The sequence below is a fragment of the Sporomusa sp. 246TCP1 genome (genome assembly GCF_057319775.1).
In genome coordinates this window covers 3,438,187-3,495,857 of record NZ_CM170492.1, presented here as the reverse complement: position 1 = coordinate 3,495,857, position 57,671 = coordinate 3,438,187, and the positions used below count along the sequence as shown (strand labels likewise).

Genomic DNA, 57,671 nt, shown 5'->3' with positions numbered 1-57,671 from the left:
TGGACTTATTTCTTTATTTGTTACCACGCAAATCATTGATCTGGTGCAAGAAGGCTCAAGTAACGCCAAAGCTTTTTTCATCATGTCACAATTGCCGGAGAAGGTGTCAGAGGCCATTATGACTGAGCTCGGGCGGGGAGTGACTTATTTGTCAGGCCGCGGTGCTTATACCCATGCCGATCGTGAGGTTGTTTTCTGCGTAGTAAGTACCAGAGAGGTTTCTGCTGTCAAGGACTTGGTATACCGAATTGATTGCCAGGCTTTTGTTATTGTCACCGATGCGCATGAGGTATTAGGCGAGGGCTTCACTACCTACCGCTGAAACAGGTTATAAACGCCCATCTACACGGGCTGTTACAACAAGCCTACTGCCATCCTAGAGACGTATCGTAGTCTCATAGGCGACGGTGTTACTCCTGTGGGCGTTCCCTCCGACGTACTTCCCAGTACGACTACGGGTACGTCCTCGTCGCGCCTCGCAGCTGGACATTTCTAGCCAGTTTCAGGTTTTGGCACATTAATGTTGTTTAGTGCAAACCTAGTAGTAATGGACTCGTTTCAGCTTGCTGAAACATTGTGGATTAACCCTAAAGGACTATAGGAGGTTGAAAGAATGTCACAAAAACTAACTCCGCAGCAGCTTACTGAGCTTGCCAGGCGGGCCAAATCCATTCGGGGTAATATTGTACGTATGGTAACTGAGGCAAAATCCGGTCATCCCGGTGGTTCCTTATCGGCGGCCGATATCTTAACAGTGCTTTATTTTGCCGAAATGAAGGTAGATCCGGCTAAGCCTAAGGACGCTGACCGCGACCGCTTTGTGCTCTCCAAAGGGCATGCGGCTCCGGTGCTTTATGCCACACTGGCAGAGAAGGGGTATTTGCCCAAGGAAGAGTTATTGACTCTGCGTAAGATTAACAGCCGTCTGCAGGGCCATCCTGAGATGAAAAAAATTCCCGGTGTGGATATGTCTACCGGTTCTTTGGGACAAGGTTTGAGTGCTGCCAATGGTATGGCACTGGCTGGTAAACTAGATGCCCGGGATTACCGGGTATATGCCTTGTTAGGCGACGGCGAACTGGAAGAGGGTCAGATATGGGAAGCTGCTATGTTTGCTCCTCATTATAAGCTGGACAACCTTACGGCGTTTGTTGATTTTAACGGTTTGCAGATTGATGGTCCGATTAGCGAAGTCATGTCGCCACTGCCGATCCCTGAAAAATGGCAGGCTTTTGGCTGGAATGTAATTGTTATTGACGGTCATGACTATAATGCCATCTATGATGCCATTCAAGCAGCCAAGACCGTAAAAGACAAACCGACCATGATAGTAGCTAAAACCATTAAAGGCAAAGGTGTTTGCCAAATGGAAAACGTTGCCGAATGGCACGGTAAAGCCCCCACACCAGAAGAGTGCGTTGCATTCTTAGCCTCAATAGAGGCTATGGCCGACTAATAGGTTTTAAGAAACCATGAATATACACGCGGGTGGCTATGAATGCCCAGATGCGAGGCACGACGAGAACCGTAGCGGAGGCGTACACGGAGTACGCTGAGCAACGGATCGCAGGAGAAACACCGTCGCCTATGAGACTGCTTTACGGCAGTTTGTGGCAGTAGTCTTGTTGTAACAGCCCGTGCAGATGGGCGTTCAGAGCCATTCGCCTATGAAAGAGGTGCAAAGTTAAAATGGGTAAAGAATTAGCTACTCGCGAAGCCTACGGTCTGGCTTTAAAGGACCTGGGTGATCGCAATAAAAATGTCGTGGTATTAGACGCCGACCTATCCAAGTCGACAAAGACCAATGTGTTTGCCAAAGCGCATCCTGACCGGTTTTTCAATGTCGGCATTGCTGAGCAGAATCTGATGGGGGTTGCCGCCGGTCTAGCCGCTGTGGGGAAGATTCCTTTTGTTTCAACTTTCGCTATGTTTGCAACCGGTCGCGCGTTTGAACAAGTGCGCAATTCAATCTGTTATCCTGAGCTCAATGTTAAAATTGCTGCCACTCATGCCGGTTTGACTGTCGGTGAGGATGGCGCCTCTCACCAGTCCATTGAGGATATCGCTATCATGCGGGTATTACCGAATATGACGGTTATTGTACCTGCTGATGCAACCGAGACTAAGCAGGCCATTGATTTTGCTGCTGAGCATAAAGGACCAGTATATATTCGTCTGGGACGGTCGGCAGTACCTAATGTTTTTGGTGAAGCTTATGAATTCCGTATTGGTAAAGCTGCGCTGTTAACAGATGGCACAGATGTAACTATTATTGCCTGTGGCGTCATGGTGGCTCCGGCACGGCATGCAGCAGAGCAGCTTATTTCCCAGGGAATAAGTGCCCGGGTATTAGATATGGCTTCAATTAAACCGATTGACAAAGAGGCCATCATTGCTGCTGCCCGTGACACTGGTGCGATTGTGACCTGTGAAGAACACAGCATTATCGGTGGTCTTGGCAGCGCAGTTGCCGAGGTACTTGTCGAAAATGCACCTGTTCCGATGGAACGTCTGGGTGTTATGGATACGTTTGGCGAATCAGGTACACCAGGTGACTTGCTAAAAAAATATAATTTAACTGAAGAAGCGATTGTCGCTGCTGTTAAAAAGGTAGTTAGCCGCAAAAACCTATAAAATAATAAAGAAAATACGGTTTGTGCTAAGCCTTTGGTGACAAGCCGTGTTGTTTGCAGAAAGTTTTACTTTCTGTTAGGGTAAAAAATCCCGCACATGCATATCTATGATGTATGTGCGGGATTTTTTTACTCTACAGTGACCCTTCTGCGGTCATTGTGACGAAGGCAGAGAAGATGCTTAGTCCGGGAGGAGGGATGCTGTGAACTGCTGGCAGGTAATTAATCTGGGACGACGTGTACTGCGCCGGGCCGGGATCGGGATAGTAGGACTACTGGCGCTATTTCAGGTGGGCGGTGTTCTTTCTACGGCCGTGTCTATGTTGGTATCGCTGGCTTTTTATGCGTTCGCCTTTGGTGTTAAGTTCGGTATTGGTTTTATCTTGCTGCTATTGGTTCACGAATTGGGTCATATTGCGGCCTCACGTATTGTTGGCCTCAGAGCCAACGGCCCTACCTTTATCCCCTTTATTGGTGCTGTTATTAGCTTAAACCGGCCACCCATCAATGCCAAAATGACAGCCAATATTGCTATTGGTGGTCCCGCAGCCGGGACGCTGAGCGCATTGGTATGTTTGGTTTTTTATCTGTGGAGTGGTAGTACGTTGATGTTGGTACTTTCGTATACTGCCTGCCTGCTAAATATTTTTAATCTTATTCCCTGTGCTCCATTAGATGGAGAACGCATTGCAGCTGCCATCTCGCCACGACTTTGGTGGATTGGCAGTTTTGTTATTGGTGTTGTGTTCTTATATACCTATAACATTTTGGTTTTTATTATTTTTTTGTTTTCTTTGTTTGAATTGTGGCGAGGGGAGGAGACACAAGGGAATGGTTACTATCAATTGACAGCGACGCAGCGTTTGAAGGTGGCATGGTGGTATTTTGGTTTATTAAGCGTGTTAGGGCTGACGACATTGTATACGTTGGAACTGCTGAAGTAATGAGATAAAGTAACAATCCATTAATCAATAGTACGGGAGTAAGGAGGGTTTTGTGTATCTACGTCGAATAATCTATATGTTTTGGTCTTTGAATTTAGGATGGAGGTACTCTACGATTGATTTACATGAGTGAAGTGTCGAAGGTATACAGCAATGGCTCAGTTGCGTTAGCTGATATCACAGTAGATATCCAAAAAGGTGAGTTTGTTTTTATCGTCGGGCCGAGTGGTGCTGGTAAGTCGACTTTCATTAAGTTAATTTTACGTGAAGAACTGCCCACAAGCGGCCGGCTTGTTGTTAACGGACGAAATGTCGTCGAGATGCTGTCAAAAGATGTGCCGTATTTGCGACGGGGCTTGGGTATAGTATTTCAGGATTACCGGTTGTTACCCAATAAAACTGTATATGACAATGTGGCTTTTGCTATGCAGGTGGTTGAAGCGCCCCACCGGGAAATGCAAAAACGGGTGCATAATGTGCTCGATTTAGTCGGTCTTAGGCACAAAGTGCGTACCTATCCATCAGAACTGTCAGGTGGTGAGCAGCAGCGGGTGGCTATTGCCAGAGCCATTGTCAATAATCCGGTTATTGTTATTGCCGACGAACCCACAGGCAATCTGGATCCGGATACCTCATGGGAAATCATGAAGGTATTTGATACCGTTAACAAGGCAGGTACGACTATTATTATGGCTACTCACGATAAAACTGTTGTTGATGCGCTGCGCAAACGGGTTATTGCTATTGAAAACGGCCGTATTGTTCGTGATCAGGTAAAAGGAGTATACGGCTATGAAGATTAGAACCTTTGAATATTTCGTGCGTGAGGCAATTTCTTCGCTAAGACGTAACAGCTTGATGAGTATTGCTTCTGTGAGTACGGTGGCGGTGTCACTGTTAATTTTGGGAATGTTTTTGGTTATGGTGCTCAACCTTAATCATATTGCTTCTACCCTGGAAACCCAGGTACAGATTACTGTATACATGGAAGACGGGTTATCTGACCGGGATATGAGGGAGATAGGCACAAGGATAACCAAACTGGCCGGGGTAACAGAGGTAATGTTTATTGATAAGGGCGAGGCTATGATTAAGTTCAAAGACCGTTTAGGCGAGCAGCAAGGTTTGCTTACGGCACTTGGAGACACTAACCCGTTGCCTAATTCCTTTGAAGTAAAAGTAGACAAGCCGGAGTATGTGAAATCGGTGTCTCAGGCGATTGCTCAGCTTAAAGGGGTAGAAAATGCCAACTATGGCCAGGAAGTCATTGAGCAATTGTTTGCTTTGACGAAATTGGTCCGGATTTTTGGGCTTATTCTGATTGTTTTTCTGGCGCTGGCGGCCTTGTTCATCATCTCAAATACCATTCGTATTACCGTTTTTGCCCGCCGTAAAGAGATCGGGATTATGAAGTATGTTGGGGCAACTGATTGGTTTATCAGGTTCCCTTTCATGATTGAAGGCATGATATTAGGTTTTAGTGGTGCACTTTGCGCAATGCTCATTTTGACCCAGACCTATAGCACTCTTACCGAAAAGGTCTACGAATCGTTGGCCTTTTTACCATTGATACCTAAGAGTCCATTCCTGACTCATATTAGTATTGTGTTGCTTGTTGTGGGCACAGCCATCGGCGCTTTAGGCAGTACTATTTCACTTAAGCGGTTTATGAAGGTGTAACAGGGGGGAGAGCTTTGCTTAGTAAACGTATTTTATCAGTCTTATTGATCATTTTATTAGTTGCCGGTGTACTGGCAACGGCGCTGGCGGATGAGGTTGACCAAAAATGGCGTGAACTCGAAGATGTTCAGCAGCAGATGGAAATGCAGCAAAATAAAGCGACGCAGGCCCAACAGCAGGTGGATAGTGTCTCTGAACAGCTACGGACGATTCAGGGTAATCTTGATACGGCAGCCAGCGAATATAACAGTATTTTATCTAAACTTGCCGCAACTGAGCAGCAGATAACGGTGAATACGGCATTGTTAGCTAAAGTAGAAAAAAATCTGGCTGAGCGCAGCCAAATCCTTAATAAGAGAATGCGCGATATTTATAAGAATGGTCAGGTAAATTATCTGGATGTTCTATTCGGGGCCACAGACTTTGCTGATTTTACTACCAGGGCAGAGTTGTTAAAACGGGTTGTTAATCTGGATATAAATCTTGTTACTCAAGTAAAGGCCGAACGTGAGCTTGTGGTTCAGAAACGGGCCGAACTTGAGCGGGACAAGGCAGTCATTACTGACCTTAAGGCACAAGCTGCTACGAAAAAGGCGCTTATTGAATCCCAAAAAAATGAGCGTGAAAGGGTATTGGAATCAGCTGTAAATGAGCGTGACACGGCTGAACAGGCATATAGGGAACTCATGGAAACCTCTAGTCAGATTGAGCAGATGATTAGACGGATTCAGTCTTCAGGCAGTAATGCTGCTGGTCCGGCAGGTGGTAGTGGGGCACTAATGTGGCCGGCCTCAGGCCCGATTACATCGCCATTCGGTTGGCGGACACACCCGATTTTTGGCACTGGTCGATTCCATAGCGGTATTGATATTGGTGCTGATTATGGTGATGCGGTTGTGGCAGCTGATAGTGGCGTCGTGGTGTCCAGTGGCTGGATGGGCGGCTATGGTAATGCCATTATTATTGATCATGGTAACGGGATTTCGACATTATATGCGCATAATTCGGAGCTGCTGGTGGAAGAGGGGGCCCGGGTACACAAGGGACAGATAATTTCCCGCGTTGGCTCGACCGGCTATTCGACTGGTCCGCATTTGCATTTTGAAGTGCGGGAAAATGGTTCGCCAGTCAGCCCCATGGGATATTTGCCTTAACGAAGACACGGAAAGCATGGCAATCTTATTCCAGATTAGAATATTTACAACTAATTTAACATATAGTTAAAAGGATAAGAAGAAAAAGGGATAAGTCCGGTATCGAACCCGCGACTTCTGCGAGGTGTATTTATTGAGTCGCCGTAAACTAATTTTTGGCGCCGTAGTATTGGTGTTAGTGACATTTCTGACGACATCGGCCGGCTTTTTATATCTGATGAATGCATGGTCATCAGATGTTGTCAGTACGCTGAAGGTATTAAGGGCATTACAGGTTGTTAAGTCTCGTTATGTAGAAGCGGTACCGGTAGAAACACTGATAGCCGGATCAATTAAGGGGATGGTAAAGTCTCTTAATGATCCACATTCTCTCTATATGGATGCCAAAATGTTCAAAGAGTTCATGATTGAGACTGAAGGCTCTTTTGGGGGGGTAGGTATTGTTATTGGTACTAAGGATAAAATGCTTACCGTAATCGCTCCGATTGAGGGCACACCTGGTGAAAAATCCGGGATTAAAAGTGGTGACCAGATTATTAAGATCGATGGTCAAGATACCAAAGACCTGGCGCTTGATGAAGCTGTCAGTAAAATTCGGGGTCCGGAAGGCAGTCAGGTTGTATTAACCATTATGCGTGAGCAGGAGGTACAAGATTATACCTTAACCCGTTCCAACATTCAGATTAAGACTGTGGCTGGAAAAATGCTCGATAATAATATTGGTTATATTCGGATATCCATGTTTAATGAAAATACAGGCAATGATTTTGTTCATAAATTACAGGAACTGGAAAAACAAGGACTGAAAGCTATGGTGCTCGATCTGCGGGATAATCCTGGCGGACTTTTGGATGAGAGTGTTAAGGTGGCTAGCCAGTTTGTTCCCAAGGGTCCGGTGGTTTCAGTGGTTACTCGCGATGGAAAACGCGAAACTCATTCTTCCAAGTTGGAAGCCGCGAAATATCCGATCGCTATTTTGGTTAACGGTGGTAGTGCCAGCGCCTCAGAGATCGTAGCCGGGGCAGCGCAAGATACTGGCGTAGGCACACTGATTGGTACCAAGACCTATGGTAAAGGTTCTGTTCAGACAATCGTTCGCCTGGATGAGGGTTCTGCAATTAAGCTGACTATTGCCAAGTATCTGACGCCGAACGACAGGTCCATTAATGGTGTGGGCATTGAACCAGATATTGTAGTTCAATTGCCGGAAAGTAGAGATAAAGATGTTCAACTGGATAAAGCCCTTGAGGTTTTGAAAAGCAAAATGTAGTACTGTACTAAAGGCGAGGGTTGGTTTATAATTTTATAAACCAACCCTTATCTGCTATATATATTCTGCATTGAGGTGAGACAAGGTGTTCCCATGGTCTGATCTAATTTCACTTATTATTCGCGGGACATTGGATGTAGTAGTGGATGTTAATTTTTGGCTAATTCTAGCGCTGGTTGGCTATCAGTATTGGCAGATGCAAAAAAGCCAGAGGCAAATGTTCGGTGTTTATAAATATAGCTTGACGAAGCAAATATTGCTGGCAGGGGTATATGGGCTTATTGGTGGTATTACTGGCAGTTTTTTGTTGACAATTGTTGGCGTCACGCTGAATCAGCTTGGTCTTAATTATATCTGGCCGGTGGCTTTGGCGCTCATGCTTATCAATATGCGTTTTTTGTGTTTTGCTTATGCCGGGGGGCTGGTGGCATTAGCAAATATTATCTTTGGCTGGCCTGAGGTTAACGTACCACAAGTACTGTCACTGGTAGCTGTACTCCACATTACCGAGAGCCTGTTAATTGCCATTAGCGGCAGCTATAGTGCGATGCCCATGATTGTCAAGAAACAAGATGGGCGGTTGGTGGGAGCCTTTAGCCTGCAGAACTTCTGGCCATTACCGCTGGTTATCCTGGTGGCGGTGACTATGCCGTCAGGTACTATTTCTGGTGGTGTCATGAAAATGCCGGAATGGTGGCCATTACTAACAGTCGTCCAGGAGCCACCAAGTGGATCGAGCTTGCTCTATGTGATGGCGCCGGTAGTCGCGGCCCTGGGTTATACTGACATGGCAATAGCCAGTTTACCACAGCAGCGACGGTGGCATTCTGCGCTACACCTGGCTGGTTACAGCATCCTCTTGCTAGTGCTGGCACTGTTATCAGCAAAATATGTTTGGCTGCAAGTGTTTGCCGCCATTTTGTCCCCACTTGGCCATGAACTGCTTATCCAACTGGATAACCGCCGTGAAATGGAGGTGCCACCTCGTTTTGTGCCACCATCTTATGGACTTATGGTGCTTGATACGGTGGGTGACTCACCGGCAGCTAACGTGTTTAAGCCTGGCGATATCATTATTAACGTGGCTGGTTTGCCGATAAATAGCCGGTATGATTTGGCAGCCGCGATTAGTCAGGCCACGGAAGAGTTCAGCATTATTTTCAAGCGGGCAGGCAAGGAAGTTCGTAAGCATAGTAAGTTTAAACAAGGTGAACGCCGGTTAGGCGTAATCTTAGTCCCAGAGGGGGACGAGTTGTTTTATGTTGAAATGATTACCAATCGGTATGGGTTAATTGATTGGCTTGAAGATAAGTTTAGAAAACGCTAGAAACAGCGTGAATAAATCATATAGGTGATAATTATGGCAACTGTACCAAAACTCAATACGGTTCATCATGAAGGCAGTATTCCCTTTAAGGTAGAAGCCCCGTTTGTGCCTACTGGTGATCAGCCGCCGGCTATTGTTCAATTGGCGGCGGGGATTGACCGCGGTGATATAGCGCAAGTTCTGTTAGGAGCTACTGGTACGGGCAAGACCTTTACCATGGCCAAAGTTATTGAAGCTGTGCAAAAACCAACACTGGTGATTGCACATAATAAAACACTTGCGGCTCAATTGGCCAGCGAGTTTAAAGAGTTTTTTCCGAATAATGCGGTAGAGTATTTCGTAAGTTATTATGATTACTATCAGCCGGAAGCCTATATTGCGCAGACAGATACGTATATTGAGAAAGACGCTGCGATTAACGATGAAATCGATAAGCTGCGTCACTCAGCAACCAGTTCTCTATTTGAGCGACGGGATGTCATTATTGTGGCCAGTGTGTCGTGCATCTATGGTTTAGGCTCGCCTGATGAATACCGGGGGTTAGTGCTGTCAATTAGGCAGGGACAAACCAAAGATCGGGATGACATTCTGCGCAAACTTGTGGAAATTCAGTATGAGCGTAACGATTATAACTTTACCCGCGGTACTTTCCGGGTGCGTGGCGATATTGTTGAAATTTATCCGGCAGCATATGGTGAAAAGGCTTTGCGGGTGGAGTTATTTGGCGATGAAATTGAGCGGATTTTGGAAATCGATACGCTAACAGGTGAAATTATCGCTGAACGTAAACATATTGCTGTCTATCCGGCTTCTCACTATGTTACCTCACGGGAAAACATGCTGCGTGCGGTAGGAGATATTGAAGCCGAACTAGATGAACGGTTGGCCTATCTTAAGGCAAATAACAAGCTATTAGAAGCTCAGCGTCTTGATCAGCGCACTCGTTATGATCTGGAAATGATGTTAGAAATGGGCTATTGCTCAGGGATTGAAAACTATTCCCGGCATCTTACCCAGCGTCAGCCAGGTGAGTCACCCTATACGCTGATAGACTATTTCCCGGAAGACTTTCTCATTGTTGTTGATGAGTCTCATGTTACGCTGCCACAGGTCAGGGCTATGTACGCCGGTGACCGTTCACGCAAGGAAGCACTTGTGGAGAATGGCTTTCGTTTGCCGTCGGCATTTGATAATCGGCCGCTGACTTTTGACGAATTTGACGAACGAATTAATCAGATTGTCTATGTTTCGGCAACCCCGGCTGCGTATGAACTGAAAGCAGCCAGTCAGGTTGTCCAACAGATTATTCGTCCGACAGGTCTTATCGATCCTGAAATCGAGGTTCGTCCCATTAAAGGACAAATGGACGATTTACTGGATGAAATCAAATTGCGTATGGCAGTCAATGAGCGGGTGCTTGTGACGACGCTAACTAAGAAAATGGCGGAAAACCTAACAGAATATTTGAAAGGCATGGGGATTAAGGTCAACTATCTTCACTCAGATATTGCGACAATTGAGCGCGTGGAGATTATCCGGGATTTGCGGGCCGGGGTGCATGATGTGCTTGTTGGAATAAACCTGCTGCGGGAAGGTCTGGATATGCCGGAAGTGTCACTTGTGACAATTTTGGATGCTGATAAAGAGGGGTTCCTGCGGTCTGATACCTCACTGATTCAGACAATTGGCCGTGCAGCCCGTAATGCCCATGGCAAAGTTATTATGTATGCTGATAAAATTACTGATTCTATGCGCCGGGCCATGAGTGAGACGAATCGTCGCCGGGAAATTCAGCTGGCCTATAACACTGAGCATGGCATCACTCCCAAAACCATTGAAAAACGGGTAAAAGAACTTATTGAAACCACCAAGGTAGCGGAAACTCCGGCGAACTACAAAGTCGATCGCATTGGCAATATGCAGCGGGATGATATGTTGGAACTGGCTGTTAATCTGGAAAAAGAAATGCGCCAGGCCTCTAAGTTATTGGAATTTGAACGAGCGGCTGAACTTAGAGATATGATTGTTGAACTGCGGCAAAAGGCAGGAGTGGGACCGGTAAAGGCAAAAGTTGCTGGTAAATCTGCTAAACGACAGAAAAAGTAGTATGTTGAAAATTAAAAAATACCCGGCGTGAGCCGGGTGGTTTCGGTGCATAATTATTGTTTTAGCGTGCTTTTTTGAGCATGCGAATATCAGCTGCTTGATCCAAAATGTAATCATTAAGTGTTTCAAGTTTGGATTCGAGATGAGGAATAGTATCCACTTTCTCGCCCAGCAGATTAACCATGGCAGTAAGTCCGGCAAAACCAGTTTGCATTTGTGTTTCCATACAGTCAACCTTGGTTTCCAGCTTATCCATGCGTTCCCGAAGTTCTTCGGTAACAGCATTATTATGACCAACCATTTTAATTAGCTGTTCCATCAGGTTTTGCATTTGGCCTACTTGGTTTTGCATTTGGCTTACTTGGTTTTGGGTTTGGCTTACTTGGTTTTGGGTTTCTCCAATCATTTGCTCAAGCCGGTCAAAACGTTCTTCGCTCATACGTACCTCCCTCGATCATTTTTTCGAATTTATATTATCATTCTACCTGCTACAATCAGAAAGGACAAGTAGTATTTTTGCTTTCTAGCTGCTATCAATATCGGTGGAATACTGGTATAATATAAAGATCAAATAATTAATATCAATTAATATATATAGTCTAAAAAGGGGAACCGACAATGCCAGATAGTATTATTGTAAAGGGTGCCAGACAGCACAATTTAAAAAATATTGACATAACCATTCCGCGCGATCAACTCGTGGTTATTACCGGCCTGAGCGGTTCAGGCAAATCCTCGTTGGCTTTTGATACCATTTATGCCGAAGGTCAACGCCGCTATGTGGAGTCGCTGTCAGCTTATGCCCGTCAGTTTTTGGGGCAGATGGACAAGCCGGATGTTGACTATATTGAGGGGTTGTCACCAGCCATATCGATTGACCAAAAGACCACCAGCCGTAACCCCCGTTCAACGGTGGGTACAGTAACTGAGATTTATGATTACCTGCGTCTATTATTTGCCCGGGCAGGCCGACCATATTGTCCCAAATGTGGCAAGCCGATCAGCCAGCAGACGGTAGAGCAGATGGTTGACCAATTGATGGCTTTGGGCGAAGGTGCCAGGCTGAGTGTAATGGCTCCGGTGGTGCGTGGTAAAAAAGGCGAGCATCAGAAGGTGTTGGAAGACATTCGTAAGAATGGCTACGTCCGGGTACGGGTGGATGGCGAAATCCATGATATTACCGATGAAATCAAGCTTGAAAAAAATAAGAAACATACTATTGAAGTGATAGTTGACCGCATTGTAGTGCGCGACGGGATCGGCAGCCGCTTAGCTGACTCGCTGGAGACCTCACTCAAATTGGGCAGTGGTATTGTGTCTGTAGATGTCGGCGGGTCTAAGGAACTTATGTTCAGCCAGAATTTTGCCTGTGTGGACTGCGGTATTAGTCTGCCCGAGATTGCGCCGCGGATGTTTTCCTTTAACAGTCCTTTTGGCGCTTGTCCGGATTGTACGGGGTTGGGCAACAACCTGGAGATTGATCCAGCATTAGTCATTCCAGATCCAAGTAAGGCCTTTATTGATGGGGTTATTGCGCCGCTTAGCAAGAGTGTTAATTCTTATTTTATGTGTCAATTAGAGGCGGTATTAGAGCAATACGGACATACGATATATGATACCTGGGAAAAGATAACTGATGACCTTAAAGAGATTATTTTAAATGGAGCAGGACTAGATAAAAAATTTACGTTTCATTACGAAAATATGTATGGTGAAAAAAAGACCTATCACTCTAACTTTGAAGGCGTGCTGCCACTGCTGGCCCGTAGGCATCGTGAATCCACTTCTGACTGGTCGCGGGAAGAAATTGAGGAATATATGAGCTCCAAGCCCTGCCCGACGTGTAAGGGGGCTAGGCTTAAACCAGAGGCGCTGGCTGTCAAGATCGGCGGGAAGAATATAAATGAAGTTACAAGGATGACGGTGGCTGAGTCCCAGGAATTTTTTAGCAGCCTGACACTTAGTGAGCGGGAAACGGTTATTGCCAGGCAAATACTAAAAGAAATCAATGCCCGTCTAGGCTTTTTGCTTAATGTTGGTCTTGAGTACCTGACGCTTGACCGGGCGGCCGGTACTCTTTCCGGTGGCGAGGCCCAGCGTATTCGGCTGGCTACCCAGATTGGCTCTGGTCTGGTGGGGGTGCTTTATATCCTGGATGAGCCCAGTATTGGTCTGCATCAGCGTGATAATAACAGGCTGCTTGCTACCTTAAAGCATATGCGGGATCTGGGCAACACGCTCTTAGTGGTTGAGCATGACGAAGACACAATGTATGCCGCCGACCACATTATTGATGTTGGGCCGGCAGCCGGGGAGGGTGGCGGAACCATTGTTGCCCAAGGCACGGTAGAAGAAATTAAGGCCTGTGAGGCTTCTATTACCGGACAATATTTAAGTGGCCGTCAGGCCATTCCGGTGCCTGCCATACGGCGGCAGACTAATGGCAAATGGTTAGAGGTTATTGGCGCGAAGGAAAACAACCTTAAAAAGCTCACTGCCCGTTTTCCACTGGGAGTATTTACAGCTGTTACCGGTGTGTCCGGTTCAGGAAAAAGTACCTTAGTTAACGAAATACTGTACAAGGGTCTGGCCAGTCAGCTGTATCGCGGCAGTCGCACCCGGCCAGGTGCCCATGACGGGATTCGCGGCCTGGAGTATATTGATAAAATAATTGACATTGATCAATCCCCCATTGGCCGTACGCCGCGTTCGAATCCGGCCACCTATACTAGCCTGTTTGACAACATCCGCGAGGTTTATAGCCAGACGCCGGAAGCCAAGATGCGCGGTTATAAACCAGGCCGGTTCAGCTTTAACGTCAAAGGTGGCCGTTGTGAAGCGTGCAAAGGCGACGGGATTATCAAGATTGAAATGCACTTTTTACCGGATGTCTATGTGCCCTGTGAGGTTTGCAAAGGGGCCAGGTATAATCGCGAGACATTAGAAGTGCGCTATAAAGGCAAGAGCATTGCTGATGTGCTTAATATGGTAGTGGATGAAGCAGTGGAGTTTTTCCAAAACATCCCGAAGATTCACCGTAAACTACAGGTCTTGCAGGATGTTGGGTTAGGGTATATTAAGTTGGGGCAGCCAGCTACCCAACTGTCAGGCGGTGAAGCCCAGCGAATTAAGCTAGCTACTGAATTGGCCCGCCGTAGTACCGGTAAAACGCTGTATATTCTGGATGAACCGACAACCGGGCTGCATACGGCTGATATTCACCGGTTGCTAGAGGTATTACAGCGACTGGTTGATGGTGGGGATACTGTTGTGGTGATTGAACATAATTTGGATGTGATTAAGACCGCTGATTATATTATTGACTTGGGACCAGAGGGCGGGAATAAGGGCGGGACCATTGTGGCTAAGGGAACACCAGAGCAGGTGGTTGCTGTGTCCCAGTCCTATACTGGTCAGTATTTAGCTCCTATTCTAGCCCGTGGCCCGCGCCAGTAAAGGAGGTTACGGTTATTTCTGTAATATCTCCCGTGGTGGAAGAAAAGTTGGCACTTTTACCGGATAAGCCGGGCGTTTATCTGATGAAAGACGATAAAGGCCGGATTATCTATGTTGGTAAAGCCATTAATTTAAAAAACCGGGTGCGTTCCTATTTTCAGTCCAGCCGCAACCATTCTGGCAAGGTATTGGCGCTGGTGGCGCATATTGCCGATCTGGAATATATTATTACCGCGTCAGAAATTGAAGCACTGATCCTAGAGTGTAATCTGATAAAAAAACATCGTCCTAAGTATAATATCAGCTTGAAGGACGACAAAACCTATCCCTATATCAAAGTGACTTGTGAAGATTTCCCGCGGGTGTATGCTACCCGTAAGGTACTAAAAGATGGGGCCCGGTATTTCGGTCCGTACACCAGCGCCGGGGCGGTGCATGAAACGCTGCGGCTGCTAAAGACGCTGTTTCCACTGCGCTCCTGCCGCAAACTTGCGGCCAAGCGGCCTTGTTTGGAGCATCACATCAAACGCTGCCTGGCTCCTTGTGCCGGTAAAGTGGACCAGGAGACCTATAGTGAAATGATAAAAGCCGTGACCTTGTTTCTTGAAGGCCGCAGCGATGCAGTTGCCAAAAACCTCAAGCGGCTTATGGTCGAGGCGGCAGAAGAATTGGAGTTCGAGCAGGCGGCCCGGTTACGCGACCAGCTCACCGCAGTTGAAAAGATTATGGAGAAGCAAAATATTGTGACAGGCAGTGGTGACCAGGATGCTATTGGACTGGCCCGGTCGGCTGCTGGAATCTGTGCGCAGGTATTCTTCATTCGCAGTGGTAAGATGGTGGGCCGTGACCACTTTATACTATTAGGAGGCGAGGATGAAACCGACCAGAACATTCTGGAGGCTTTTATCAAGCAGTATTATAGCCAAGCGGCCTTTATTCCCCGAGAAATATTGTTGCCTCTGGAATTAGCAGAGCAGCAATTGCTGGCTGACTGGCTGAGCAGCAGTAAGGGCGGTCGGGTACAGGTGGAAACGCCAAAACGCGGTACGAAGAAGGATTTAGTTAACATGGCGGCAGGTAATGCCGCTACTGTACTGGAAGAACAAGCAGTCCGCCTGGAAGCTGATGTTGACAAAACCACCGGAGCGGCGGCTGAGCTTGGGCAGTATTTAGAGCTGTCCGCTGTACCGCAGCGCATTGAATGTTTTGATATCTCCCATATTCAGGGCTCAGAAACGGTGGCTTCGATGGTAGTGTTTGAAGATGGTCAGCCGAATAAAAATGAGTATCGCCGCTATAAGCTCAAAACCGTAGAGGGTAAACCTGACGATTTTAAATCTATGCAGGAGGTAGTTGGGCGGCGTTACCGTGACGCGCTGGAGAAGGGGCCTATTCCTGATTTAATCATTATTGACGGTGGTAAAGGCCAGCTTAATGCCGCGCTCACGTTGATCCGCGCCGCCGGCCTTACAAAAGTGCCGGTTGTTGGCCTGGCCAAAGAGTTTGAGTATATTTTTCGGGAGGGAATTAGTGAACCGCTGATTTTGCCACGGCACTCCCAATCGCTCTATCTGGTGCAGCGCATCCGTGACGAGGCTCACCGGTTTGCTATCACTTATCATCGAAAACTACGCTCAAAGCGTAACCTGGTTTCGGTGCTTGACCATATTCCGGGTATTGGTGCTAAACGCCGTAAGGCGCTTTGGGATCATTTTGGCAGCCTAGCCAAAATCAAGGCCGCCGAGGTGGGAGAACTTGCCAAGGTTGACGGGATGAATCTTCCTGCCGCTGAGGCAGTATATAACTTTTTTCGTAGCAAAAATTTGTAGAAGTTATTGGTAAAACAAGGACAAATCTATTTGCATTATCATTCCTAAAATAGTAAAATTGGGATAAGTAATTTAATTATTAAAAAGGAGTGATTTTCGATGGAGAAATACAAGTGTATGGTATGTGGGTATGAATACGATCCGGCCCAAGGTGACTTAGATCATGGAGTTCAACCAGGAACCCCTTTTGAAGAAGTATCCGAAGACTGGCAGTGTCCGGTTTGTGGTGTAGGCAAGGATCAATTCGCAAAAATCTAATGCTGGCATTAAAAGAGTCGCGCAGGTGCGCGACTCTTTTTAATGTGAAATTTTAGTGAGATGTGGCAACCAGCCACGGTTGAGCATAAGCTGCAGCAGACGGTAGTCAAAATCCAACCCATGGTCTAAGGCTTTTCGATACAAGAGAGCAACGTCCAATTGGTAAGAACTGTGAAGAGCGGTTAACACGACCGTTTGGGCAGCTTTGGCCATTGTGCCTACGGCAATGGCTATTTCCTGATCAGACATCCGGGCATCATCGGGGATGTTAACAGGTGAGTCATGCAGGTTTCGTTTGACAAAATGGAAGGCAGGGGTATGACCGTCGCTGTCCAAGAGCTTATCCTCTGCTTCTTCAATGGTCATTTCAGTGTGGTGGTTGATGGCTTCTTTAATGAGGGTTTTGAGTTCGGGATCATGGGCATGATTGTACATGACTTGCAGGAGAGCGACATTGAAACGTCCTTGGGCTACGATGCTGTATAATCCGGCCGCCTCAATGTAGTTTAATGGTTCTTGATCTAAGATTGCGTTCATGATGGTACGGGTTTGGGAATTTATTTTGTCCATTACCGTCATCGTGTAACCTCCTAAAACAACTGTTATTTATTTGTGGAATCCAATATATCTGTAATATAATCAATCTGATGAATTTTATACTTGTTAGTAGGTGAGGCAGCAGGAATTTGCCTGATAAAAAAGAATTTCAACAAAGTATAATATCTAATTCCAGGAGGATCTTACACATGGATATAAATAGTCTAAAAATGGCAGCCCAAAAACGGTTTGCCGGTGTTTGCCGGGTTTGTCCGGTTTGTAATGGTGTTGTTTGTGCGGGAGAAGTGCCTGGTATGGGTGGTTTAGGGACTGGAACTGCTTTTCGTCATAATGTACAAGCCTTGGCAGAATGCCGGTTGAACCTGAGAACTGTTCATGATGTGAAAAAGACGGACTTGTCTTGCCGGCTATTTGGCATAGATTTAGTAATGCCGGTGATTAGTGCTGCTATTGGTGGTATTGCACTTAATATGAATGGTGCGATGACAGAAGAAGAATATACTCAGGCTATTGTCAGCGGTTGCCGCCAGGCCGGTAGTATTGCTATGACTGGTGATGGTCCCAACCCACTAGTATTTGACGCAGGTATGGCTGCTATTGCCAGGGAGGCGGGCTGGGGTATACCGATTATAAAACCTAGAGAAACTGAAAAGATAGTGGAACTGGCCAAGCAGGCTGCGGCGGCTGGCTGCCCGGCGTTTGGTATAGATATCGATGCGGCTGCCCTTGTCAATATGACCAATGCAGGACAGCCGGTAGGCCCTAAAACCATCCAGGAGCTTGAATATATAAAGAATCATACAACCATTCCCTTTATCGTCAAAGGTATTATGACTCCTGATGATGCAGAGTCTTGCTGGCAGGCCGGAGTTGATGCCATTGTTGTTTCTAATCATGGCGGGCGGGCACTTGACCATACTCCTGGTACAGCAGAAGTGCTGCCGTATATTGCGGAGGCTGTAAAAGGAAAAATGACAGTCTTGGTAGATGGCGGCATTCGCAGCGGTGCCGATGTTCTTAAGATGCTGGCACTAGGCGCTGATGCTGTGCTGCTTGGCCGGCCACTGGCCATTGCTGCCGTAGGCGGCGGCAGGGAAGGAGTAGAATTTGTTTTAAATAAATACAAAGCAGAGCTCAGCGCCGCCATGACATTGACTGGTACCGCTCAGGTAAGCGATGTACCTGTGGAGATTTTATGGTAGCAAGAATAGATTTACTTTATTATTGCCGGAATTTTGTCCTTTGGGATATAATATAGAAGATACGTTGCTTTAGGTGGGGCCAAATCCTTTCCTGAAGATTTGTATTCAGCTTTGTTTAAGTGAGTTCACTGGCGGTGGAAGGAGTAAGAGCGGTGACTGGTTTTTTACTGCGGATTATTATTAATGCGGTGATTCTAATTATGCTGGTGATTGAATTGCCAGGGGTATTTGTAGACACCTTGGGCGGTACACTGCTCGGTGGAGTGATTGTCGGTCTGGCAAATGCCGCCATTCGACCTCTGCTGATGATTGCTGCTTTGCCTTTCAATTTGCTGACTTTGGGCGGCATTACCTTTATGACTAATATTTTTACACCATTCATGGTAGTTGAAGCATTGCCCGGGTTTCAAATTTCCAGTGTGGTGGCTTCATTTACCGGTATTTTACTTATGACGCTATGCAGCTTTACATTGACAAAGATAATACAGGATCGATAGTTATCTTTTTCTAAAAGGAGAAACAATGACAATAAAACTTATTGCGATAGATTTGGATGATACTTTATTAGATAGCAAATTAGCTGTTTCACCGCGGGCTTGCGAAGCCATCCGTAAGGCTGTGTCGAGGGGGGTAACTGTGACTATTGCCACAGGGCGGATGTATTGTTCAGCCTTGGTGTATGCCAAGCAGCTCAAACTTGATGTACCACTTATTACCTATAACGGTGCTTTAATTAAGTCGTGTTTGTCTGGCGAAACCTTGTTACATCAGCCGGTTGAAAGGGAACTTGCGCTGGAAGTGTTGGGCTTATGCCGGGAACACAATTGGTATATTCAAACTTATATGAATGATAAACTGTATGTAAAGGAACTGGATGAACATGCAGCATATTATCAGCGGTTCTCAGGAGCACCGGCCAATGCTATTGGTGACAGATTATATGCTGCCGAGCAACCACCGACCAAGATGCTGGCCATGTCGACAGCAGAAGATATTAAAGCAGCCTATAACATCGTGAAAACACGGTTTGACAATCAGTTAACGGTGGCAATATCCAAACCTACTTTTCTGGAAATCACCCATCCACTGGCCAATAAGGGCCGGGCTTTGGCCTTCTTAGCAGATAAGCTGCAGATTAGGCAGGAAGAGGTTATGGCGCTTGGCGATAGTGGCAATGATCTGGATATGATCAAATATGCCGGCTGGGGGGTTGCTATGGGCAATGCCGGTGATGCTGTTAAGGCAGCTGCCCGACTGGAAACCCTCTCCAATGATGCCGATGGGGTAGCGGAAGCCATTGAGAAATATGTGTTGAATTAAGGCGATTACGTCAGTTCCTGTTACTAAATAGCAGGAACTGCTTTTGCTTTTTTTCCCATACTACCCTATAATTTAAAAAAGAGCGGAACAGTCTTAGGAAAAATAACGGTAGATATAGGCATTTTACGAAACTAAATGTACAAAAGATAGAGGTGTACAGGATGATAGATAACTTTCGGCTGGTAATTATTACTGGAATGTCAGGGGCGGGAAAGTCCCAGGTGGTACGTGCTATGGAAGATCTGGGTTATTTTTGTGTAGATAATTTACCGCCTATGCTAATCCCTAAATTTGCTGAACTATGTGCCCAATCTGGCGGCAAGGTTACCAAAATTGCGCTGGTGGTGGATATTCGCGGCGGCGAATTTTTTGATAAATTGGTTCAGGTGCTGGAGGGGATGGAGAACCAGGGTTTACTTTATGAGATATTATTTCTGGAAGCCTCAGATGCAACAATTATCCGCCGTTATAAGGAAACCCGCCGCCGTCATCCTATGGCCCCTCATGGCCGGATCAGTGAGGGCATAAGCCGGGAGCGGGACAGACTGGAGCAAATCAGGGGACGGGCTACACATATAATTGATACCTCTGGACTCTCTACTGCCGAGCTGCGCGGTAAGATTACGGCCCTGTTTGCAGAAGAGCACGAACATGAGCGCATGACAGTTACGGTCGTATCTTTTGGTTTTAAACATGGTATGCCACTTGATGCTGATTTGGTAATGGATGTTCGGTTTTTGCCCAATCCCTTTTATGTTGAGTCTTTGCGTCGCAAAAGCGGACGTGAGGCCGTAGTGGGTGACTATATCTGGAAATGGCCTGTTACCCAGCAGTTTATGGAAAAGCTGTCAGGTCTGGTTGATTTTCTTGTTCCTCACTATATCAAAGAGGGGAAAAGCCAGTTAATTATTGCTATCGGGTGCACTGGAGGCTTACATCGCTCGGTATTTATTGCGGAGAAGATGTTTGAATACCTGAAAGGCAAAGGCTTTAAGGTTAATGTTGAACATCGGGATATAAAGCACAATGTTATTGAATAACGGGGGGCGGCAGGTTCTAAACGCCCATCTGAATAACGGAAATACTACAAGATTAGAGCAGGTTAGAAATGTCCAGCTGCAAGGCGCGATGAGGACGCGACCGCAGTCGTACTCGGAAGTACGTCGGAGGGAGCGCCCACAAGAGCAACGAAGCAGATGGGCGTTTATCACCTGCTCGGGGGTGACGGAATGCATTTTTTAAAGTGGCTATATCCGGGAATGAAGTTCAAGCGTTGGCTGCTGCTATTTTCTGCAGGTGTTATTTGTGCCAGCTTAGGCTTGGCCATTGTTTTTAACTATAAATATATTGGTGTAATGGAAGAAGCTATCTTCCGGTTGTTTTATCTGACGACAGGAAAATACTATTATGCTGTGACTACCGTTGCCGGCACTGCCATTATTGTGCTTGGTCTAGGTGTTATGCTGGCGGCAACGCAGCAGATTATAAAGTCTGTTATTAGTGTATTGGTGCCTGAAGGCTCTGATAAGCTTGTGGAAATTATTTTTGAAAAACGTAAGCTCAACCGCGGCCCGGCGATTACTGTTATCGGTGGTGGCACAGGTTTGTCTGTGCTATTGCGGGGAATAAAAAGTATTACCAGTAATCTTACGGCAGTGGTCACAGTAGCAGACGATGGCGGGTCATCCGGACGGTTGCGAGCGGATCTGGGGATTATTCCGCCAGGTGATTTGCGCAACTGTTTGGTGGCACTTGCTGATACGGAACCGCTGATGGAAAAGCTGTTTCAGCACCGCTTTGGTGGTACAGGAGAATTAGCCGGTCATAACTTTGGTAATCTGTTTATCGCCGCTATGACTGAAATCGTTGGTGATGTTGAACAGGCACTTAAAGAGTCCAGTAAGGTATTGGCCGTACGTGGACAAGTGTTGCCTTCTTCGACGGAACGGGTGTTACTGGCAGCCGAAATGACTGATGGCACTATAGTTCAAGGGGAATCAAAGATTCCATTGTCAGGTAAAACGATTAAGCAGGTATATATTGAGCCTCGGGATGTTAGGCCGCTAAAGGGGGCAGTAGAGGCCATTCGTGACGCAGATGCCTGTATCCTGGGGCCAGGCAGTCTCTATACCAGTGTTATTCCTAATTTATTGGTAAAGGGTATTGCCGAGGCTGTAAGTGATAGTGATGCTGTTAAAATATATATTTGTAATGTTATGACCCAGCCAGGTGAAACTGATGGTTATAGTGCCTATGATCACATTAAGGCCATTCTTGACCATTCTGGTCCAGGCACAATTGACATTGCGGTTATCAATGTGCAGGAGATAGCGCCCGATTTGCGGGAAATTTATGCTGAGCAGGGGGCCTATCCGGTAGAGCCGGACATTGAGGCCATTGAAAAATTGGGAATTAAAGTAGTGAAAGCCAACCTTGTTAGCGAAACTAATCTGGTGCGTCATGATCCGGCGAAGCTGTCGCGCACACTTATGTCGCTGGTGTACGATTTGAAGCTTAATTCTGACCGGATGCGCTTGTTAGATTATTATATTATGGCGGAAAGTATCAAGAAATTAAAAGATTAACTGAAGGACTGAGGCCCTTGTCGTTTTCAACGGAAGTTAAAAATGAGTTGGCCCACATAACCGGTGGGCGTAGTTGTTGTGATGCTGCCGAACTGGCAGCGCTCATCCGGATGGGGGGTGCAATGTCTATTGGCGGTAATGCCAATCTGGGTATCAATTTTAGCAGCGAGAATGCGGCTGTTACCCGGAAAGTACTTGGTCTGATAAAAGGCTATGCGAATATAAATACCGAAGTGGTTGTGACCAGAGGACGGCGGCTTAAAAAAAATAATACCTATCATGTACGGGTAATACCGTCACCCGGGGTTAACAAACTGCTGGCAATGTTAGGCATTATGCGGGACGGTGGCCTTAACGTTCACTCAGACCGGGGAATTCTTCGCAAAGTCTGCTGTCGTCGGGCCTATCTCAGGGGGGCATTTTTGGGGGCTGGCTCAGTTAACCGTCCTGAGGGCTCTTACCATCTGGAATTGGTAACAGGCAATGTCGATCTGGCGAAATCGCTGGTACGAGTCATGAAATCGCTTGATTTGCCAGGGCGTATGACTGATCGTAAAGATGACTATATTGTCTATTTAAAGGAGGGTAATGCCATTACCGCTTTTCTCCAAATCATTGGTGCTCACAGTGCCTTGTTGACTTTTGAAAATGTACGGGTTGTTAAAGATATGCGCAACCAGGTTAACCGACTGGTTAACTGCGAGACGGCCAATCTGCAAAAAACTGTCAACGCTGCCGTGCGTCAGGTTGCTAGTATCCAGACTATTGCAGAGGCTATGGGGCTTGATAAGCTGACGCCACCGCTCAGGGAGGTGGCTGAGGCACGGCTAGCCTATCCGGAGGCCACTTTATCTGAATTGGTAGAGGTCCTGGAAGGGCGGATTGGTAAGTCTGGTATCAATCACCGCCTGCGCAAGCTGGGAGAAATAGCTCAATCATTAGGCTTTTGCCAACCAGAAGATGAGATGAACAAATAATGATACGAAGTTTACAAGTTATTGGTGCCTTTATTCTAATAATTAGCCTTTGGCTCCTGGCTCAGGGCGGCGGTGTGCCTATTTTGGCCTACCATCAGGTGGGCAGTTTGCCTGAGATATATAGCATTGATGCCGATGAATTCGACCAGCAGATGCAGTATTTGGCAGAGCATGGCTATACAGCCATTTCCTTAAGCGAATTGTTTGCAGCCAAACAGGGTGGTGGGAAGCTGCCTTCCCGGCCAGTCATTATTACCTTTGATGATGGTTATGAGGATAATTATTTGACCGCCTTGCCTATTATGGAAAAGTACGGTATGAAAGGCACTGTATTTGTTATTGCCGGACAAGTGGGTCAAACCGAATATATGACCTGGGAACAATTGAAGGTGATGCAGCAACGGGGAACAGAAATAGGTTCTCACACCTATAGTCATGTGGCGTTAGATGAAATTAGTCCTCCGGAGCAATTGGCTGAGCTTGTGCGTTCCAAACAGGTGATCGAGGCTAGCCTGGGGCAGTCAGTCAATTTTTTGGCCTATCCGTATGGCCAATATGATAGTGCGACAATTGCTGCAATGCAGCAAGCCGGTTATACGGGGGCTTGCACTGGCCGGCCTGGTTTAGGTACGACAAGCGGCGATGTCTATCAGCTCAACCGTGTCAATATCCCCCGGCCCAAATATGGTTTATGGGAATTTCGCCTGCGGCTGCTTAGGGCGCAAGTCTATGGGAAGCTGGCGTCCTTATGGTAAACTCCGCCAACGGTTGAAGGACAGGATAGAGTCTGTTATAATACCGGTAGGTGATCAACCATTGTTCAGCTAGAAAGTCTAACTTTCCCTGATCTTATTAGGAGGTATATTTTTGTCGAATTTGTTGTGTCAGGTAAGTGTGGCCGTGGCTGTTACACTTGCCGTTAGTTGTGTTTCTACACCTCAGCTTACGCTGGCCAAGTCCGGTTTTCCGGCAGGTATTGATATGCTTCACCTAGCAGAATTGCCTATTACGATGACCGACCAAGGCGGCACGCTGCTGTTATCAGACAGTCCGGAGATGGTGGAAGATGATGGTATTATGTACCAGGATACCGTAAGTGGTGATATCCGGCTATTTTTTCACCATGTTAATGCTACCAGGGAGTTAAAAAAAATTGTTGTTCTCTTGGTCAACGATTCGGACACAGCAACTGATGTTATAGTCAATCAGTATGGACTGGGTGGTCCGGGTTTGGATTATTTGGCAATAGGCAAAACTGCTGAAATGAATTATCTAAACCAAGCGGAGAACGAGCTTATTGAGGTGCCTGCCAAAGGGACAGCCTTGTTAGAACCAATCCTTAATAAGACTGCTGTTGCGTCAGATGAACTTGTTAATGGTATCTATGACTTCCAGAGCAAAATACCTGTTAAAGTTGTTATTATGATGTTGCCTGTTGATGCTGATCCGGCTATATTTGCTGCCACGGCCAGTGTATTGCCAAACACCAATCACCGGCTTAGGGGAACCTTCCCTGGCCGGGACCGCTTGCTTGTTCCCAGCCAAGTCTATAATCCGGCCCAGGATGGCGTAATGGCTATTACCCTGGCTGATAACAAGCTTGATACTTATGTTAGCGGTATTGATGCCACCGATGGTTCAAAGACTCTTAACTATGGCAACTATGGTGTTATGTACAAGCTGTTTTTACCTACAGCGTTTGACAATAACTATGCCGTCTATTTAAATCCCCGGGGTGGGGCGTATGCAGGTGGGATGAAGGTAAAATATCGCTATCAGGAAGAATATACGATCGGAACCCCAGCCGATAAACTGTTTTTTGGTACTAAGAAAGACAATGAGGTTACTCATCTTGGCGACTATGCAGGCGGACAATCGCTGTGGTTGACATTTTCACCACCGGGTGCGTCCAGCCTGCCTGTTAAAATCGTTCTGACTCCGGCCCCGGCTACTAAAAATAAATAATGATTTAGGGGTAAGCCCTGTAGTTAGTGGCAGGGCGATCTCCTTTTCCTATTGCTTACTGCTAATAAAAGGGCTAAAATAGTAAAGTAAGAAGTAATTACATATTCCATAGGTAAGGGGGGGAATTGACTATGAAAAAGCATGTTGTAACAATTAATAAAGCATCACTCACTCAAACAGTACAGACTGGCGGCTGTGGAGAATGCCAGGCTTCCTGTCAGTCGGCCTGCAAGACTTCCTGCACTGTCGGCAATCAGGTTTGCCAGCAGCAGGCGTAGTGCAGCAGCCCCTTGACCAAGACAAGGGGCTTACTTTTTTGAGAAAGGAATTACAATGCAAGTTCATAAATTTAATATAAACGAGCTATTCATTGTTCTTGATATTAATAGTGGTGCCGTGCATGTTGTTGATAGTTTAGTGTACGATATATTAGATATTTTTAACGGTGTCAACGAGGCGGAAGTTGTTGCCGCCCTTACAGATAAATATGAAGCAGCTGCGCTTACTGAAGCTTTGACTGAACTAAAGGAACTGATGGCAGCTGGACAATTGTTTTCCCCTGAATTAACCGTGCCGCTAACCTTTCGGGATAAGCCACTGGTGAAATCATTGTGTTTGCATGTGGCTCATGATTGCAACCTGCGTTGCGGTTACTGTTTTGCAGGGACAGGTGATTTTGGCCATAGCCGTGGACTGATGTCCAAAGAGGTTGGTGAACGGGCTGTTGATTTCATTATTGAAAATAGTGGGCAACGCCGTCATTGTGAATTGGACTTTTTTGGCGGGGAGCCGCTTTTAAATATGGATACTGTCCGTCATGTTGTTAGTTATGTGAGAAAACGTGAGACTGAGACAGGTAAGGTGTTTAAATTAACACTGACTACGAATGCGTTACTGCTGACAGATGATATTATTCAGTACCTTAATGATAATACGATCAGTTTAGTCCTTAGTCTGGATGGCCGGCCGGCGGTTCATGACCGTATGCGCCCACGGGCTGATGGCAGCGGCAGCTATGATAAGGTTATTAAGCGCTGTAAACAGGTAGTCGCTTCGCGTGGTGATCAGAATTATTACCTGCGTGGTACCTATACGGCATATAATCTTGATTTTGCCGCCGATGTATTATCCATGGCTGGTCAGGGGTTTGGTCAGCTGTCAGTGGAACCTGTTGTGGCCAAAGATGTTGATTATGCCTTAACTAAAGAGCATTTGCCCGAGTTATTCCGCCAATATGAGCTATTAGCCGCGGAGTATTTAAAGCGTAAGCTGGCAGGCAAGGGGTTTGATTTTTTTCACTTCAATCTGGATTTGGGCCAGGGTCCCTGTGTTGCCAAACGCCTGAGCGGCTGTGGTGCAGGGCATGAGTATTTTGCTGTTACTCCTGAGGGTGATTTATATCCCTGCCACCAGTTTGTCGGGCGGGATGAATATAAATTAGGCAATATCTATGAGGGTGTTAAGAACACCGAATTGCCGGTAAAATTCCGCCAGGCTCATGTGCTCAATAAGCCAATCTGCCGTGAGTGCTGGGCCAGATTCTACTGTAGCGGCGGCTGTCATGCCAATGCTGATTTGTTCCATCATGATTTGCATCAGCCGTACGAAATAGGCTGTGAGCTGCAGAAAAAACGTCTGGAATGCGCTATCATGATTCAGGCCAAACTGGCAATAGCCAGTCAAAGCTAATATAATTATGATGGATATAGCAGTTCATATTCTAATAACTGGTATCGTCCAAGGGGTGGGGTTCCGCCCCTTTGTATATAATTTGGCCCGACGATATGGCGTAAAGGGCTGGGTGTCAAATAATGCTAGTGGCGTAGAGATTGAGGGCGAGGGAAGTCAAGCAGCTATTAGTGGTTTTTTGGCAGATCTAAGCAGTCAAACGCCGCCGTTGGCTGTTATTGACACGCTTACGGTGAAGGACTGCCAGTTAGGTGGTTATGCTGACTTTCGCATCACGGCCAGTGTAGCTGACAAGACTAAAACTGCGCTGGTTTCGCCTGATGTAGCTATCTGTTCGCACTGCCGGGAGGAGCTCTTAAACCCGGCCGACCGGCGTTACCGTTATCCGTTCATCAATTGTACCGATTGCGGGCCGCGGTTTACTATTATTAATGATATCCCTTATGACCGGCGGGCAACCACCATGTCTGAGTTTACCATGTGCCCGGATTGTCAGGCCGAATATAATAATCCTGCCAATAGGCGTTTTCATGCGCAGCCCAATGCCTGCCCAGTGTGCGGGCCGGCTTATCAATTGCTGGACAAAGAAGGACGGCAGGTCGACAGCCAGGAAGAAGATGTCTTTATTGAGGCAAGAAAGCAGCTTGCCGCCGGCCGGATATTGGCTATTAAAGGTATTGGCGGTTATCATCTAGCCGTTAATGCTTTTGACTACGCTGCCGTAGCGCGGCTTAGGCAGCGAAAGGTGCGTGAAGATAAGCCGTTTGCCGTGATGGCCGGCAGTTTGGCTGCCATCAGGACTCAGTGCCTGGTGTCGCCGCTGGAAGAACAACTACTAACAAGTGCTGCCAGGCCGATTGTGCTGCTGAATAAGGGTGAGGGCTACAGCCTGGCCGAAAGCATTGCTCCAGCTAATCCCTGTATTGGCATGATGCTGCCTTATACACCGGCCCATACCCTGCTTTTGGCACCAGCAGATATATGGGTTATGACAAGCGGTAATCTTAGTGATGAGCCGATTGCTTATCAGGATAACGACGCCATCAGCAGACTGAATACGATTGCTGATTATTTTTTAGTCCATAACCGGGATATTTATTGCCGGGCTGATGATTCAGTGGTTAAAGTAGTGTTTAATAAGCCCTGCTTTTTTCGCCGCAGTCGCGGCTATGTGCCTGGGCCTGTCAATCTGGTGCGTGAATTACCGCCAGTATTGGCAGTGGGTGGGGAGCTAAAAAATACTTTTTGCCTGACTCGGGGTAAGCAGGCTTTTCTGAGTGCTCATATCGGTGATTTAGAGAATATGCCGACATATCAATCTTATGTTGAAGCCATAGAACATATGCAAAAGCTGCTTGCGGTTACGCCGATGGTAGTAGCTTGTGACCTGCATCCTGAATACCTGTCAACCAAATATGCACAAACAATAGGGTTACCTACCGTTGCTGTTCAGCACCATCATGCCCATATTGCTGCCGTTATGGCCGAACACCATTTGACCGGACCCGTTATTGGCCTTGCCTTTGACGGCACAGGCTATGGCCCGGATGGTACTCTGTGGGGCGGAGAATTTTTAGTTGCTGATATGCGGGAATACCGGCGAGCCGGGCATTTGTCCTACTTGCCGCTGCCAGGTGGGGCGCAGGCTGTTCGTCAGCCGTGGCGCATAGCTGTTTGCTTGCTTAAGGAGCTATATGGAGAGGACTTTATTAACCATCAGGCGATACCCTTAGTGCAAGCTCTGCCTGCTGGCTGGGAGCTAGTAATAGCGGCTGCTGAAAAGAAGATTAATACGCCACTGTCATCAGGGGCTGGCAGGTTATTTGACGCTGCTGCGGCTTTACTTGGTATCCGCCAGAGTATCAATTACGAGGGTCAGGCGGCGATTGAGCTTGAGCTGGCAGCGCAGGGGGCCGTTGGCCGGGTGTTGTCTTATGGGATAAAAGAAGTGGATGGCAAATGGAATCTTGATTTTAAACCAGTATTTGCTGCCTTATGCCAAGCCTTGCAGCAAGGTGCAGCAGTGGGGCAGCTTGCCGCTGATTTTCATACTACTTTGGCGGCGGCTGCTTGCGATATGACTGTGAAAATTAGCAGAGCCACCGGTATTCGGGACATTGCCCTGAGTGGTGGAGTTTTTCAAAATATTACCCTGTTATCACAAGTTATCGGAATGCTCACACAACATAAATTACAACTATATCTTCACCGTCAGGCACCGCCCAATGACGGTGGTTTGGCCTTAGGTCAGGCGGTAATTGCGGGGGAAGGGAGTCGATAAATTATGTGTTTGGCTGTTCCTGCCAAAATAATTGAGCGTAGTGAATTCTTGGGTACAGTTGACATCAGCGGCGTAACTCGTGAGGTTAGCCTGATGCTGCTGCCTGATGCTGTGGTGGGTGACTATGTGCTCATTCATGCCGGCTTTGCCATTCAGGCCATTGATGAAGAAGAGGCGTTACGCACGCTGGAGTTGTTTAAGGAGCTAGAACAATATGAGACTGACTGCTGAGGAAACAGCCCGTGCGGCTGACTTTTTCACCCAGGCTATCGCCAAGCTGGCACAGCGTCCACTGCGGCTGATGGAGGTGTGTGGTACCCATACAGTGTCCATCTTCCGTAACGGCATTCGTCAATTGCTCCCGCCAACTGTCGAGTTGGTCAGCGGCCCCGGCTGTCCGGTGTGTGTTACGCCCAATGAATACCTGGATACGGCTATTGCGTATAGTGGCCGGGAAGATACAATTCTGGCTACTTTTGGCGATATGCTCAAAGTGCCGGGCTCGCAGTCGACACTTATGGCTGCAAAAACACAGGGAGCTGATATCCGCATTGTTTATTCACCGTTAGAGAGCCTGACAATGGCAAGGGAGAACCCAGAGAAGGCAGTGATCTTTCTGGCTGTTGGTTTTGAGACCACAGCACCTACAGCAGCTGCTACCATACTCCAGGCTGAGCAACAGGGGTTAGACAATTTTTTTGTTTTATCGGCCCATAAACTGGTGCCGCCAGCGCTCAGAACCATCCTAGATGCTCCGGATATCAGAGTGGATGGTTTTTTGCTGCCAGGGCATACGGCGGCTATCAGCGGATTTGCGCCTTACCAGTTTGTTGTCAGCGAGTATCAGGTACCGGCGGTCATTACCGGTTTTGAGGCCCTGGATATTTTGCAAGCCATCTATATGCTGCTGGCGCAAATAGCTGCCGGCAAAGCCGAACTGGCTAATCAATACCGGCGAGTGGTAAAACCGGCAGGTAATGAGGCAGCCTGGAATATTCTCCGGCAAGTGTACCAACCTGCAACTGCTATTTGGCGGGGATTTGGTGAGATTGCGGACTCAGGACTGGCACTAAGGCCAGAATACAGTGCCTTTGATGCCAGGCTGAGACTACCGCTGGCAGCTGTGGTAACTAAGGAACCGGCAGGCTGTCGCTGTGGCGAAGTACTCTGTGGCCGGATTCGCCCGGAAGATTGTCCACATTTCGGCTGCAGTTGTACACCAGAGCATCCGGTAGGGGCCTGCATGGTGTCGGTGGAAGGGGCTTGTGCTGCCTGGTATAAATACGGCCAAGGACGGTGGAATTATGCATAATCAGGAAGAACTAATCTTGCTGGGTCATGGCAGCGGTGGCCGCTTAAGTCATGACTTAATACAGAATATTATGGTGTCAGCGTTTGCTAATCCGCTACTAGCCGAGTTGCATGATGGCGCGCGCTTCAGTATTGGTGGTACCAAGCTGGCCTTTACTACTGACAGCTATGTTGTCAAACCACGTTTTTTCCCTGGCGGCGATATCGGCAAACTGGCTGTTTGCGGCACAGTCAATGATTTGGCCATGTGTGGTGCGAGACCCCTCTATTTGAGTGTCGGCTTTATCCTGGAAGAGGGCTTACCTATTGCCGAACTTAAAAAAATTGTAGAATCAATGCGGGCTGCGGCTCAGGACGCTGGTGTTGCTATTGTTACTGGTGATACAAAAGTAGTCGAACGGGGAGCAGTTGATGGTATTTACATTAATACGGCCGGGATTGGCGCTATACTGCCGCAGGCTGATATTACTGCCAGCCGCGTCAAGCCAGGCCAGGTAGTCATAGTCAGTGGCTACCTGGGCGATCATGCCATAGCTGTTATGAGTGAGCGGCATGGCTTAACACTGCCGGCACAAATTATCAGTGACTGTGCTCCCTTGAACGGACTTATCCAGGAGCTGTTAACCGAAGTACCTGCCATCAGTATGCTGCGTGATCCCACCCGGGGTGGATTGGCGACAACTCTCAATGAGATTGCCGCCGATGCCGGGGTGGGGATTGTGCTGGAGGAAAGTTCCCTGCCGGTGAGGCCGGAAGTAGCAGCTGTCTGTGAATTGCTGGGATTTGAACCTTTGTACCTTGCCAATGAAGGAAAAGTAGTAGTTTTTGTCGAAAGGGAATATAGTGAAAAAGTTCTGAAAATTATGCACCGGCATCAGGTGAGTTCAACTGCCCGTATTATTGGCACTGTGAGCGATAAAGCAGCTGGAATGGTAGCGCTCAAAACCACGGTAGGTGGTTTGCGCCTGTTAGATATGTTATCAGGCGAACAGCTGCCGCGAATTTGCTGATATTTTTTGAATAATATCATATATTTATCATGGGACAGACATAACGTTGTCCTGGGGGAGGTTATTCTATGCAGCTGGATTATGGACTTAAGCTGGAAACAACGCAAAAATTAATAATGACACCACAACTACGTCAGGCAATTGCTATCCTTCAGCTACCGGCTACTGAGTTGGCCGAGTTGGTGGAAAAAGAATTACTGGAAAATCCGGTGCTTGAGGCCGATGCCCATGAAAGTAACAATGAGCCTGAGAGTGAGGTTGAATCATTCAGCAGCAATGAACAGGCGGATAACCAGCCAGAAGCAGATGGCTGGGTTGAGTATTTGCTAAATGGTACGCAGACCACAACAGGTGCCCAGTCCGGATGCACTGAAATGGAGAAGCAACGGGAGATAGCTGATGCGGAAACGGTATCATTGCAAAACTACCTGGAAATGCAGCTGCATTTTGCTGTACTTGATGCCAGACATTTGGCTATTGGCAAATATCTTATTGGCTGTATTGATGATAATGGCTATTTATGTGGGACAACAGCAGAAGCAGCTACCCAATTGGCAGTAGAAGAAACCGTAGTAGAAAATGTGCTGAAACTTATCCAGACCTTTGAACCTATTGGGGTAGGCGCGCGCTCTTTGCAAGAATGTCTGTTCCTGCAACTGGAACAAAAAGAGAAAGTATATAACAGTAAGGAATTTGCGTTAGCGGTTGCCGTTATTAGAGAGCATCTCGATCAGGTAGCCTTAGGCCGGTATAAACAAATTGCCGATAAACAGCATTGTTCGCTCCATGAAGTCCAACAGGCTGTGGATATCATCCGCACACTTGATCCTAAACCAGGGTGTGCCTTTGGTGGTGGACAACCAGGGTATATTATACCTGATATTATTGTTGAACGGGTAAATAGCGGTTATACCATTCATATTAATGATAGTCATGTGCCACAGCTGTCCATCAATTCATATTACCGGCAAATTGTCCGGGAAGAGCCCGGTGATGCCCGTAAATATGTAGAAGGTCGTATTAATGCTGCAGTTTGGCTGATAAAAAGTATTGAACAGCGCCGGCGCACCTTATATAATGTGGCGGAAGCCATCATTGAGATGCAACAAAACTTTTTTGATCATGGTCCCAAATTTTTGCGACCACTCACCATGAAGAAGGTGGCCGATCAGATTGGGGTACATGAATCGACCATAAGCCGCGCGACGTCCAATAAATATATGGCTACCCCCCACGGCGTGTTTGGTATGAATACCTTTTTTACTGCCGGTATTCAGAGTGCTGCCGGCGAGGATATTTCAGCCAGTCGGGTAAAACAGGAGATACGGGAACTGATTGCAGCCGAAAATCCAATGCAGCCCTTAAGTGATCAATCTTTGGGAGACATTCTCAATAGCAAAGGGATTATGGTTTCACGGCGAACGGTTGCCAAGTACCGGGAAGAAATGGCTATTCCCGCCTCAAGTAGACGAAAAAGGCATTAACAATTATGTGCAAAAATTCCCAAATAACCATATGAGTAGAAGTCCTTTTTGTTTACATTAAATGGCATGCGTTTATGAAATGGGAAGGGATATTCGTACCGATGGCGAACTAAGTAAAGAGGAATTTTTACAGAGGCGGTGACTTGGAAGCCATTAAAACTGGGGTCAATCTGCTTAAAGGGTATAAGCCGGATGCACTGGAGCTATTGCCGGCCTCTATTCCTGCAAGTGTAGTAGCCGAACTTGCCCAAGCGACCGGACTGCCCGTTTTGGGCGGTGGACTGCTGCATAACAAAAAGGATATAGCGTATGCCCTTTGGCAATGGATTAAGTGCCGTGAGCGCAAGCAAACGTGAGCTGTGGTAAGCGTCAAAGTAGCCTGTTAAATGAGTGAAAATAATTACTTTTCGGTATTATTAAAAAATAGCAGGAATTATCAAAAAGCACGAGAATAATATAGCTAAATAATTGAATACAGGGACAGAGATAAAGAAAAGTCCAAAGCGTTCGCCTTAGTAGAAACCGCAGTTCTATAGGCGTTGCTTTAGACTTTATTTTTATGTTTGGACAAAGGTATGGTGAAAACGGTCAGGGTAGTCATAAGTGATTCGATAAGGGCTATTAGGACGAAATCTGGAGTTCGCAGATTGGTGTTGTTGCCGAGGTTGTTGCCAAGGCAGGTATTAGTGCTGCAGATATAGCTGGCATTGGTATTACTAACCAGCGCGAAACTACAGTAGTGTGGGATAAAAACACCGGCAAGCCGGTGTATAATGCGATAGTCTGGCAATCCCGCCAAACAATGGATATTTGTAATGATCTTAACGCTAAAGGACTGGAAGATACCTTCCGCAAAAAACTGGTTTGGTAGTAGACGCTTACTTTTCCGGCACCAAGGTAAAATGGATTCTTGATAATGTCGAGGGTGCTCGCGCAAAAGCGGAAAAAGGTGAGCTCCTGTTTGGAACCATTGATACTTGGCTTATCTGGAAGCTGTCAGGCGGCAAGGTACATGTAACAGACTACTCTAACGCTTCCCGGACATTAATGTACAACATTCGTGAACTCAAATGGGATGAAGAACTGCTGGCGGCGCTGACAGTTTCGGCTATAATGCTACCAGAGGTTCGTTCTTCCAGCGAGGTGTACGGCAACACCGATCCCAACGCATTTTTGGGAGCATCTGTACCTATCGCGGGCGCTGCTGGTGACCAGCAATCGGCCCTGTTTGGTCAAACTTGTTTCAAACCTGGTATGGCGAAAAATACATATGGCACCGGTTGCTTCATGCTAATGAATACTGGTGATAAGGTATATGAGTCTAAGAATGGCCTGTTGACCACCATTGCCTGGGGTATTGACGGCAAGGTTGAGTACGCGCTGGAAGGCAGTATCTTTGTAGCCGGTTCAGCAGTTCAATGGCTGCGTGATGGTCTGAAGCTGATTGATGCGGCTCCTGACTCAGAATATATTGCGAAAAAAGTCAATGATTCCGAGGGTGTATATGTAGTTCCTGCTTTTGTTGGTTTGGGTGCTCCCTATTGGAATATGACGGCTCGCGGCGCTATCCTTGGTTTGACCCGCGGTACAACCAAAGCTCATGTGGTGCGGGCCACTCTTGACTCCATGGCTTATCAGACCAAAGATGTACTAAGCGCAATGGAAGCCGATTCTACTATTAAATTACAGGCACTTAAGGTTGATGGTGGTGCTGTAGCCAATAATATCCTAATGCAGTTCCAGGCCGATATCCTGGGTGTGCCGGTTGATCGTCCGCAGGTTACTGAGACCACCGCGTTAGGTGCGGCTTATCTTGCTGGTTTGGCTGTTGGCGTATGGAACAATAAAGAAGACCTGGTTAAGAATTGGAAGCTGGATACTCGTTTCGAGACTAAAATGGCTGCTGATCAAAGCAGTAAATACTATAAAGGCTGGCAAAAAGCAGTTAAGCGCTCGATGGACTGGGAAGACTAAGCACCAATAGATAATTGTTAGACAAAGTAATAGATCGGACTTAGAGATGAAGAGAAGTCCTTCTTGCGCCAGTTATCGGCCCAGGGGGACTTCTCTATCCTTTTTTAGCGAGGTAAATAAGTATGCAAACTACTGTTGTAGTTTAGCCCCCTGGCAAGTTCCCATACCCATACGTGTTTTACGCCTTACATCTTCAAGGTGTATAGCTGGTAGGATCAGCGGCCATAGCTTCAACCTCAGCCAGTGTAACCATTTCGCACTCGCATAACCGGTATCCGGCCAGTGCTTTGGGGCAATCAGCTCAGAGAAGCCGAACTGATGCGCGGCATCTATGGAGCCTCATTAAATATAGATGGAGCGGTTAACGATGAGAATAAGTGATGTTATTGTAATCGGTGGCGGCCTTGCCGGTTTGACAGCAGCGATTACTGCAGCCGGACGGGGCAAAAAGGTTACCCTTATGACTTCAGGTGCCGGGACGCTGGCTATTGGCGGCGGTACGATTGATTTGTTAGGTTATCTGGAAAACAATACGCTGGTAGCTACCCCACGTGCTGGATTACGTCAATTGCCGCCTGGGCATCCATATAGAAAAGTAGGCAGTCAGGTAGTGGAAGAGGCCGTACAATTCTTCTTAACCATGTGCCAGGAGGAAGGGTTTGCTTATACTGGTGGGTTGGATCGTGTCCAGTGGCTGCCGACAGCCATAGGCAGCGTAAAACCAAGTTGCCTGGTGCCGCTTACAATGGATAGCACTCCTGTTCAAGCAGCCAGTCATGTTGCAGTAGTTGGATTTATGAGGCTAAAAGATTATTTTCCTGAATTAATTAGTAAAGGCTTAGGAATCATTCTAGGTTTTCAAAAAGAATATGAAGAGGTTATGATTGATCCTGGTTTTACAGGTGGGCGGGATGTAACTGCCTTTGATATTGCCAGATGGCTTGATACCATCCAGGGCCAGCAGGTTTGCCGGGAACAGTTGGCAAAGCAGGTGAAGTCAGGCAGCGTTGTTATTATTCCGCCTGTATTAGGCTCCCGGCCTAGCTATGTTGTCAGAGATACCCTGGAAAGAATGCTTGCTTGCAAATTTGTGGAGACTGTAATCATGCCGACTGCTGTTACTGGGTTTAGATTGTGGGCCATGCTCCTGCAGCGTGCCAGGCGGCTGGGTGTTACTATCATGGAACAGGCCCATGTTGCACATGCCATACAGGAAGGAAAGCAAGTGACTGCTGTTGTTACTGGTAATATTGACCGAGAACGTTCGTATCCCGCCAAGGCTGTAATTTTGGCGACCGGTGGCTTTTTTGGCGGCGGCATTATCGCTGAACATGATGGTATCAGTGAACCGATTTTCAATCTACCAGTGACAGCGCCTGCTGAGCGGGAGCAGTGGGGGACACGCCAGCTATTTGCTAATGCAGCCCAGCCTTTTGCTAAGATTGGCATTCAGGTTGATGATGGTCTGCGTCCGGTAAATGCCGAGGGTCAGGTAGTGCTCGAAAATGTCTATGTTGCAGGCCGCAATCTGGCTGGCTATGATTATTGTTGGGAAAAGTCGGGTAATGGGGTAGCATTAGTTAGCGGCTATAAGGCAGGTCTAAATTGCTGAGAATTTTTATAAAGTGTTAATGCGTTATATATGTACAGTTTAAAATTAATGATATGGAGAGAAAACCATGAACAAACATCACTATAACCCAGATGACTGCACAGCCTGTACCTCCTGTGTCATTCATTGCCCGGTTGCCCAAGCTGTACGGGAGTTTCAGGGTCCTAAGCTTGCTGGTCCGGCTGGCGAACGCTTTCGCCTGATGGAAGATGATTGGGAGAATGCTCTGGAATATTGCTCGAATTGTAAAAATTGTGATATAAGCTGTCCCTCCCGTGTTCCTATTTCTACGCTAACTATGAAGGCCAGAGCTCAGTATTATAAAACCCATAAACAGTCACGCAGGGATTGGCTGTTGTCACATGGCGAACAAATGGCCAGGATGGCCAGTCTTACGCCAAGACTGGCCAATTTTGGGATGAATAACTTTGTTAGCAAAGCAATTTTGAAAAACATTGGAATATCAGATAAAGTACCGCTGCCTGCCTATGCCAGCGAAAGCTTTAGCAAGCAATTTAAAAAAATCAAACAGCAGCCAACCGCTAATAAAGCAGTTTTTTTTCCAGGCTGTTTTATAAATTATAACCAGCCGCAAGTAGGGCTGGATGTTGTAGCTGTACTGCAGGTCAATAACTTCGAGGTAATTGTTCCCGAAGAGGCTGTGTGTTGTGGCTCATCATTGGTGGTCAATGGATATATGGCTGAGGCTGAGGCCAATGCTCATAAAAATATCGCTATTTTGCAAGACTATGTTAGGAAGGGCTATCCAATTATAACCGCTTGTACCAGCTGCGGCCTGATGCTCAAACAAGAATACCAGGAGTTATTTGCCAGTAAAGGGATAGAACAAGTTGCCGGTCGTATTTATGACATCGCCGAATTTTTACTGGAACTCTATGATGAAGGGCTTCTTATTACTAACTTTGCCAGACAAGAGGGTCGATACCTTTATCATGCACCTTGTCATCTGCGAGTACAGGGGATAGGTAAACCCAGCCTGGAGCTTGTCCACATGATTCCGGGCATTGAAGTTATTGACGCCGATGCTGGCTGTTGCGGTATCTCTGGCAACTATGGATTTAAAGCCGAAAAATATGATATTGCTATGGCAGTGGGCAATACTCTTTTTGAAACCATCAAAGCCAGCGGTATAAATTCAGTGCTCTCAGAATGCGGTACTTGCCGTTTGCGATAGCCCATGGTACCGGCGTGAAAACCGAGCATCCTATTGCGGTAGTTAGGTCTGCCTATAGCCAGAAGTAGCACCATATGATAAAATTTACCTGTTGAAGCAGGAGTTTCTAGGCCCTTGCCGAATAGGTGTAGTGAAAGTGATAGGCAGGCTATCTAGTTTTTTTACCTGATATGGGACATAATGTGTTCACGTGGGACATATTTTAACCCAAGGAGATGCTATGGAGAAATTTATTCAGCTACAGCGTAAACTTGCACCAGAACTTATACAAATTATCGAAGCACGCTACAATCTCCTGCGTCATATTAAGCACGCTCAGCCGGTTGGACGCCGGGCGTTATCGAGTATGCTGGATATGGGCGAACGAGGGGTCAGGGCTCAGGTTGATTGGCTCAAAACGGCTGGACTTGTTAAGTTTTCCCCACTTGGAATCAGTGTAACAGACGAAGGTCAGAGCATGTTGGCCGATTTGGCTGAATATATCCGGATACTTCATAATTTAGTCGGGCTTGAGGCTGAATTGGCCCAGCGTCTGAACCTTATGCAGGTTGTTATTATACCAGGTGATAGTGAGGCCGACAGCGCGGTGCGCCGCGAACTTGGCCGGGCTACGGCAAGTGTACTTAGACAGCATTTGGGAGATAATATGATTGTTGCAGTAAGCGGCGGTTCGACCATGGCCAAGGTGGCGGAAGCTGTTAATTTTAGTGTCCCGACAACAACTGTTGTGCCAGCCCGGGGTGGACTAGGTGAGGTCGTGGAGTATCAGGCCAATACGATTGCCGCCGTAATGGCCAACAAGCTGGGCGGGCGTTATCGCCTGCTGCATATCCCTGATGGGGTAAATGAGGAAACTCTGGAAGCCATTTTGGACGGAGATACTAATCTTAGGGCTGTGGCCGACATGATTAAAAAGGCCAATATTTTGGTACATGGTATTGGTGACGCCGGTGAAATGGCCGAACGGCGCGGTATGGCTGCGGCCACTATTGCTGATATCGAACAGCGTGGCGCGGTAGGCGAGGCACTTGGGCAATATTGTGCTCTACCAGGAAAGATTGTGTATGTTACCAGCAGTATCGGTTTGAAACTGGATGATTTGGCTGGAATTGACACGGTAATCGCTGTGGCCGGAGGCAGCGCCAAAGCCAAGGCAATCTTGGCGGTAGCTGGTACCGGTGAACAGAGTGTGCTTGTTACCGATGAAGCTGCGGCTAAAGCTATTCAGTTATTAATAACTAATAATATTTAGGAGGAATTTCATTATGACTATTAAAATTGGTATTAACGGTTTTGGCCGTATTGGCCGGAATGTTCTACGGGTAGCAGTTAATAATCCCAAGTTTGAGATTGTAGCGGTAAATGACTTAACAGATGCCAAAACGCTTGCTCATCTTTTGAAATATGATTCCGTACATGGCATAATGAATGCCGAAGTAAAAGCTGTTGACGGCGGTATTGAAATAAACGGCAAGCTTGTTAAAGTGCTTGCTGAAAAAGATCCGGCACAGCTGCCATGGAAAGCTATGGAGGTTGATATTGTAATTGAATCAACAGGCCGTTTTACCGAAAAGGACAAAGCTATGGCTCACATTACCGCAGGCGCGAAAAAAGTAATTATTTCGGCACCAGGTAAAAATGAAGATATAACTATTGTTATGGGCGTAAATCAAGACAAATATGATCCGGCCAACCATCAAATTATTTCCAACGCTTCTTGTACTACCAACTGCCTGGCTCCATTTGCCAAAGTGCTGCAGGAAAAGTTCGGGATAAAATCGGGTTTAATGACAACGATTCATTCCTATACCAATGACCAAAACATTCTTGATCTGCCGCATAAAGATCTTCGTCGCGCCCGTGCTGCCGGTATGTCCATTATTCCGACCACAACCGGTGCAGCTAAGGCGGTAGCTTTAGTTCTGCCTGAACTCAAAGGCAAGCTTAATGGTTTTGCGCTTCGTGTACCGACTCCGAATGTATCCATTACCGATCTGGTTGCTCAATTGGAAAAACCAGCCACTGCCGAAGCTGTTAATGCAGCCCTTAAAGAAGCGGCCAATGGCGAACTTAAAGGCATCATGGCATTCTCAGAAGAACCATTGGTATCGATAGACTACAATGGGAATGCGCATTCCTCCATCGTTGACGGTCTGTCAACAATGATGGTGGGTGATAATCTGGTCAAGGTTGTTTCCTGGTATGATAATGAATGGGGCTATTCCAATCGTGTTGTTGACCTTATCGACTTCGTTATCAGCAAAGGCCTGTAAGATTATTAAGGGTGAAGCAATTTCAGTAATTTGAGATTGCTTCTCTTACACCTCACCTGATTAAGCTGGAGGAATGGTTATGAATAAAAAAAACTTAAATGATATTTGGGTATCAGGTAAAAAAGTATTAGTGCGGGTAGACTATAACGTACCAATGGATAAAGCAGGCAACATTACTGATGATACCCGTATTCGGGCTACGATTCCTACCCTGGAATTTTTGCTGTCCAAGAACGCGGCTGTTATTATTGCCAGCCATCTGGGACGGCCTAAAGGTAAAATTGCGCCCGAGTTTTCACTCAAGCCGGTTGCAAAAAAGCTGTCGCAATTACTTCATGACCGCGAGGTCTTATTCGCCAATGACTCGGTGGGGCCGGAAGCCAGAAAAATGGCGGCCGCTCTTCAGCCGGGGCAATTGCTTATGCTGGAGAACCTGCGTTTTAATCCTGAAGAAGAAAAAAATGATCCTGAATTTGCCAAACAACTGGCTGGCTTGGCAGAAATCCTGGTTAACGATGCCTTTGGCGTATCCCACCGGGCTCATGCCTCAGTGCATGGTATAACCAAGTACATACCAGCCGTATCCGGTTTTCTGATGGATAAAGAGCTGCTGTTTTTAGGGCAGGCTGTTACCGATCCGGTGCGCCCTTTTGTGGCCATTATTGGCGGGGCTAAGGTTTCTGATAAGATTGGTGTCATTGAAAATCTGTTAAATAAAGTAGATACCCTGATCATCGGTGGCGGTATGGCCAATACCTTTCTGGCTGCCCAAGGTTACCAAACAGGTAAATCATTGGTAGAAGCTGATAAGCTGGTTTTGGCCAAAGAGCTTATTGCGACTGCCAAGACTAAGGGCGTAAACCTGCTATTACCGGAAGATGTTGTGGTGGCAGAAAACTTTGCTGCCGACGCTGACCACAAGGCCGTGGCTGTTACGCAAATACCCAGTGAATGGATGGCTCTCGATATTGGTCCGGCAACGGCTGGAAAATTCGCAGCAGCTCTACACGGAGCAAAAACCGTCGTGTGGAATGGCCCGATGGGTGTATTTGAATTTGATGCCTTCGCTATCGGCACTGAGGCAGTCGCCAAAGCAGTGGCTGCATCAGGTGCTAAGAGTATTGTCGGTGGTGGTGATTCGGTGGCTGCCCTGGAAAAACTTAAGCTTGCTGCTAAGATTACTCATATCTCAACAGGCGGTGGCGCGTCGCTCGAGTTTTTAGAAGGCAAGGAATTGCCAGGCATTGCAGCATTGGCAGATAAATAATTTAAGTAAGGAGTGGAGACTATGCGCAAGCCCATTATTGCCGGTAATTGGAAAATGCATAAAACAGCCGGAGAAGGCGTTATACTTGTGCAGGAATTGAACGCTCTAACAAACGCAGTAAATGACGTGGAGATTGTTGTATGTCCGCCTTTTACGGCTTTGACTGGTATAGCTGCTGCTGTAGCAGGAACTAATATCGGTTTAGGTGCTCAAAATATGCATTGGGAAGAAAAAGGTGCCTTTACTGGTGAAATTGCGCCCGGTATGCTCAAAGATATTGGTTGTACTCATGTGATTATCGGTCACTCAGAGCGCCGCCAATATTTTGCGGAAACAGATCAAACTGTGAATAACAAACTTAAAGCCGCGCTTAAAGCCGGTTTGAAGCCAATTATGTGTGTCGGCGAAACGTTGATCGATCGGGAAGCTAACGCTACCAAGCGGGTTGTCGGTGCCCAGGTGAAAGGCGGGCTTGAAGGACTTAGCGCGCAGCAAGTTGCTGGGATGGTTATTGCCTATGAACCCATTTGGGCTATCGGCACCGGCCGCACGGCTTCGGCTGAGGATGCTAATGCAGTATGTGCTTTTATCCGTCGTACGGTTGCCGAAATGTTTGGTCAAGCCAGCGCTGAGAGCATTCGCATCCAATACGGCGGCAGTGTTAAGCCTGACAATGTGGCTGAACTTATGGCTAAACCCGATATTGACGGCGCATTAGTCGGCGGGGCAAGCTTAGAGGCTGAGTCTTTTAGCAAATTAGTTAAGTTCAAATAACCGCGAGGAGAAAAAACGTGTCAAAACTATCATCGCCAATTGCACTTGTTATTCTTGACGGTTGGGGAATTGGCCGCGAAAATGACGAGTTTAACTCCATTGCCAGAGCTGATACCCCGCATATTAAATTGTTAGCAGAGCGGTATCCGGTAACCAAACTTGACTGTTCAGGAGAAGCTGTTGGTTTGCCGGCAGGACAAATGGGAAACTCGGAAGTTGGTCATCTTAATATTGGTTCAGGCCGGATTATCTACCAGGAACTTACCCGTATCAGCAAATCAATCAGGGACGGCGATTTTTTCACCAATCCGGTACTTTGTCAGGTGTGTGACGCGACTCGCCAGGCAGAGGGGGCACTGCATCTGATGGGGCTGTTGTCTGATGGCGGTGTTCACAGTCACATTACCCATGTGTATGCTTTGTTGGAATTAGCCAAAAAACAGGGGGTAAAGAGGGTCTATGTTCATGCGTTCTTAGACGGACGGGACGTACCACCAAGTAGCGCTGTTTCCTATATCAAAGCACTTGAGGCTAAAATGGTGGAACTGGGGGTAGGTCAGATTGCTACTATAGCCGGCCGCTATTATGCTATGGACAGGGATAAACGCTGGGAACGTACTAGCAAAGAATATGAAGCCCTTGTCTATTGTCAGGGTGCGCAAGCTTCTAATGCAGCAGCGGCTGTTGAGGCATCCTATCAGGCAGGGAAAACGGACGAATTTGTTGAGCCAACCATTATGAGTAACTGTAGCTGTCAGGGGATAAAACCAGCTGATGGTGTTATCTTTTTTAATTTCCGGCCAGATCGGGCCAGGCAGCTTACCCAGGCGCTTACTGATGTTAATTTTAATAGCTTTGAGTGCAAAAACGGTTGTTTTTTCCTCCATTTTGCCAGCATGACCCAATATGACGAAACCTTTAACGTCCCCGTGGCTTTTCCACCAACTCATATTGTTAATACTCTTGGTGAGGTGGTTAGCCAGGCGGGGTATACCCAGTTGCGAATTGCTGAAACGGAAAAATACGCTCATGTTACTTACTTCTTTAATGGCGGGGAGGAACATCCCTTTGCCGGCGAAGAACGGCTCTTGGTTCCTTCGCCCAAAGTAGCTACCTATGATTTGAAGCCGGAGATGAGTGCTCTTGAGGTTACTGATAAAGCAGTTGAGGCGATTAAATCTGGAAAATATGATTTGATTATTCTTAACTATGCTAATGGGGACATGGTTGGCCATACAGGCATACTTGATGCTGCTATCAGTGCTGTGACAACAGTGGATCAATGTGTCGGCCGCTTGGTGGATGCTATGCGTGACCGGGGCGGTATTACCCTGATAACTGCCGACCACGGCAACGCAGAAGCTATGCTTGATCCGGAAACAGGCGAGCCGTTTACTGCCCATACAACCAACAAGGTACCGCTTATTATGGTTTCAGAAGTACATCGTGGCAGCAAACTACGGGAAGGAATTTTAGCTGATATTGCTCCCACTATCCTGGAATTGGCTGGTATTGCCCAACCGGAAGAGATGACCGGTAAAAGTCTATTACAGAAGTAAATTTCCATAAGTACATAGTAAAATTCGTATATATTAGGAGGAAAATATATGTCTACAACAATTGTTGATATTTTAGCCAGAGAGATACTTGATTCCCGCGGTAATCCTACTATTGAAGTTGACGTACTACTGGAAAATGGCACCTTGGGTCGTGCGGCTGTTCCATCAGGCGCATCTACCGGTGCCTATGAAGCTGTTGAGCTTCGCGATGGTGACAAAAGCCGTTTCCTGGGTAAGGGTGTGCTCAAGGCTGTAGAAAATGTTAATGAAATTATAACTCCGGAAATTGTCGGCATGGACGCACTTGACCAAATAGGTATTGACCAGGCTATGATTGAACTTGACGGCACTCCCAATAAAGCTAAATTAGGCGCTAATGCTATCTTAGGTGTTTCCATGGCAGCCGCAAAAGCAGCGGCATCCTCTTTGGATATGGCCTTGTATCAATACTTGGGCGGTGCCAATGCCAAAGAATTGCCTGTTCCCATGATGAACATCTTAAATGGCGGTAAGCATGCCGATAATAATGTGGATATTCAGGAGTTTATGATCCTTCCGGTAGGTGCAGAAAGCTTTGCTGAAGCCCTGAGAATGGGTGCGGAAATTTATCATAACCTCAAAAAAGTACTTGCTGACCGCAATTTAGCGACAGCTGTTGGTGATGAGGGCGGATTTGCTCCTAATCTGGCATCTAACGAAGAAGCATTAAAAATCATTATTGAAGCTATTGAAAAAGCTGGTTACAAACCAGGCGAACAAATCATGCTTGGCCTTGATGTTGCCGCAACCGAATTATTTAAAGACGGAAAATACCATCTTGAAGGCGAAGGTGTTGTGAAAACTTCGGCCGAAATGGTGGAATACTATAGTCAGTTAGTTGAAAAATACCCTATTATATCGATTGAAGACGGCATGTCTGAAGATGACTGGGATGGCTGGAAGCTTTTAACTGATCGTTTGAGCAGCAAAACTCAGCTAGTTGGCGATGATCTGTTTGTTACTAATGTGGAACGGTTAAGCCAGGGGATTGTTGCCAAAACGGCCAATTCCATCTTGGTTAAGGTAAACCAAATTGGTACATTGACAGAAACCTTTGATACCATTGAAATGGCAAAACGTGCTGGTTATACCTGTGTAATTTCGCATCGTTCCGGGGAAACAGAAGACGCCACTATTGCTGATATTGCGGTAGCTGTTAATGCTGGTCAGATCAAGACCGGTGCACCTGCCCGTACCGACCGCGTGGCTAAATATAACCAATTACTCCGGATTGAAGAGCAGTTGGGTGATCTGGCCCAATACCGCGGGTATAAGGTTTTCTATAACTTAAGATAAGTTCGCGCCGAAGGGAGGTGAACAAAAGATGCCGAAGGGATATTTGCTAAAATGCAATGACTGCGGCTACCTGATTGTGTGTGAGGATGATTTGCTGGAATGCCTGAATAACAGTGTTTGCGAGCATTGCGGCAGTTCTAATATCGAAGTCATTCAGCAGCAGGAAGGAAGGTTTGGCTGCACTAGCCGCCTCAACACGCATGTCACGAATGTTAATGCTAATACTTCTGTGGATCATCCCGACCCGGTACTTCCTCCCTATTAAGGCGTAGAAAACAGGTAAATAAACAGCCGAAGCATTCGGCTGTTTATTTTTCCTAACAGAAGGATAACTTTCTACTTTTGCCAAAGGCGCAGCACAAGCCGTGTTTATTTTTTGACAAACTGGAAAAAATATGTATAATATATATGTGTGAAAACCTTGACGAAAGAATTGTCAAGCAACGTTTAAGTGTGTTAGAATATTGACAGGCCTTGGCAGCGTGGTATTGCAGCAAAGGATAGGTATCAGTCATGGGGGGTGTAAAGAAATGATAACAGGACTGATGATATTAGAAGGTGTACTTTCTATTGCACTAATTGCCGTAGTAGTATTGCAGTCAGGTAAAAGTGCCGGTTTGTCAGGTTCAATTGCTGGAGGGGCCGAATCTATGTTCGGTGGAAAAGCTAAAGGACTTGATGCAATTTTGGCCAAAGCAACAATTATCCTTGCCTCATTGTTCGGACTTGTAACAATGGTTTTGGTTAAATTGATGCAGTAGGGTTACTCACCTCAATGGCTGGAGTATCTCCGGCATATTGAGGTATTTTCAAGTTTTAGTCAAAGGGGGAAAGATAATCATGGATTTATTGTACATTGCGCCGTTCGCTGGACTTGTGGCGCTAGCTTTTGCTGCGTATTTCATGGCTAGCGTACTGAGGGAAAGCCCAGGCAACCAAAAAATGCAGGACATTTCTCAGGCGATTTTTGAAGGAGCTATGGCTTTTCTTAACCGCCAGTACAAAACACTTATTCCGTTTACGATCGTTATTTTCTTACTACTCTTTTATGTGGATGGCTACAAATTGGCGGTATCATTCCTGGTAGGTGCTATTTGCTCCGCCATTGCCGGTTATGTAGGAATGACTTCGACAACCAAGTCGAATGCCCGTACAACGGAAGCTGCCCGCAGCAGTCTTAACAAAGCGCTGAGCGTTTCTTTCCGTGCCGGTGCCGTTATGGGCATGTCTGTTGCCGGTTTGGGCCTTTTGGGTGTGTCTACGTTATACATAATTTTTAGAGATCCTGTTGTTATTAACAGCTTTGCCTTTGGTGCCAGCGCCATTGCATTCTTTGCCCGTGTCGGCGGCGGTATTTTTACCAAAGCAGCTGACGTTGGCGCTGACCTGGTAGGTAAGGTTGAAGCAGGTATTCCTGAGGATGATCCCCGTAACCCGGCCGTTATTGCCGATAACGTGGGTGATAATGTTGGCGATACCGCCGGCATGGGAGCTGACTTATTTGAGTCCTATGCTGCTACCGCTATTGCAGCTATGCTTATTGGTCAAACCGTATTCAAGGGTGATATTAACGGTGTATTGTTCCCATTAATAATCGGTGCAGCCGGAATTTTTGCTTCCATTATCAGTACCTTCTTAGTTAGAACCAGTGAAGATGGTGATCCTCAAGCTGCCCTGAATAGAGGGATATGGGGAACTAATATTCTTGTTGCCGTTGCTACCTATGCCATTGCCGGCGCCATGCTTCCGGCCAAGGCCGTAGGCATTACGATTGCTGTTATTTGTGGCTTAGCTGTTAACGTGCTTGTTGGTGCCATTACTGAATACTATACTTCCAGCAGCAAAGCACCTACCCAGCATATTGCCGATGCTTCACAAACAGGTCCGGCGACCAATATTATTGCAGGTCTTGCCTGTGGACTTAGAAGTACCGCGCTGCCGATGCTGGTATTTGCTGTTGCTATCTGGGTAGCATATGGTGCAGCCGGTATCTATGGTATTGCGATGGCCGCCATGGGTATGCTCTGTACTGCCGGTATGGTTGTTGCTGTTGACTCTTTTGGTCCGGTTGCCGACAACGCTGGTGGTATTGCTGAAATGGCCGATCTTGGCCCTGAGGTTCGTAAAACTACTGACAAATTAGATGCAGTTGGTAACACTACAGCCGCAATTGCCAAAGGTTTTGCCATTGGTTCTGCTGCGCTCACTGCATTAGCCTTGTTTACTGCTTTCGGTGAAGAAATTGCTAAAAATCCTAAACTGTCCGGTCTGTTAGTAAATGGTCATTTAGTGATTAATCTGACCGAACCAACAGTAATTATTGGTATTTTCCTTGGCGCAACCCTGCCGTTTTTGGTATGTGCGTTCACCATGGAAGCTGTAGGTAAAGCTGCTTTTGAAATGATTGGCGAGGTTCGTCGTCAGTTCCGTGAAATCCCTGGCATTATGGAAGGCACTGGCCGTCCTGATTATGCCAAGTGTGTAGATATTAGCACGAAAGCGGCTATCCGCGAAATGATCGTTCCCGGCATCTTTGCTGTAGGCTCGCCTATTCTTGTTGGTTTTATTCTTGGGGCAAAAGCCTTGGCTGGTTTCCTGGCCGGTGCTACTGCAGCTGGTGTATTGTTGGCATTATTCATGTCCAACGCTGGTGGTGCCTGGGATAATGCGAAGAAATGGATTGAAACCGGTAAATATGGCGGTAAGGGTACTCCGACCCATGCAGCAGCTGTTATCGGCGACACCGTAGGTGATCCGTTCAAGGATACTTCCGGTCCGGCAATGAACCCGCTGATTAAAGTTGCTGGTACTATTTCACTCATTATTGCACCGCTTCTTTTCTCATAAAAATATCAAGAAAAAACGCCAAGCTATTTGCTTGGCGTTTTATTTTTGGCCCTTATGGCTTACGATAAGCTATATTTCCCTTACGTGGCAGACAATGGTATAATTAATAGCATATAATGTGCCACAAATACTTGCAGGCATTATTAAATAAATTGTATTGGGGTGAGTTGATGTGGCAAAACCATTGATAGGCATTACTACCAGCCAATTTTTAACGCAAGGCGGCATCATGGCTGGTACCAAACGGCAATTTGTTAGTGATGCTTATATACAGGCCGTACTCTGCGCGGGTGGTGTGCCTGTGTTGCTACCGATAATTGCAGAGCAGGCGGCAATAGCAGAACAAATAGCCGCAGTTGACGGACTCTTGCTTTCGGGGGGCGGCGATATCCAGCCACAAATATTTGGCGAAGAACCAAGGCGTGAACTGGGAACAGTACTTCCAGAGCGCGATACGCATGAGCTGGAATTGGTAAAGTCGGCGTTGGCGTTAGGTAAACCCGTACTGGGTATTTGCCGCGGCTGCCAACTGCTTAATGTAGCGTTGGGTGGTAGTATTGATCAGCACCTGGCAAAGGCTACCCTTCAGCATGACCAACAATCTCCTGGAGATTACGCTGGACATACTGTGATTTTAGAAAATGATAGTAGACTGGCTGGTTTATGGGGGGATACGGTTATGACTAACAGCTTCCACCATCAGGCAATTAAGGAGGCAGCTCCTGGGCTTCGGATAATTGCCAGAGCTAAAGATGGAGTTATCGAGGCCGTAGAGCACGAAGCAGCGCCTTTTGCTGTTGGTGTTCAATGGCATCCTGAACTTATGATTTATAAAAATCCGGCTATGCTTGAGTTATTTACAGCGTTTGTCAACACAGCCAAACGGAAATAATAAGGGTAGATATTACACAATGGGGGGAGTTTTACTTGGCCATAATGCCGGGAGCTGAGCCCTTTTTTTTACAAGGCGGTGAAACCGGCGTACTTGTAGTGCATGGATTTACCGGGGCACCGTCAGAAATGCGCCTGGCTGGAGAGTATCTTAATAGCCTTGGCTATACTGTGTTAGCCCCAAGGCTTTCAGGACACGGAACTACGCCGGAGGACATGGCGAAAACAAGCTGGCCGCACTGGTATTGCAGTGTTGAAGACGGCTATCATGTATTAAGTGGCATCTGCAGCAATGTCGCAGCAGTTGGCTTGTCGATGGGCGGTCTCTTAACCCTTAAACTAGCCAGTGAGTATCCAGTAAGTAAGCTGGCTGTACTTAGCGCTCCCATCTATATCGCCAACAAGCGGCTGCGATTATTGCCGCTTTACCGGATGTTTACTAACTTTGTCGCGAAAAAACGCAAGCGTTTGCCTGGTGTGGGTGAGGAGTATTCCATTAGTTATGACCTGACACCGCTTAGCAGCTTAACCAGCCTTATTCAGCTAATCAACCATGTTGATACTCTGTTGCCGTCAGTAACAGTACCGGCACTTGTTATTCAATCAAAAAAAGAGCATACGGTTGAACCGGAAAGTGCTCAATATATCTACAATAAACTGGGAAGTACTGATAAAAGACTGGTGTGGCTTAACAAATCGGGACACATAATTACCCTGGACACAGAGCGAGAATATGTGTTCCAGGAAATTGGCCGGTTTTTGGCCGGAAATTAGACGAGGTGCATTATGAATGATATGAATGACATGAATGACTGGTGTTTTGCCTGTGGACCGCGTAATCCCATTGGGCTCAAACTTACTTTTCGGGAAGAAGACGATGTCTATTTGACAAACTTTACTGCCGGTCCTGAGCATCAAGGCTATGACGGTATAATGCATGGTGGATTGATAAGCACGCTGTTGGATGAAATAATGGCCCGCTATCTATATGCCCAAGGTCTTACGGCAGTAACGGCCAAGCTGGAGGTGAGGTTTCGTCAGCCAACCCCGATTAGAGAAAAATTAACGATAAGCGGATGGATTACCAGTAAACGGGGAAAAATGGTGGAACTAGCCGCTAAGATTACTTTACCGGATGGAACAGTAACGGCGGAAGGAAAAGCTATTGTTGCCATAAAAGGAGATGAATAATATGGATTTGTCAGACAGAATCCTGGAGTTTATGCGGAAAGAAGCTTATAAACCGCTCACTGCAGAAGACTTGGCTGATGGTATGGGTATTCGTGGCAAAGAACTGGAAGAGTTTTGGCAGATACTGGACAAGCTGGAAGCAACGGCTGCTATAATAAAAACCCGGTATGGAAAATTTGGCGTGCCTGATCGCATGAATTTGGTTGTTGGCAAGTTTTCAGCAACAACCAAGGGATTTGGTTTTATTTTACCGGAAGATCAGGAGCTAGATGATGTCTTTATTCCACCTGATGCTCTTGGTGGGGCTATGCATGGCGACCGTGTGGTAGCCCGTATGCATCAGCGGCATGTTTCCGGCAAAGCAGTCGAGGGTGAAATTATCCGGGTGGTCACCAGAAGTAATAACAAGGTAGTGGGAACCTTTGAGGCTAGCCGTAATTTCGGGTTTGTTCTGCCAGATGACCGCCGGATCGGCCGGGATATTTTTGTGCCGAAAGATGAGTTCAATGGCGCCAAAACAGGTGCCAAGGTAATTGTCGAGATTATTGAGTGGCCACACAAACAAAAAAGCGCCGAAGGACGAATTGTTGAGGTGCTTGGCCAGCAGGGAGATTCCGGGATAGAGATATTATCCATCATCAAGAACAATAACCTGCCTACGGAGTTTCCGCCAGAGGTCGAAAGAGCGGCTGAGCGCGCAGCTACGACCATTAGTCCGGAGGATTTACTAGGACGCAGAGATCTTAGAGAACTCAATCTCGTTACAATTGATGGTGACGATGCTAAAGACTTAGACGATGCTGTCTATGTTGAGCGCCAGAAAAACGGCCACTATCTGCTGAGTGTACACATTGCCGACGTCAGCCACTATGTACGGGAAAACACACCCCTGGACAATGAGGCCAGAGCCAGGGGCACCAGTGTTTACCTTGTTGACCGGGTATTGCCGATGCTGCCACCCCGCTTATCGAACGGAATTTGCAGTTTAAACGCCGGGGAGGACCGATTGGCCTTGTCAGCCCAGATGGAGATTAATGGCCGCGGCCAAGTAATCAATCATGAAATTTTCCCTAGCGTAATTCGGGTAAAAACCCGCTTAACCTACAATATTGTGCGGCAGATTGTTGCCGATCATGATGAAGAGCTGCGGGACAAGTATGCCGATTTGGTGGGGCCGCTGGAAGAAATGGAGCGCTTATGCCGGATTTTACGTGACCGCCGGATGCGCCGGGGAGCCATTGATTTTGATTTCCCGGAAATAAAGGTAAAGCTGGATGCTGAGGGGCGCCCTATTGCCATTGAAAAGCGGATTCGCAGCATTGCCGAATCGATTATTGAAGAATTTATGCTTGTCGCCAACGAGACAGTCGCCGAGCATATGCATTGGTTAGGGATTCCATCCATGTTTAGGGTGCATGAAGAACCGGACGAAGAAAAAATGGCCAGACTTAATGTGTTGCTGGGAAACTTTGGCCAGCATTTACCAAAAACCCAGGAAATTCAACCTATGGCCCTGCAGCGAGTGCTTAGTAAGATTGCTGGACGTCCTGAAGAACGCATTATTAGCACTGTTATGCTGCGCTCACTCAAACAGGCTCGCTATGATGCCGAGAATCTGGGGCATTTTGGACTGGCGGCAACCTATTATACGCATTTTACCTCGCCCATCAGGCGCTACCCGGATTTGATTGTTCATCGTCTTATTCGTGAGACTTTTTCTACTGGCGATATCTCAGCTAAACGTCGCCAGAAGTTATCAACCATGCTGCCTGAGATTGCCATGCATTCCTCTGAACGGGAACGGGCGGCAGCTGAAGCGGAGCGCGCAACCGTTGATTTGAAAAAGGTAGAATACATGGCTCAGTTCGTTGGTGAGGAGTTTGACGGTATTATTAGCGGAGTTACTGCCTTTGGCTTTTTTGTTGAAATCGCCAATGGCATTGAAGGTTTGGTACATGTATCAAGTCTGGATGACGATTACTATCGGTATGTCGAAGAACAATATTCTTTGATCGGGGAACGGACAAGCAACATTTATCAGCTGGGCAACATGGTCAAGATCATGGTAGCTAAGGTCAACCCGGCAGAACGTACTATTGATTATGTGGTGGCAAAGGCGGATAAGCCCCTGCAAGCTGTCAATAGTCAGACAACAGCGCAAAAACGTAATAAACCCAGTCAAAGGCGTAGTACTAATAAACCGCAATCAATTACGGCCAAGAAGAAACCTGCTGCCAGTGCCAGGCCCAAGAAGCCCAGGGCGCCAAAAAAATAGTCAAGCAACCCCACCCACACTTTGGATAACTTCATCGCGCTTGCAGTGAATGTAAGCCGGTCATTGTAAGCATTAGGGTGGCCATCTCACTTCGTTACTTCTTCCTTTCGGGCCAAACCAATTGACGTATAGTAGCAGATACTATACAATTAATATGTATTAGCAGGATTCTACGAGGTGAGAAGTATGGCCAAAGAGGCTGGCATAAAAATAGCGGCGGAAAACCGAAAGGCCCGCCACGATTATCATATCCATGAAACCTATGAAGCTGGAATTGCGCTTACCGGCACCGAAGTCAAGTCACTCCGCGCCGGTAAGGCCAATCTTAAAGATGCCTATGCCCGGATTGATAACGCTGAAATCATGCTGCATAACATGCATATCAGTCCTTATGAGCAGGGTAACCGTTTTAATCACGAACCACTGCGTACCCGGAAGCTTTTAATGCATCGGTACGAAATCAATAAATTAATCGGAAAAACCAAAGAAAAAGGCTATACATTGGTGCCGCTTAAGTTGTATTTTACCAGAGGTAAAGTGAAAGTTGAACTAGGACTTGCTACAGGCAAACATACCTACGATAAACGTCAGGATCTTGCCGAACGGGATGCCAAACGCGACATGGAACGGACGCTGCGCGATAGACAAAAAGAATAGCCTTTTTGTCTATCGCATCAGGCAGACGGTTCACGTGAGGAAGAGCAGCGTGGCGATCAATCCTGTTGTTTTTCAACTGCAAATGCCAAATTTCTTTGTAGGCTCTCAATTTTTCCCGCCCAGAGTTGTAAAAATACAATACCGCCAAGGATCAGAATGCCGCCGCCTACCTGCAGCGGTGTTATTTTTTCATTAAGCAAAGCCACCGATAATAGTACGGTTATGATTGGCTCCAGCGTACTGATAATGGACGCATTAGTAGCGCCAACATGGCTCATACCGGCGAAAAAACCCACTATTCCCACAATGGTTGGCAGCAGTGCGATGCCGATAATGGATAACTTACCTGTGAGAGGCAAGCTCCAATTTAGAGAATCAGTCGCTATGCCGCTTATAAGAAAAACGATAGCGGCAGAGCCACAGACGTAGGTAGTGGTAACCAGCGGGTTCGTGCTTTTCAGCAGGCGATTGCCAATAATGATGTAAAAGGAATAGACCAATGCAGAGCCCAAGCCCAAAATAAACCCAAGCATACTGACATTGTCAAAGGATACGCCAAGAACAAGGAATAAGCCGGAAAAACAAACCGTTAGCGCCAAACCCTTTTGCCAAGTATACTTTTCATCACCAATAAAAAAAGACAGTACGCTGACTATCGCCGGATAAGTATACAGCAGCATGGCTGCCAGCGACGCAGGCACATATTTTATCGTCATAGCAAACAGCATTGACATCGAACCATAACCCAGGCCGCCTAAAAGCGCTAGTCGCAGCAGTAAAGCTTTATCAAGCATCAGCGAGACCCCACGCCATTTGAGTAGTATAGCTAAACAGATTGCGGCCAAAACAAACCGCCCGGTCAGGATCGTAATCGTACTGGCTCCGGCGGCGTAGGCGAACTTAATAAAAATGGGCAAAGTAGCAAAGCCGGCAGCCGATACTGCGACCAGCAACGCGCCAGTGTGTTGTTGATTCAAATCTAATCACCCCTTAACTGTAATATATTCGGCAGCAGAGAAATTTTCTCCTGTACTCGAATACAATATAGAGTAGGGGAAAAGATATACTGGAAAAAGATTTATTTGGCGGTATTCAAGCTTTATGATATAATAGGTTAGTAATGAAGTGTATTAACGTTTGCAGCTAAACACCATCCCAGGTATTTGAAAAAATACGGGGGCGTACTGGTTTCGACAGGGGTAGTTATGGTATAGATAGCGAGCCGGGGTTCCATCAGCCCGTCAATACGGTGGAAAATTGTAAACGCAAACGAAGATTACGCTTTAGCAGCTTAATGCTAACGTTCTACCTGCGCACTCCCGCGGCCTAGGATAGGACGTCATTTAGTGGGATACCTGAGGCTCAATTCTCGGAGAGCCAACTGGGAAACTTTATCGAGATAGCGCCAAAGCAGCCTGTTAGTGGGCGGCAACGGTGCGAAATTTAAATCACTGACTGCGCTCGGAGAAGTCTATGCAGTAATGCTCTTGGACAGGAGTTCGATTCTCCTCGCCTCCACCAATTGGAATTTAAGTAAATAAATGTAAAATATTTTAAGCATAAGTTTGCCAAAGTGGTAGGCTTATGCTTAATTGTTTTGTATAATAAGTTTTAAGATATCAATTATGGTGAGGATCTCATTATGAATTTTGAAGAATTGCTTGGAAAGTATCAAGCATTATTGAATGAGAATAATAGTTTAAAAGAAGAAATAATAAACTTGAAGGCAAAACTAAATGCTTGCAAGTTAGTACGGCAGGATGAAAATAATGGAAATTATTCGGCTATTTCTTTGGATAATTTATGTTCAGATGCATATTCATCTGATGAGTTATCTTGTAATAATGATGAAAATCAAATTTTGCAATCAAACATAAATAATTCATCTGAACCTACAGAAAAAATTAAATTATTTATGTCTCTCTTTAAAGGTCGGAATGATGTTTATGCTAAAAGGTGGAAAAATGAAAAGAAGGGTACATCTGGGTATTCGCCGGTTTGTATAAATGAATGGAAATCAGGAATATGCAGAAAACCGATTGGTACATGCGCTGATTGCAGTCATAAATCATATGCCTCTTTAGAGGAAATGGTGATTGACAATCACTTGCGGGGACGAAACAATTTTGTGGCTGGGATATACCCCATGTGCCTTGATGAAACATGCAGCTTTTTGGCTATTGACTTTGATAATGGTGAATGGCAAAAGGATATTTCAGCTTTACGAGATGTATGTAGTGAATTTAGTATACCGGTTGCGGTTGAACGTTCACGCTCTGGTAAAGGAGCTCATGCGTGGTTTTTCTTTGAAAAGCAGCTAACAGCCATTTTGGCAAGGAAGTTTGGGACGGCTTTACTTACTTACGCTATGAGTAAGAGGCATGAAATTACGTTTAAATCATATGATAGATTTTTTCCTAATCAAGACACAATGCCCAAAGGTGGGCTGGGAAATTTAATTGCGCTGCCACTGCAAAAAGAGGCAAGAAGAACCAAGAATAGCGAATTTATTGATGAAAATTTTGAATCTTATAAAGACCAATGGGCATTTTTGTCATTTATTCAAAAGCTTTCAGAAGATGACGTTACATTATTGATAGAAAAGCTCTGTCTAGGAAATGAATTTGGAATATTGAAAAAAGAAGATGATGAAGCTTCCAGGCCATGGGAAAGAAATACGGTGAATTTATTAAAAAGTGATCTGCCATTAAATATTGAAATTGTAAGAGCCAATATGCTCTTTATTCCTAAAGTAGGCTTTTCTCCAAAAGCATTAAATTACTTAAAACGTTTGGCGGCATTTAAAAACCCCGAATTTTATAAAGCGCAGGCAATGCGTTTGTCAACCAGTAAACTACCAAGAATTATATCTTGCTCGGAAGAAACAACGGAATATCTATGCTTGCCCAGAGGTTGTGCTACAGATTTAGAAGCTATATTTAAAGAAATGGATATCAATATCAGCTATGTAGATAAAACCAATTGTAATAGAAAAATTAATGTTGAATTTAATGGCAATTTGCGAGATGAACAACCTCAGGCTATTGCAAAATTACTGCAAGCTGATATTGGAGTACTTTCGGGAACCACTGCTTTTGGTAAAACAGTTGTAGCAATTAAGCTAATTACTGAAAGAAAGGTTAATACGCTTATTCTGGTTGACAAAATCAGTTTGGTTTCACAATGGAAAAAAAGATTGCTGGAATTTTCGACTATAAATGAAACTTTACCAGATATAGATGAAGTGAAAAAGCGCGGAAGGAAAAAAGTAAAAAGTATTATCGGGCAATTAGGCGGAGGAAAAGATGCTTTAAATGGAGTAATTGACATAGCTGTCATGCAGTCGCTGTATCGGATGGGGGAAGTAAAAGAGTGTGTAAATAATTATGGCATGATTATCGTTGATGAGTGTCATCATGTTTCAGCATTTAGTTTTGAAAAAATATTGAAAAGCACAAATGCAAAATATGTATATGGTCTTACTGCAACACCTGCCAGAAAAGATGGACATCATCCGATTATTTTTATGCAATGTGGCCCGATACGATATCGGGATGATGCGAAAAAGCAGGCAGAAAAACGACCATTTGAACATTATGTTATACCGAGATTTACATCTTTTAGAGTTCCCTTAGACATGGAGGAAAAGGATGTAATGATACAAGAATTGTATTCGGAAATTGTGGCAAATGACATGCGGAATGAGCAGATTATCACTGATGTGGTTAGAAGTCATGAAAGCGGGAGAAACTGTTTAGTTTTAACTGAAAGGACTGCGCATGTTGAGTTGCTTTCTAAAGAACTGAGCAAAAGAATCCCTAATGTTATATCCCTTGTTGGTGGTATGGGTACAAAAGAAACTAGAGAAATATTGCAGAAAATAGCCAATATGCCAGTTGGTAAACAGCTAACTTTGGTGGCTACTGGGAAATATATAGGGGAAGGCTTTGATGAACCTTGTCTGGATACTCTTTTTCTGGTTATGCCGATATCTTGGAAAGGAACCTTGCAACAATATGCAGGGCGGCTTCACCGGTTATTTGAAGGCAAAAACGAAGTGCAAATTTATGATTATGTAGATATCCATGTAAAAATGCTGGAGAAGATGTATAATAAACGTCTGTCCGGTTATGCATCCATTGGTTATAGGGCGAAAGGCGAAATATCTATGACAGAATCAGTGGATATAATTTTTAACGAAAGTAATTTTTTACCGGTTTATACTAATGATATAATTAATGCGGGAAGAGAAATTTTAATTGTAAGTCCTTTTGTTACTAAGAAACGTACAATCGGGATGCTAAAGTACTTGGAGATTCCGCTAAAAAATAAAGTAAGAATAATTGTGGTGACTAGGCCAACTGAAGATTTCAAAGAAAAGAATATGAACCTAGTGCAAGCCGTTTTCGATTTGATAAAAAATGCAGGAATAAGTATGATTTTCAAATCAAATATTCATCAAAAATTTGCAATTATAGATCAAAAAATTGTTTGGTATGGAAGTGTTAACCTATTAAGCTTTGGTAATGCAGAAGAAAGCATTATGCGTCTTGAAAGTTCAAATATTTCGAGTGAATTAATAAGAAGTATATGTGTCTGATAAGAGGGCGGAGGTATGAAAATGAGCATTTTGGCTCAAATTGCTAAGGGTGAAGGAAAGACTATTGAATTTAAAGAAAAGTTGCCAGCATCGGATCAATTGGCAAAGACGATTGTTGCTTTTGCTAATACTGCAGGCGGAAAATTATTAGTTGGCGTAAAAGATGATGGTACAATTTGTGG

50 protein-coding genes, 1 other RNA gene and 1 pseudogene (2 of these 52 only partly in view) are annotated in these 57,671 nt (G+C 46.1%); 49 read left to right on the top strand and 3 right to left on the bottom strand.

What is annotated here, in order from left to right:
* The 10 genes from AC1ECB_RS16535 to uvrB all read left to right on the top strand — a co-directional run.
* Nucleotides 1-322 carry the 3' end of a YitT family protein gene (locus tag AC1ECB_RS16535; RefSeq protein ID WP_485664800.1) on the top strand. Its footprint begins 524 nt before the window's first position, so only the last 322 of its 846 coding nucleotides appear in the window; the start codon falls outside the window, past its left edge; its stop codon occupies nt 320-322.
* A gap of 291 nt (nt 323-613) precedes the next feature.
* Complete coding sequence (locus AC1ECB_RS16530) at nt 614-1,456, top strand: transketolase (protein ID WP_485664799.1); 843 nt, start codon at nt 614-616, stop codon at nt 1,454-1,456.
* Between the two features lie 233 nt (nt 1,457-1,689).
* A complete protein-coding gene (locus tag AC1ECB_RS16525; RefSeq protein WP_485664798.1) occupies nt 1,690-2,634 on the top strand; it encodes a transketolase family protein in 945 nt (314 codons plus the stop codon).
* Between the two features lie 202 nt (nt 2,635-2,836).
* Nucleotides 2,837-3,577, top strand: a complete 741-nt coding sequence (locus tag AC1ECB_RS16520) for a site-2 protease family protein (protein ID WP_485664797.1) — start codon at nt 2,837-2,839, stop codon at nt 3,575-3,577.
* Between the two features lie 116 nt (nt 3,578-3,693).
* Nucleotides 3,694-4,380 carry a cell division ATP-binding protein FtsE gene (ftsE, locus tag AC1ECB_RS16515; protein ID WP_021169136.1) on the top strand — a complete coding sequence of 229 codons (687 nt, stop codon included), beginning with the start codon at nt 3,694-3,696 and terminating at the stop codon, nt 4,378-4,380.
* On the top strand, nt 4,370-5,257 hold the full coding sequence (ftsX, locus tag AC1ECB_RS16510) for a permease-like cell division protein FtsX (protein ID WP_485664796.1): 888 nt from the start codon (nt 4,370-4,372) through the stop codon (nt 5,255-5,257). Before ftsE ends, ftsX begins: the two co-directional genes overlap by 11 nt.
* A gap of 14 nt (nt 5,258-5,271) precedes the next feature.
* The gene (locus tag AC1ECB_RS16505; RefSeq protein ID WP_485664795.1) at nt 5,272-6,411 is read left to right on the top strand and encodes a murein hydrolase activator EnvC family protein; all 1,140 of its coding nucleotides are present in this window, start codon (nt 5,272-5,274) and stop codon (nt 6,409-6,411) included.
* A gap of 124 nt (nt 6,412-6,535) precedes the next feature.
* The gene (locus tag AC1ECB_RS16500; RefSeq protein ID WP_485664794.1) at nt 6,536-7,681 is read left to right on the top strand and encodes a S41 family peptidase; all 1,146 of its coding nucleotides are present in this window, start codon (nt 6,536-6,538) and stop codon (nt 7,679-7,681) included.
* A gap of 85 nt (nt 7,682-7,766) precedes the next feature.
* Entirely contained in the window at nt 7,767-9,008 is a 1,242-nt protein-coding gene (locus tag AC1ECB_RS16495; protein ID WP_485664793.1) for a PDZ domain-containing protein, read from the top strand.
* 33 nt (nt 9,009-9,041) lie between these two features.
* Nucleotides 9,042-11,114 (top strand): excinuclease ABC subunit UvrB, encoded by a 2,073-nt coding sequence (uvrB, locus tag AC1ECB_RS16490; protein WP_485664792.1) that lies wholly within the window; start codon nt 9,042-9,044, stop codon nt 11,112-11,114.
* Nucleotides 11,115-11,175: 61 nt separating this feature from the next.
* Here the strand turns inward: uvrB and AC1ECB_RS16485 are convergent, their stop codons facing one another.
* A complete protein-coding gene (locus AC1ECB_RS16485) occupies nt 11,176-11,553 on the bottom strand; it encodes a hypothetical protein (RefSeq protein WP_485664791.1) in 378 nt (125 codons plus the stop codon).
* A gap of 179 nt (nt 11,554-11,732) precedes the next feature.
* On the opposite strand from AC1ECB_RS16485, the gene uvrA reads away from it, so the two are divergent.
* From uvrA to rd, 3 genes are all read left to right on the top strand, one after another.
* Nucleotides 11,733-14,570, top strand: coding sequence for an excinuclease ABC subunit UvrA (gene uvrA, locus AC1ECB_RS16480; protein WP_485664790.1), 2,838 nt, complete (start codon nt 11,733-11,735; stop codon nt 14,568-14,570).
* A 23-nt stretch (nt 14,571-14,593) separates the two neighbouring features.
* Nucleotides 14,594-16,399 (top strand): excinuclease ABC subunit UvrC, encoded by a 1,806-nt coding sequence (gene uvrC, locus AC1ECB_RS16475; RefSeq protein ID WP_485669357.1) that lies wholly within the window; start codon nt 14,594-14,596, stop codon nt 16,397-16,399.
* Between the two features lie 99 nt (nt 16,400-16,498).
* Nucleotides 16,499-16,657 (top strand): rubredoxin, encoded by a 159-nt coding sequence (gene rd, locus AC1ECB_RS16470; RefSeq protein WP_485664789.1) that lies wholly within the window; start codon nt 16,499-16,501, stop codon nt 16,655-16,657.
* Nucleotides 16,658-16,696: 39 nt separating this feature from the next.
* Here the strand turns inward: rd and AC1ECB_RS16465 are convergent, their stop codons facing one another.
* Nucleotides 16,697-17,236: a DUF3231 family protein gene (locus AC1ECB_RS16465; RefSeq protein ID WP_485664788.1), complete on the bottom strand. Its 540-nt coding sequence runs from the start codon at nt 17,234-17,236 to the stop codon at nt 16,697-16,699.
* Nucleotides 17,237-17,403: 167 nt separating this feature from the next.
* Here AC1ECB_RS16465 and AC1ECB_RS16460 point away from each other — a divergent pair, with 167 nt between their 5' ends.
* The 33 genes and pseudogenes from AC1ECB_RS16460 to smpB all read left to right on the top strand — a co-directional run bounded on the left by AC1ECB_RS16460 (nt 17,404) and on the right by smpB (nt 52,889).
* Nucleotides 17,404-18,417, top strand: a complete 1,014-nt coding sequence (locus AC1ECB_RS16460; protein ID WP_485664787.1) for an alpha-hydroxy-acid oxidizing protein — start codon at nt 17,404-17,406, stop codon at nt 18,415-18,417.
* 152 nt (nt 18,418-18,569) lie between these two features.
* Nucleotides 18,570-18,914 (top strand): phage holin family protein, encoded by a 345-nt coding sequence (locus AC1ECB_RS16455; RefSeq protein ID WP_485664786.1) that lies wholly within the window; start codon nt 18,570-18,572, stop codon nt 18,912-18,914.
* 25 nt (nt 18,915-18,939) lie between these two features.
* The gene (locus AC1ECB_RS16450; protein WP_485664785.1) at nt 18,940-19,737 is read left to right on the top strand and encodes a Cof-type HAD-IIB family hydrolase; all 798 of its coding nucleotides are present in this window, start codon (nt 18,940-18,942) and stop codon (nt 19,735-19,737) included.
* A gap of 164 nt (nt 19,738-19,901) precedes the next feature.
* On the top strand, nt 19,902-20,777 hold the full coding sequence (gene rapZ / locus AC1ECB_RS16445) for an RNase adapter RapZ (protein WP_485669356.1): 876 nt from the start codon (nt 19,902-19,904) through the stop codon (nt 20,775-20,777).
* A 189-nt stretch (nt 20,778-20,966) separates the two neighbouring features.
* Nucleotides 20,967-22,322 (top strand): gluconeogenesis factor YvcK family protein, encoded by a 1,356-nt coding sequence (locus AC1ECB_RS16440; protein WP_485664784.1) that lies wholly within the window; start codon nt 20,967-20,969, stop codon nt 22,320-22,322.
* Between the two features lie 17 nt (nt 22,323-22,339).
* Complete coding sequence (gene whiA, locus AC1ECB_RS16435) at nt 22,340-23,299, top strand: DNA-binding protein WhiA (RefSeq protein ID WP_485664783.1); 960 nt, start codon at nt 22,340-22,342, stop codon at nt 23,297-23,299.
* Nucleotides 23,299-24,054, top strand: coding sequence for a polysaccharide deacetylase family protein (locus tag AC1ECB_RS16430; protein WP_485664782.1), 756 nt, complete (start codon nt 23,299-23,301; stop codon nt 24,052-24,054). Before whiA ends, AC1ECB_RS16430 begins: the two co-directional genes overlap by 1 nt.
* A 112-nt stretch (nt 24,055-24,166) precedes the next feature.
* Entirely contained in the window at nt 24,167-25,264 is a 1,098-nt protein-coding gene (locus tag AC1ECB_RS16425) for a copper amine oxidase (RefSeq protein ID WP_485664781.1), read from the top strand.
* A gap of 131 nt (nt 25,265-25,395) precedes the next feature.
* Complete coding sequence (gene scfA, locus AC1ECB_RS16420; protein ID WP_021169117.1) at nt 25,396-25,542, top strand: six-cysteine ranthipeptide SCIFF; 147 nt, start codon at nt 25,396-25,398, stop codon at nt 25,540-25,542.
* A gap of 55 nt (nt 25,543-25,597) precedes the next feature.
* On the top strand, nt 25,598-26,953 hold the full coding sequence (scfB, locus tag AC1ECB_RS16415; RefSeq protein ID WP_485664780.1) for a thioether cross-link-forming SCIFF peptide maturase: 1,356 nt from the start codon (nt 25,598-25,600) through the stop codon (nt 26,951-26,953).
* A gap of 7 nt (nt 26,954-26,960) precedes the next feature.
* Nucleotides 26,961-29,234: a carbamoyltransferase HypF gene (hypF, locus tag AC1ECB_RS16410; protein WP_485664779.1), complete on the top strand. Its 2,274-nt coding sequence runs from the start codon at nt 26,961-26,963 to the stop codon at nt 29,232-29,234.
* A gap of 3 nt (nt 29,235-29,237) precedes the next feature.
* Nucleotides 29,238-29,465, top strand: a complete 228-nt coding sequence (locus tag AC1ECB_RS16405) for a HypC/HybG/HupF family hydrogenase formation chaperone (RefSeq protein ID WP_485664778.1) — start codon at nt 29,238-29,240, stop codon at nt 29,463-29,465.
* Complete coding sequence (gene hypD, locus AC1ECB_RS16400; protein WP_485664777.1) at nt 29,449-30,546, top strand: hydrogenase formation protein HypD; 1,098 nt, start codon at nt 29,449-29,451, stop codon at nt 30,544-30,546. Before AC1ECB_RS16405 ends, hypD begins: the two co-directional genes overlap by 17 nt.
* Nucleotides 30,539-31,555: a hydrogenase expression/formation protein HypE gene (hypE, locus tag AC1ECB_RS16395; RefSeq protein WP_485664776.1), complete on the top strand. Its 1,017-nt coding sequence runs from the start codon at nt 30,539-30,541 to the stop codon at nt 31,553-31,555. The genes hypD and hypE overlap by 8 nt, the downstream gene beginning before the upstream one ends.
* Nucleotides 31,556-31,623: 68 nt before the next feature.
* Entirely contained in the window at nt 31,624-33,039 is a 1,416-nt protein-coding gene (gene rpoN / locus AC1ECB_RS16390; protein WP_485664775.1) for an RNA polymerase factor sigma-54, read from the top strand.
* 143 nt (nt 33,040-33,182) lie between these two features.
* Nucleotides 33,183-33,395, top strand: a complete 213-nt coding sequence (locus AC1ECB_RS16385; RefSeq protein ID WP_485664774.1) for a glycerol-3-phosphate responsive antiterminator — start codon at nt 33,183-33,185, stop codon at nt 33,393-33,395.
* Between the two features lie 269 nt (nt 33,396-33,664).
* Nucleotides 33,665-35,013, top strand: a pseudogene (glpK, locus tag AC1ECB_RS16380) (glycerol kinase GlpK); the annotation flags it as partial.
* Between the two features lie 367 nt (nt 35,014-35,380).
* Nucleotides 35,381-36,625: an anaerobic glycerol-3-phosphate dehydrogenase subunit GlpB gene (gene glpB / locus AC1ECB_RS16375; protein WP_485664773.1), complete on the top strand. Its 1,245-nt coding sequence runs from the start codon at nt 35,381-35,383 to the stop codon at nt 36,623-36,625.
* A 67-nt stretch (nt 36,626-36,692) separates the two neighbouring features.
* Nucleotides 36,693-37,820, top strand: a complete 1,128-nt coding sequence (locus AC1ECB_RS16370; protein ID WP_485664772.1) for an anaerobic glycerol-3-phosphate dehydrogenase subunit C — start codon at nt 36,693-36,695, stop codon at nt 37,818-37,820.
* A 220-nt stretch (nt 37,821-38,040) separates the two neighbouring features.
* On the top strand, nt 38,041-39,072 hold the full coding sequence (locus AC1ECB_RS16365; RefSeq protein ID WP_485664771.1) for a sugar-binding transcriptional regulator: 1,032 nt from the start codon (nt 38,041-38,043) through the stop codon (nt 39,070-39,072).
* Nucleotides 39,073-39,085: 13 nt separating this feature from the next.
* Entirely contained in the window at nt 39,086-40,093 is a 1,008-nt protein-coding gene (gap, locus tag AC1ECB_RS16360) for a type I glyceraldehyde-3-phosphate dehydrogenase (protein WP_485664770.1), read from the top strand.
* Nucleotides 40,094-40,172: 79 nt separating this feature from the next.
* Nucleotides 40,173-41,360: a phosphoglycerate kinase gene (locus AC1ECB_RS16355; RefSeq protein ID WP_485664769.1), complete on the top strand. Its 1,188-nt coding sequence runs from the start codon at nt 40,173-40,175 to the stop codon at nt 41,358-41,360.
* Between the two features lie 21 nt (nt 41,361-41,381).
* Nucleotides 41,382-42,134 carry a triose-phosphate isomerase gene (gene tpiA / locus AC1ECB_RS16350; RefSeq protein ID WP_485664768.1) on the top strand — a complete coding sequence of 251 codons (753 nt, stop codon included), beginning with the start codon at nt 41,382-41,384 and terminating at the stop codon, nt 42,132-42,134.
* 17 nt (nt 42,135-42,151) lie between these two features.
* The gene (gpmI, locus tag AC1ECB_RS16345; RefSeq protein ID WP_485664767.1) at nt 42,152-43,693 is read left to right on the top strand and encodes a 2,3-bisphosphoglycerate-independent phosphoglycerate mutase; all 1,542 of its coding nucleotides are present in this window, start codon (nt 42,152-42,154) and stop codon (nt 43,691-43,693) included.
* A gap of 48 nt (nt 43,694-43,741) precedes the next feature.
* Nucleotides 43,742-45,028, top strand: coding sequence for a phosphopyruvate hydratase (gene eno, locus AC1ECB_RS16340; RefSeq protein ID WP_145090563.1), 1,287 nt, complete (start codon nt 43,742-43,744; stop codon nt 45,026-45,028).
* Between the two features lie 28 nt (nt 45,029-45,056).
* A complete protein-coding gene (locus tag AC1ECB_RS16335; RefSeq protein WP_485664766.1) occupies nt 45,057-45,293 on the top strand; it encodes a hypothetical protein in 237 nt (78 codons plus the stop codon).
* Nucleotides 45,294-45,558: 265 nt separating this feature from the next.
* Nucleotides 45,559-45,789 (top strand): preprotein translocase subunit SecG, encoded by a 231-nt coding sequence (gene secG, locus AC1ECB_RS16330; protein ID WP_021169103.1) that lies wholly within the window; start codon nt 45,559-45,561, stop codon nt 45,787-45,789.
* A gap of 79 nt (nt 45,790-45,868) precedes the next feature.
* Nucleotides 45,869-47,875 (top strand): sodium-translocating pyrophosphatase, encoded by a 2,007-nt coding sequence (locus tag AC1ECB_RS16325; protein WP_485664765.1) that lies wholly within the window; start codon nt 45,869-45,871, stop codon nt 47,873-47,875.
* Nucleotides 47,876-48,047: 172 nt separating this feature from the next.
* Nucleotides 48,048-48,767: a gamma-glutamyl-gamma-aminobutyrate hydrolase family protein gene (locus AC1ECB_RS16320; protein ID WP_485664764.1), complete on the top strand. Its 720-nt coding sequence runs from the start codon at nt 48,048-48,050 to the stop codon at nt 48,765-48,767.
* A 35-nt stretch (nt 48,768-48,802) separates the two neighbouring features.
* The gene (locus AC1ECB_RS16315) at nt 48,803-49,540 is read left to right on the top strand and encodes an alpha/beta hydrolase (RefSeq protein ID WP_485664763.1); all 738 of its coding nucleotides are present in this window, start codon (nt 48,803-48,805) and stop codon (nt 49,538-49,540) included.
* A gap of 12 nt (nt 49,541-49,552) precedes the next feature.
* A complete protein-coding gene (locus tag AC1ECB_RS16310) occupies nt 49,553-49,957 on the top strand; it encodes a PaaI family thioesterase (protein ID WP_485664762.1) in 405 nt (134 codons plus the stop codon).
* A 1-nt stretch (nt 49,958) separates the two neighbouring features.
* Nucleotides 49,959-52,232 (top strand): ribonuclease R, encoded by a 2,274-nt coding sequence (gene rnr / locus AC1ECB_RS16305; RefSeq protein WP_485664761.1) that lies wholly within the window; start codon nt 49,959-49,961, stop codon nt 52,230-52,232.
* Nucleotides 52,233-52,418: 186 nt separating this feature from the next.
* On the top strand, nt 52,419-52,889 hold the full coding sequence (gene smpB / locus AC1ECB_RS16300; protein ID WP_021169097.1) for an SsrA-binding protein SmpB: 471 nt from the start codon (nt 52,419-52,421) through the stop codon (nt 52,887-52,889).
* 56 nt (nt 52,890-52,945) lie between these two features.
* Here smpB and AC1ECB_RS16295 read toward each other — a convergent pair whose 3' ends face one another.
* A complete protein-coding gene (locus AC1ECB_RS16295) occupies nt 52,946-53,866 on the bottom strand; it encodes a DMT family transporter (protein WP_485664760.1) in 921 nt (306 codons plus the stop codon).
* 198 nt (nt 53,867-54,064) lie between these two features.
* Between AC1ECB_RS16295 and ssrA the strand changes: the two genes are divergently transcribed.
* From ssrA to AC1ECB_RS16280, 3 genes are all read left to right on the top strand, one after another.
* Nucleotides 54,065-54,410, top strand: a transfer-messenger RNA (tmRNA) gene (gene ssrA, locus AC1ECB_RS16290).
* Between the two features lie 121 nt (nt 54,411-54,531).
* Complete coding sequence (locus tag AC1ECB_RS16285; protein ID WP_485664759.1) at nt 54,532-57,489, top strand: TOTE conflict system archaeo-eukaryotic primase domain-containing protein; 2,958 nt, start codon at nt 54,532-54,534, stop codon at nt 57,487-57,489.
* Nucleotides 57,490-57,504: 15 nt separating this feature from the next.
* Nucleotides 57,505-57,671 carry the 5' portion of an RNA-binding domain-containing protein gene (locus tag AC1ECB_RS16280; RefSeq protein ID WP_485664758.1) on the top strand. It continues 1,288 nt past the right edge of the window, so only the first 167 of its 1,455 coding nucleotides appear in the window; it begins with the start codon at nt 57,505-57,507; its stop codon lies off the right edge, out of view.

Coding starts and splice junctions, on each gene's coding strand:
- AC1ECB_RS16530 (WP_485664799.1), top strand. CDS start 614: ATGTCACAAAAACTAACTCCGCAGCAGCTTACTGAGCTTGCCAGGCGG.
- AC1ECB_RS16525 (WP_485664798.1), top strand. CDS start 1,690: ATGGGTAAAGAATTAGCTACTCGCGAAGCCTACGGTCTGGCTTTAAAG.
- ftsX (WP_485664796.1), top strand. CDS start 4,370: ATGAAGATTAGAACCTTTGAATATTTCGTGCGTGAGGCAATTTCTTCG.
- uvrB (WP_485664792.1), top strand. CDS start 9,042: ATGGCAACTGTACCAAAACTCAATACGGTTCATCATGAAGGCAGTATT.
- AC1ECB_RS16485 (WP_485664791.1), bottom strand. CDS start 11,553: ATGAGCGAAGAACGTTTTGACCGGCTTGAGCAAATGATTGGAGAAACC.
- uvrA (WP_485664790.1), top strand. CDS start 11,733: ATGCCAGATAGTATTATTGTAAAGGGTGCCAGACAGCACAATTTAAAA.
- rd (WP_485664789.1), top strand. CDS start 16,499: ATGGAGAAATACAAGTGTATGGTATGTGGGTATGAATACGATCCGGCC.
- AC1ECB_RS16465 (WP_485664788.1), bottom strand. CDS start 17,236: ATGACGGTAATGGACAAAATAAATTCCCAAACCCGTACCATCATGAAC.
- AC1ECB_RS16460 (WP_485664787.1), top strand. CDS start 17,404: ATGGATATAAATAGTCTAAAAATGGCAGCCCAAAAACGGTTTGCCGGT.
- AC1ECB_RS16450 (WP_485664785.1), top strand. CDS start 18,940: ATGACAATAAAACTTATTGCGATAGATTTGGATGATACTTTATTAGAT.
- AC1ECB_RS16440 (WP_485664784.1), top strand. CDS start 20,967: ATGCATTTTTTAAAGTGGCTATATCCGGGAATGAAGTTCAAGCGTTGG.
- AC1ECB_RS16430 (WP_485664782.1), top strand. CDS start 23,299: ATGATACGAAGTTTACAAGTTATTGGTGCCTTTATTCTAATAATTAGC.
- scfA (WP_021169117.1), top strand. CDS start 25,396: ATGAAAAAGCATGTTGTAACAATTAATAAAGCATCACTCACTCAAACA.
- scfB (WP_485664780.1), top strand. CDS start 25,598: ATGCAAGTTCATAAATTTAATATAAACGAGCTATTCATTGTTCTTGAT.
- hypF (WP_485664779.1), top strand. CDS start 26,961: ATGATGGATATAGCAGTTCATATTCTAATAACTGGTATCGTCCAAGGG.
- AC1ECB_RS16405 (WP_485664778.1), top strand. CDS start 29,238: ATGTGTTTGGCTGTTCCTGCCAAAATAATTGAGCGTAGTGAATTCTTG.
- hypD (WP_485664777.1), top strand. CDS start 29,449: ATGAGACTGACTGCTGAGGAAACAGCCCGTGCGGCTGACTTTTTCACC.
- hypE (WP_485664776.1), top strand. CDS start 30,539: ATGCATAATCAGGAAGAACTAATCTTGCTGGGTCATGGCAGCGGTGGC.
- rpoN (WP_485664775.1), top strand. CDS start 31,624: ATGCAGCTGGATTATGGACTTAAGCTGGAAACAACGCAAAAATTAATA.
- glpB (WP_485664773.1), top strand. CDS start 35,381: ATGAGAATAAGTGATGTTATTGTAATCGGTGGCGGCCTTGCCGGTTTG.
- AC1ECB_RS16370 (WP_485664772.1), top strand. CDS start 36,693: ATGAACAAACATCACTATAACCCAGATGACTGCACAGCCTGTACCTCC.
- AC1ECB_RS16365 (WP_485664771.1), top strand. CDS start 38,041: ATGGAGAAATTTATTCAGCTACAGCGTAAACTTGCACCAGAACTTATA.
- gap (WP_485664770.1), top strand. CDS start 39,086: ATGACTATTAAAATTGGTATTAACGGTTTTGGCCGTATTGGCCGGAAT.
- AC1ECB_RS16355 (WP_485664769.1), top strand. CDS start 40,173: ATGAATAAAAAAAACTTAAATGATATTTGGGTATCAGGTAAAAAAGTA.
- tpiA (WP_485664768.1), top strand. CDS start 41,382: ATGCGCAAGCCCATTATTGCCGGTAATTGGAAAATGCATAAAACAGCC.
- eno (WP_145090563.1), top strand. CDS start 43,742: ATGTCTACAACAATTGTTGATATTTTAGCCAGAGAGATACTTGATTCC.
- AC1ECB_RS16335 (WP_485664766.1), top strand. CDS start 45,057: ATGCCGAAGGGATATTTGCTAAAATGCAATGACTGCGGCTACCTGATT.
- secG (WP_021169103.1), top strand. CDS start 45,559: ATGATAACAGGACTGATGATATTAGAAGGTGTACTTTCTATTGCACTA.
- AC1ECB_RS16325 (WP_485664765.1), top strand. CDS start 45,869: ATGGATTTATTGTACATTGCGCCGTTCGCTGGACTTGTGGCGCTAGCT.
- AC1ECB_RS16310 (WP_485664762.1), top strand. CDS start 49,553: ATGAATGATATGAATGACATGAATGACTGGTGTTTTGCCTGTGGACCG.
- rnr (WP_485664761.1), top strand. CDS start 49,959: ATGGATTTGTCAGACAGAATCCTGGAGTTTATGCGGAAAGAAGCTTAT.
- smpB (WP_021169097.1), top strand. CDS start 52,419: ATGGCCAAAGAGGCTGGCATAAAAATAGCGGCGGAAAACCGAAAGGCC.
- AC1ECB_RS16285 (WP_485664759.1), top strand. CDS start 54,532: ATGAATTTTGAAGAATTGCTTGGAAAGTATCAAGCATTATTGAATGAG.